At 66.3% G+C, this 56486-nt stretch carries 54 protein-coding genes and 4 tRNA genes (2 of these 58 cut by a window edge); 22 read left to right on the plus strand and 36 right to left on the minus strand.

The window, feature by feature from the left end; genetic code table 11:
• Positions 1-79: the 3' end of a TIGR03564 family F420-dependent LLM class oxidoreductase gene (locus ACRCUN_RS14065; protein ID WP_462142246.1), read on the plus strand. It extends 827 nt beyond the left edge of the window; only the last 79 of its 906 coding nucleotides appear in the window; the start codon falls outside the window, past its left edge; its stop codon occupies positions 77-79.
• On the opposite strand, the gene ACRCUN_RS14070 is transcribed toward ACRCUN_RS14065, so the two are convergent.
• Complete coding sequence (locus tag ACRCUN_RS14070) at positions 76-579, minus strand: phosphate-starvation-inducible PsiE family protein (RefSeq protein ID WP_462142247.1); 504 nt, start codon at positions 577-579, stop codon at positions 76-78. The genes ACRCUN_RS14065 and ACRCUN_RS14070 overlap by 4 nt on opposite strands.
• Before the next feature lie 97 nt (positions 580-676).
• Between ACRCUN_RS14070 and ACRCUN_RS14075 the strand changes: the two genes are divergently transcribed.
• Positions 677-1576, plus strand: coding sequence for an alpha/beta fold hydrolase (locus ACRCUN_RS14075; protein ID WP_462142248.1), 900 nt, complete (start codon positions 677-679; stop codon positions 1574-1576).
• Between the two features lies 1 nt (position 1577).
• Here the strand turns inward: ACRCUN_RS14075 and ACRCUN_RS14080 are convergent, their stop codons facing one another.
• A complete protein-coding gene (locus tag ACRCUN_RS14080) occupies positions 1578-2831 on the minus strand; it encodes an HRDC domain-containing protein (protein WP_462142249.1) in 1254 nt (417 codons plus the stop codon).
• 1 nt (position 2832) lies between these two features.
• The gene (locus ACRCUN_RS14085; protein ID WP_067851272.1) at positions 2833-3414 is read right to left on the minus strand and encodes a DUF3000 domain-containing protein; all 582 of its coding nucleotides are present in this window, start codon (positions 3412-3414) and stop codon (positions 2833-2835) included.
• 110 nt (positions 3415-3524) lie between these two features.
• Here ACRCUN_RS14085 and hemE point away from each other — a divergent pair, with 110 nt between their 5' ends.
• From hemE to hemQ, 3 genes are read left to right on the plus strand one after another with little or no spacing between them, the layout of a single operon-like run.
• Positions 3525-4586: a uroporphyrinogen decarboxylase gene (hemE, locus tag ACRCUN_RS14090; RefSeq protein WP_462142250.1), complete on the plus strand. Its 1062-nt coding sequence runs from the start codon at positions 3525-3527 to the stop codon at positions 4584-4586.
• A complete protein-coding gene (locus ACRCUN_RS14095) occupies positions 4583-5938 on the plus strand; it encodes a protoporphyrinogen oxidase (RefSeq protein ID WP_462142251.1) in 1356 nt (451 codons plus the stop codon). Before hemE ends, ACRCUN_RS14095 begins: the two co-directional genes overlap by 4 nt.
• A 4-nt stretch (positions 5939-5942) precedes the next feature.
• On the plus strand, positions 5943-6638 hold the full coding sequence (hemQ, locus tag ACRCUN_RS14100; RefSeq protein ID WP_462142252.1) for a hydrogen peroxide-dependent heme synthase: 696 nt from the start codon (positions 5943-5945) through the stop codon (positions 6636-6638).
• A 242-nt stretch (positions 6639-6880) separates the two neighbouring features.
• Here the strand turns inward: hemQ and msrB are convergent, their stop codons facing one another.
• Positions 6881-7291 carry a peptide-methionine (R)-S-oxide reductase MsrB gene (gene msrB, locus ACRCUN_RS14105; RefSeq protein ID WP_267312718.1) on the minus strand — a complete coding sequence of 137 codons (411 nt, stop codon included), beginning with the start codon at positions 7289-7291 and terminating at the stop codon, positions 6881-6883.
• Positions 7292-7362: 71 nt separating this feature from the next.
• Between msrB and ACRCUN_RS14110 the strand changes: the two genes are divergently transcribed.
• Positions 7363-8115 carry a helix-turn-helix transcriptional regulator gene (locus tag ACRCUN_RS14110; protein ID WP_462142253.1) on the plus strand — a complete coding sequence of 251 codons (753 nt, stop codon included), beginning with the start codon at positions 7363-7365 and terminating at the stop codon, positions 8113-8115.
• Positions 8116-8198: 83 nt separating this feature from the next.
• Positions 8199-8768, plus strand: coding sequence for a class I SAM-dependent methyltransferase (locus tag ACRCUN_RS14115; protein ID WP_462142254.1), 570 nt, complete (start codon positions 8199-8201; stop codon positions 8766-8768).
• Here the strand turns inward: ACRCUN_RS14115 and aftC are convergent.
• Genes aftC through ACRCUN_RS14130 form a run of 3 tightly spaced genes read right to left on the minus strand, consistent with a single transcriptional unit; the run spans position 8760 to position 12458 of the window.
• Positions 8760-10064, minus strand: a complete 1305-nt coding sequence (gene aftC / locus ACRCUN_RS14120) for an arabinofuranan 3-O-arabinosyltransferase (RefSeq protein WP_462142255.1) — start codon at positions 10062-10064, stop codon at positions 8760-8762. The two genes, ACRCUN_RS14115 and aftC, sit on opposite strands and share 9 nt — an antisense overlap.
• A gap of 21 nt (positions 10065-10085) precedes the next feature.
• Positions 10086-11633, minus strand: coding sequence for an alpha/beta hydrolase (locus ACRCUN_RS14125; RefSeq protein WP_462142256.1), 1548 nt, complete (start codon positions 11631-11633; stop codon positions 10086-10088).
• 54 nt (positions 11634-11687) lie between these two features.
• Positions 11688-12458, minus strand: a complete 771-nt coding sequence (locus ACRCUN_RS14130) for a pyrimidine reductase family protein (protein WP_462142257.1) — start codon at positions 12456-12458, stop codon at positions 11688-11690.
• Between the two features lie 34 nt (positions 12459-12492).
• On the opposite strand from ACRCUN_RS14130, the gene zapE reads away from it, so the two are divergent.
• The gene (zapE, locus tag ACRCUN_RS14135) at positions 12493-13533 is read left to right on the plus strand and encodes a cell division protein ZapE (RefSeq protein ID WP_462142258.1); all 1041 of its coding nucleotides are present in this window, start codon (positions 12493-12495) and stop codon (positions 13531-13533) included.
• Here zapE and ACRCUN_RS14140 read toward each other — a convergent pair.
• Genes ACRCUN_RS14140 through ACRCUN_RS14155 form a run of 4 tightly spaced genes read right to left on the minus strand, consistent with a single transcriptional unit; the run spans position 13530 to position 15844 of the window.
• Positions 13530-14078 (minus strand): GNAT family N-acetyltransferase, encoded by a 549-nt coding sequence (locus ACRCUN_RS14140; RefSeq protein WP_462142259.1) that lies wholly within the window; start codon positions 14076-14078, stop codon positions 13530-13532. The genes zapE and ACRCUN_RS14140 overlap by 4 nt on opposite strands.
• Positions 14079-14083: 5 nt before the next feature.
• The gene (locus ACRCUN_RS14145; RefSeq protein WP_462142260.1) at positions 14084-14611 is read right to left on the minus strand and encodes a hypothetical protein; all 528 of its coding nucleotides are present in this window, start codon (positions 14609-14611) and stop codon (positions 14084-14086) included.
• 47 nt (positions 14612-14658) lie between these two features.
• Positions 14659-15081: a PPOX class F420-dependent oxidoreductase gene (locus tag ACRCUN_RS14150; protein ID WP_462142261.1), complete on the minus strand. Its 423-nt coding sequence runs from the start codon at positions 15079-15081 to the stop codon at positions 14659-14661.
• Positions 15082-15109: 28 nt separating this feature from the next.
• Positions 15110-15844 (minus strand): Clp protease N-terminal domain-containing protein, encoded by a 735-nt coding sequence (locus tag ACRCUN_RS14155; protein ID WP_462142262.1) that lies wholly within the window; start codon positions 15842-15844, stop codon positions 15110-15112.
• 151 nt (positions 15845-15995) lie between these two features.
• Between ACRCUN_RS14155 and ACRCUN_RS14160 the strand changes: the two genes are divergently transcribed.
• Positions 15996-17336: a sensor histidine kinase gene (locus ACRCUN_RS14160; RefSeq protein WP_462142368.1), complete on the plus strand. Its 1341-nt coding sequence runs from the start codon at positions 15996-15998 to the stop codon at positions 17334-17336.
• 7 nt (positions 17337-17343) lie between these two features.
• Here ACRCUN_RS14160 and ACRCUN_RS14165 read toward each other — a convergent pair whose 3' ends face one another.
• On the minus strand, positions 17344-18006 hold the full coding sequence (locus ACRCUN_RS14165) for a FadR/GntR family transcriptional regulator (RefSeq protein WP_462142263.1): 663 nt from the start codon (positions 18004-18006) through the stop codon (positions 17344-17346).
• A 47-nt stretch (positions 18007-18053) separates the two neighbouring features.
• Here ACRCUN_RS14165 and ACRCUN_RS14170 point away from each other — a divergent pair, with 47 nt between their 5' ends.
• Together ACRCUN_RS14170 and ACRCUN_RS14175 are read left to right on the plus strand one after the other, a co-directional pair.
• A complete protein-coding gene (locus ACRCUN_RS14170) occupies positions 18054-19307 on the plus strand; it encodes a CynX/NimT family MFS transporter (RefSeq protein WP_462142264.1) in 1254 nt (417 codons plus the stop codon).
• A gap of 76 nt (positions 19308-19383) precedes the next feature.
• On the plus strand, positions 19384-20508 hold the full coding sequence (locus tag ACRCUN_RS14175) for a TDT family transporter (RefSeq protein WP_462142265.1): 1125 nt from the start codon (positions 19384-19386) through the stop codon (positions 20506-20508).
• A gap of 24 nt (positions 20509-20532) precedes the next feature.
• On the opposite strand, the gene ACRCUN_RS14180 is transcribed toward ACRCUN_RS14175, so the two are convergent.
• The gene (locus ACRCUN_RS14180; RefSeq protein WP_462142266.1) at positions 20533-21465 is read right to left on the minus strand and encodes a LysR family transcriptional regulator; all 933 of its coding nucleotides are present in this window, start codon (positions 21463-21465) and stop codon (positions 20533-20535) included.
• 271 nt (positions 21466-21736) lie between these two features.
• Here ACRCUN_RS14180 and ACRCUN_RS14185 point away from each other — a divergent pair, with 271 nt between their 5' ends.
• On the plus strand, positions 21737-22792 hold the full coding sequence (locus ACRCUN_RS14185; protein ID WP_462142267.1) for a 3-deoxy-7-phosphoheptulonate synthase: 1056 nt from the start codon (positions 21737-21739) through the stop codon (positions 22790-22792).
• On the opposite strand, the gene ACRCUN_RS14190 is transcribed toward ACRCUN_RS14185, so the two are convergent.
• Complete coding sequence (locus ACRCUN_RS14190; protein WP_462142268.1) at positions 22789-23607, minus strand: hypothetical protein; 819 nt, start codon at positions 23605-23607, stop codon at positions 22789-22791. The two genes, ACRCUN_RS14185 and ACRCUN_RS14190, sit on opposite strands and share 4 nt — an antisense overlap.
• 158 nt (positions 23608-23765) lie before the next feature.
• On the opposite strand from ACRCUN_RS14190, the gene ACRCUN_RS14195 reads away from it, so the two are divergent.
• Entirely contained in the window at positions 23766-24521 is a 756-nt protein-coding gene (locus ACRCUN_RS14195) for a hypothetical protein (RefSeq protein WP_462142269.1), read from the plus strand.
• Here ACRCUN_RS14195 and ACRCUN_RS14200 read toward each other — a convergent pair.
• The 4 genes from ACRCUN_RS14200 to ACRCUN_RS14215 form a co-directional block, all read right to left on the minus strand.
• Positions 24518-26041 (minus strand): PPE family protein, encoded by a 1524-nt coding sequence (locus ACRCUN_RS14200; RefSeq protein ID WP_462142270.1) that lies wholly within the window; start codon positions 26039-26041, stop codon positions 24518-24520. The genes ACRCUN_RS14195 and ACRCUN_RS14200 overlap by 4 nt on opposite strands.
• Before the next feature lie 114 nt (positions 26042-26155).
• Positions 26156-26809 (minus strand): biliverdin-producing heme oxygenase, encoded by a 654-nt coding sequence (locus ACRCUN_RS14205; RefSeq protein ID WP_462142271.1) that lies wholly within the window; start codon positions 26807-26809, stop codon positions 26156-26158.
• A gap of 92 nt (positions 26810-26901) precedes the next feature.
• Positions 26902-27468: a TetR/AcrR family transcriptional regulator gene (locus ACRCUN_RS14210; RefSeq protein ID WP_462142272.1), complete on the minus strand. Its 567-nt coding sequence runs from the start codon at positions 27466-27468 to the stop codon at positions 26902-26904.
• Between the two features lie 107 nt (positions 27469-27575).
• Positions 27576-28166 carry a TetR/AcrR family transcriptional regulator gene (locus tag ACRCUN_RS14215; RefSeq protein ID WP_462142273.1) on the minus strand — a complete coding sequence of 197 codons (591 nt, stop codon included), beginning with the start codon at positions 28164-28166 and terminating at the stop codon, positions 27576-27578.
• A 66-nt stretch (positions 28167-28232) separates the two neighbouring features.
• On the opposite strand from ACRCUN_RS14215, the gene ACRCUN_RS14220 reads away from it, so the two are divergent.
• The 3 genes from ACRCUN_RS14220 (at position 28233) to ACRCUN_RS14230 (ending at position 31397) form a co-directional block, all read left to right on the plus strand.
• Positions 28233-29651, plus strand: a complete 1419-nt coding sequence (locus ACRCUN_RS14220) for an ABC1 kinase family protein (RefSeq protein ID WP_462142274.1) — start codon at positions 28233-28235, stop codon at positions 29649-29651.
• Positions 29638-30819: a cytochrome P450 gene (locus ACRCUN_RS14225; RefSeq protein WP_462142275.1), complete on the plus strand. Its 1182-nt coding sequence runs from the start codon at positions 29638-29640 to the stop codon at positions 30817-30819. Before ACRCUN_RS14220 ends, ACRCUN_RS14225 begins: the two co-directional genes overlap by 14 nt.
• Positions 30820-31094: 275 nt before the next feature.
• Positions 31095-31397: a hypothetical protein gene (locus ACRCUN_RS14230; protein WP_462142276.1), complete on the plus strand. Its 303-nt coding sequence runs from the start codon at positions 31095-31097 to the stop codon at positions 31395-31397.
• Positions 31398-31452: 55 nt separating this feature from the next.
• On the opposite strand, the gene ACRCUN_RS14235 is transcribed toward ACRCUN_RS14230, so the two are convergent.
• From ACRCUN_RS14235 to ACRCUN_RS14245, 3 genes are all read right to left on the minus strand, one after another.
• Positions 31453-31527: transfer RNA gene (locus ACRCUN_RS14235), tRNA-Val, on the minus strand.
• Positions 31528-31540: 13 nt separating this feature from the next.
• Positions 31541-31614, minus strand: a tRNA-Cys gene (locus tag ACRCUN_RS14240).
• A gap of 28 nt (positions 31615-31642) precedes the next feature.
• A tRNA-Gly gene (locus ACRCUN_RS14245) sits at positions 31643-31715 on the minus strand.
• Positions 31716-32269: 554 nt separating this feature from the next.
• Here ACRCUN_RS14245 and ACRCUN_RS14250 point away from each other — a divergent pair.
• Positions 32270-32341, plus strand: a tRNA-Val gene (locus tag ACRCUN_RS14250).
• A 194-nt stretch (positions 32342-32535) separates the two neighbouring features.
• On the plus strand, positions 32536-34914 hold the full coding sequence (locus ACRCUN_RS14255; protein ID WP_462142277.1) for a Tex family protein: 2379 nt from the start codon (positions 32536-32538) through the stop codon (positions 34912-34914).
• A gap of 3 nt (positions 34915-34917) precedes the next feature.
• Here ACRCUN_RS14255 and ACRCUN_RS14260 read toward each other — a convergent pair whose 3' ends face one another.
• The 4 genes from ACRCUN_RS14260 to ACRCUN_RS14275 form a co-directional block, all read right to left on the minus strand.
• Entirely contained in the window at positions 34918-35622 is a 705-nt protein-coding gene (locus ACRCUN_RS14260; RefSeq protein ID WP_462142278.1) for a TVP38/TMEM64 family protein, read from the minus strand.
• A 30-nt stretch (positions 35623-35652) separates the two neighbouring features.
• Positions 35653-36999, minus strand: a complete 1347-nt coding sequence (locus tag ACRCUN_RS14265) for an NtaA/DmoA family FMN-dependent monooxygenase (RefSeq protein WP_462142279.1) — start codon at positions 36997-36999, stop codon at positions 35653-35655.
• A gap of 8 nt (positions 37000-37007) precedes the next feature.
• Positions 37008-38177 (minus strand): LLM class flavin-dependent oxidoreductase, encoded by a 1170-nt coding sequence (locus ACRCUN_RS14270; protein ID WP_462142280.1) that lies wholly within the window; start codon positions 38175-38177, stop codon positions 37008-37010.
• A gap of 131 nt (positions 38178-38308) precedes the next feature.
• Positions 38309-38683, minus strand: a complete 375-nt coding sequence (locus ACRCUN_RS14275) for a MerR family transcriptional regulator (protein WP_462142281.1) — start codon at positions 38681-38683, stop codon at positions 38309-38311.
• Between the two features lie 59 nt (positions 38684-38742).
• On the opposite strand from ACRCUN_RS14275, the gene ACRCUN_RS14280 reads away from it, so the two are divergent.
• On the plus strand, positions 38743-39603 hold the full coding sequence (locus ACRCUN_RS14280; RefSeq protein ID WP_462142282.1) for a polysaccharide deacetylase family protein: 861 nt from the start codon (positions 38743-38745) through the stop codon (positions 39601-39603).
• Here ACRCUN_RS14280 and ACRCUN_RS14285 read toward each other — a convergent pair.
• The 8 genes from ACRCUN_RS14285 to ACRCUN_RS14320 form a co-directional block, all read right to left on the minus strand.
• The gene (locus ACRCUN_RS14285) at positions 39587-40990 is read right to left on the minus strand and encodes an LLM class flavin-dependent oxidoreductase (protein WP_462142283.1); all 1404 of its coding nucleotides are present in this window, start codon (positions 40988-40990) and stop codon (positions 39587-39589) included. The two genes, ACRCUN_RS14280 and ACRCUN_RS14285, sit on opposite strands and share 17 nt — an antisense overlap.
• Before the next feature lie 56 nt (positions 40991-41046).
• Positions 41047-42285 carry an acyl-CoA dehydrogenase family protein gene (locus tag ACRCUN_RS14290; RefSeq protein WP_462142284.1) on the minus strand — a complete coding sequence of 413 codons (1239 nt, stop codon included), beginning with the start codon at positions 42283-42285 and terminating at the stop codon, positions 41047-41049.
• A 28-nt stretch (positions 42286-42313) separates the two neighbouring features.
• Positions 42314-43645 carry an NtaA/DmoA family FMN-dependent monooxygenase gene (locus tag ACRCUN_RS14295; protein ID WP_462142285.1) on the minus strand — a complete coding sequence of 444 codons (1332 nt, stop codon included), beginning with the start codon at positions 43643-43645 and terminating at the stop codon, positions 42314-42316.
• Positions 43642-45330, minus strand: a complete 1689-nt coding sequence (locus ACRCUN_RS14300; protein WP_462142286.1) for a dipeptide ABC transporter ATP-binding protein — start codon at positions 45328-45330, stop codon at positions 43642-43644. Before ACRCUN_RS14300 ends, ACRCUN_RS14295 begins: the two co-directional genes overlap by 4 nt.
• A gap of 13 nt (positions 45331-45343) precedes the next feature.
• Complete coding sequence (locus ACRCUN_RS14305; protein WP_462142287.1) at positions 45344-46195, minus strand: ABC transporter permease; 852 nt, start codon at positions 46193-46195, stop codon at positions 45344-45346.
• The gene (locus tag ACRCUN_RS14310) at positions 46192-47223 is read right to left on the minus strand and encodes an ABC transporter permease (RefSeq protein ID WP_462142288.1); all 1032 of its coding nucleotides are present in this window, start codon (positions 47221-47223) and stop codon (positions 46192-46194) included. Before ACRCUN_RS14310 ends, ACRCUN_RS14305 begins: the two co-directional genes overlap by 4 nt.
• Positions 47220-48854 carry an ABC transporter substrate-binding protein gene (locus tag ACRCUN_RS14315; protein WP_462142289.1) on the minus strand — a complete coding sequence of 545 codons (1635 nt, stop codon included), beginning with the start codon at positions 48852-48854 and terminating at the stop codon, positions 47220-47222. Before ACRCUN_RS14315 ends, ACRCUN_RS14310 begins: the two co-directional genes overlap by 4 nt.
• A 193-nt stretch (positions 48855-49047) precedes the next feature.
• Positions 49048-50157 carry an acyl-CoA dehydrogenase family protein gene (locus tag ACRCUN_RS14320; protein WP_462142290.1) on the minus strand — a complete coding sequence of 370 codons (1110 nt, stop codon included), beginning with the start codon at positions 50155-50157 and terminating at the stop codon, positions 49048-49050.
• Positions 50158-50473: 316 nt separating this feature from the next.
• Here ACRCUN_RS14320 and ACRCUN_RS14325 point away from each other — a divergent pair, with 316 nt between their 5' ends.
• Complete coding sequence (locus ACRCUN_RS14325) at positions 50474-51505, plus strand: aldo/keto reductase (protein WP_462142291.1); 1032 nt, start codon at positions 50474-50476, stop codon at positions 51503-51505.
• A 2-nt stretch (positions 51506-51507) separates the two neighbouring features.
• Positions 51508-52794 (plus strand): NtaA/DmoA family FMN-dependent monooxygenase, encoded by a 1287-nt coding sequence (locus tag ACRCUN_RS14330; protein ID WP_462142292.1) that lies wholly within the window; start codon positions 51508-51510, stop codon positions 52792-52794.
• 10 nt (positions 52795-52804) lie between these two features.
• Here the strand turns inward: ACRCUN_RS14330 and ACRCUN_RS14335 are convergent, their stop codons facing one another.
• Together ACRCUN_RS14335 and ACRCUN_RS14340 are read right to left on the minus strand one after the other, a co-directional pair.
• Positions 52805-53623: an ABC transporter permease gene (locus ACRCUN_RS14335; protein ID WP_462142293.1), complete on the minus strand. Its 819-nt coding sequence runs from the start codon at positions 53621-53623 to the stop codon at positions 52805-52807.
• The gene (locus tag ACRCUN_RS14340; protein WP_462142294.1) at positions 53616-54362 is read right to left on the minus strand and encodes an ABC transporter ATP-binding protein; all 747 of its coding nucleotides are present in this window, start codon (positions 54360-54362) and stop codon (positions 53616-53618) included. The genes ACRCUN_RS14335 and ACRCUN_RS14340 overlap by 8 nt, the downstream gene beginning before the upstream one ends.
• A 589-nt stretch (positions 54363-54951) precedes the next feature.
• On the opposite strand from ACRCUN_RS14340, the gene ACRCUN_RS14345 reads away from it, so the two are divergent.
• On the plus strand, positions 54952-56172 hold the full coding sequence (locus ACRCUN_RS14345; RefSeq protein WP_462142295.1) for an acyl-CoA dehydrogenase family protein: 1221 nt from the start codon (positions 54952-54954) through the stop codon (positions 56170-56172).
• 32 nt (positions 56173-56204) lie between these two features.
• Here the strand turns inward: ACRCUN_RS14345 and ACRCUN_RS14350 are convergent, their stop codons facing one another.
• Positions 56205-56486, minus strand: the 3' portion of a protein-coding gene (locus ACRCUN_RS14350; protein WP_462142296.1) for an acyl-CoA dehydrogenase family protein. Its footprint extends 954 nt past the window's final position; only the last 282 of its 1236 coding nucleotides appear in the window; its start codon lies beyond the right edge, outside the window; the stop codon is at positions 56205-56207.

Below are 56486 nucleotides of genomic sequence, written 5' to 3' on the forward strand. Positions count from 1 at the left end.
GGAGTTGTGCGCCAACATCTTCGGCAGTCCCGACGAACGGGGCGCAACCTCCGAGGTGCTCGGCCGCGGTCTCGGCTAGACCTCGTCGGGTTTGTCGCGCATGTGGTCGGCGTTGCGGCGTTGAAGCCGCAGGACGAAGATCGCGGCCGCGAGGACGAGCACCAGACCGCCGAGCACACCGACCTGAACGATGGCCCTGGCGAACTCCGGGCCCTTGTCGAGCAGCTTGGCCGCGTCCACGGACAGTACGACTATTTCTTTGATGCAGGCGAGGATGCCGACGATCAGGAAGGGCTCGGCGACGAGCTCGCGGGACCGCAGTGACGTCCGCACCGCATACAGCAGCTCGACGAAGATGAAGACCAGCAGCAGGCCGTCGAGCAACTCCAGCATGATTACCGCGGCCGGCGAGCTCTTCAACCGCAGCATGACGTTGACCTGCGCGACGATCAGCACCGTACAGCCGGCAAGCAAGAGCACGGCGATCGACCAGTAGACCGTGTCCTCGGCGATGCTCAGGGCGCGGTCTGCGAAGCGCTCCCGCTCCTTTTCGCCTTCGGTTTCTTCGCTTGTTGCCACCGCGTTGACGTTATTGCAGTCCGGCGGTCTCCATATGCGAATTCAGGTCGGCGATCACAGGCTCGGCGCGAGCGTGAGCTCAACTAGGTTGGCAGGCATGGACGCTGAACTGGAGCGCTGGAAGGTCGCCGGCCGGTATTTCGACTACCTGGGCTTCGACATCTTCTACCGGGTCGAGGGGAGCGGCCCATATCTCCTCCTCATCCACGGCTATCCGTTCAACTCGTGGGACTGGGCGCTCATCTGGCCCACGTTGACCGAACGGTTCACGGTCATCGCGCCCGACATGATCGGCATGGGATTCTCGGACAAGCCCGTCGCCTACGGATACTCGGTGCACGACCACGCCGACATGCACGAGGCTCTGCTGGCGCATCTGGGAGTCGATCGCGTTCACATCCTGGCCCACGACCTCGGGGTGTCTGTCGGTCAGGAACTGTTGGCACGTCACGAATTCGGCGGCCGGGCGTACGGAACGCTGCGCATCGACTCCATCACCTGGCTCAACGGCGGGCTGTTCAACGAGGCCTACACGCCGCGTCTGATGCAGAAAGCGATGTCGCGAACACCGTTGGGCGACATCATGAGTCCGTTCCAGGGCAGCCGGATGTCGCGACGGCTTCTCGAGTCGACCATCAATGAGATGTTCGGTGTCCACACCAAGCCTTCGCCGCAGCTCATGCAGAAGTTTCACCAGATCCTGGAGTACAACGACGGTAAACGCGTGCTGCACAAGGTCGGTCGCTTCGTCACCGACCGGTATACGCACCGCAACCGCTGGGTGCGCGCGATGCGGGACACCGATGTGTCGATGCGCCTCATCGACGGGCCGTCTGACCCGAACTCCGGACGGCACATGGCGCAGCGGTATCTGGAGGTCATCGCCGACCCCGATGTGGTGATGCTGGCCGACGACATCGCGCACTGGCCACAGATCGAGGCTCCTCAGGCGGTGCTGGCGCACTTTCTGGAACACATCGACCGGGTGGCCGGTTGAATCAGTCGTCGGCTTTGCCGAGTGCTGAAGTCAGCACCGGAACCGTGAGTTCTCGTTGCCACGGCCGGACCTGATTGGCCACCAGGAACTCTTCGATCGCCGTCGCTGCGTCGGCGGCTGGCTGCCAATCCCAGCACAGCCGTCGAACCACCTCGGGCGTGATGAGGTTCTCGGTGGGAACCGACACCCGCTGCGACAGCTCGGCCAGGCCCGCCCGCGCTGCCTCAAGCCGGGCCGCGGCCTCGGGCTTGCGCCGTGCCCAGCGCGCCGCGGGGGGCGGGCCGTTGGGGGCCTCCGACGTCTGCGGCGGGTCGGGATTCTCGCGGGCCCGCTTCAGCGCGTCGAGCCAGATCTGGGCGCTGCGCCGTTGTTTGGACCCACCGAAGATCGGCAGTGCGGTCAGCTCGTCAACGGTTTTCGGATCGGCCGTGGCCGCGTTGATGATCGCCGCGTCCGGCAGTATCCGGCCAGGGGCGATGTCGCGGCCGCGGGCGATGTTGTCGCGCGTGGTCCACAGCTCGCGCACCGCGGCCAGCGCGCGCGGGTTACGAACCTTGTGGATACCCGATGTGCGCCGCCAGCGATCCCGGCGGGTGGGTGCGGCCACATAGGTTCGCAGATACTCGAATTCCTGTGCCGCCCAATCGGTTTTACCCTGCTCTTCGAGCACCGCGGCGATCGCGTCACGCAGCTCCAGCAGGACCTCGACATCCAGTGCGGCGTAGTTGAGCCATTCGGGCGGCAACGGTCGCTTCGACCAGTCGGCGGCCCCATGGCCTTTCATCAGCTGCAGGCCCAGCAGTCGCTGCACCATCGCCGCGAGGTTGACCCGCTCGAATCCGGCGAGCCGGCCCGCCAACTCGGTGTCGTAGAGCTTGCCCGGTCGCAAGCCGATCTCGGCCAGGCACGGGAGATCCTGGTCGGCGGCGTGCAGCACCCATTCGTCCTCGGCGAGCGTTGCCGAAACCGGCGCGAGCGCGTCGATGGGGGAGCCGCCGTGATTGACCGGGTCGATCAGTGCGGTGCCCGCGCCGGAGCGACGGATCTGAACCAGGTATGCCCGGTTGGAGTACCGGAACCCCGACGCGCGTTCGGCATCGATGGCGAACGGGCCGCTGCCGCGCGCGAGAATTGCTGCCGCAGAAGATATCTCGTCGGCCGTGACGCACACGCCGGGCACCCCGTCGGCTGGTGCCAGCAGCGGGGTCGCGTCGGCCTCGACGGGCTCGGTCTGTTCGGTGTCCCCGTCGGTCATCTCACGCGCGGGTGCGGGAACTCAGGTCGGTCACGCCGGCCGGCGGTAACCCGGCTGCGTGCTCGAGCACTTCACAGAACGCTTCCACATGCGGGCCCAGCTCCAACGTGGTCGCCGTCCACGACGCCCGCAACTCCAGCTGGTGGGCCCGGGGTGGGCCGGAGATGTCGCCGTAGCGGACCGAGGTGGTCGCGGTAACCGTGCCGCCGAGCGCGGTGACATGCTCGGCTCGGGTTTCCAGCGCATCCACCAGCCAACTCCACGCCACCTCGGGCAGCAGCGGGTCGACGGCCTCGCTGGAGTCCAGATCGGCCTGGATGTAGGCGACCAGACGCATGGTGCCGTCCCAGGCTTCGGCGCCATCGGGATCGTGCAGCAGGATCAACCGGCCGAACGCGTCACCTTCGGAGCGCTCGGGAACGATCGTGGTTTCGGGATGTCGGACCTCGGCGCCCAGGGCGTAGCTGTAGGGCGCCAGCCGCTGCGGCGGACGGATCGGGCCCAGCTCGATTTCCGGCCGCACGGTGGTGGCATTCATCGCCGCCACCGCCGTCCGGAACTGAGCCGGTTCGGCAGAGGTCACGGCGTTTGACGCTAGCCGATGTGGCCAGGACAGTGGGCAGGCGCGCCGTAATAATGCGCCTCCGAGCGCGCAACGGCCCGCGAAATGGGCTCATGGCACCATAGGAGCCGATGAATACCCGCCGGGAGCTGCCCTCCTCGCCCTATTTGGCCGCCGCCAGCGGCCGCACCCCCCACCGCGTGCCGGTGTGGTTCATGCGCCAGGCCGGCCGTTCTTTGCCGGAATACCGGGAGCTGCGCGCGCAGCACCGGATGCTGCAGGCGTGTTTCGACCCGGAGCTGGTCTGTGAGATCACCCTGCAGCCGGTGCGTCGCCACGGGGTCGATGCGGCCATTCTGTTCTCCGACATCGTGGTGCCGCTGAAGGCTGCGGGAATCGGTCTGGACATCGTGCCCGACGTCGGGCCGGTCATCGACAATCCGATCCGGACGACCGGTGACGTCCAAGATCTGAGACCGCTTGATCCGCAGCAGGTTTCGCCCATATCGGACGCGGTGAAGTTGCTCGTATCGGCATTGGGTGAGGTGCCGCTGATCGGATTCGCCGGCGCGCCGTTCACCTTGGCGTCCTATCTCGTCGAGGGTGGGCCGAGCCGTCACCATGAGCGCACCAAGGCGATGATGCTCGGTGAACCGGCGACCTGGCACGCGTTGATGTCGGCGCTCACCGACCTCACCATCGCGTTCCTGCAGGCGCAGGTCGACGCCGGGGTGGACGCCCTTCAGGTGTTCGACTCCTGGGCGGGAACGCTGTCGCTCGCCGATTACCGCACCTACGTGCTGCCGCACAGCAGCCGCGTGTTCGCCACCATGGCCGCCGCCGGGGTGCCGATGACCCACTTCGGGGTGGGAACCGCCGAGCTGCTCGGGGCCATGTCGGAGGCGCTGGGATCGGCGCCCGCCAAGGTGGTCGGGGTCGACTGGCGGACCTCCCTCGTCGACGCCGCGGCACGCGTTGCGCCCGGTACCGCACTGCAGGGAAACCTTGACCCGGTGGTGCTCCTTGCCGGCTGGCCGGTGGTCGAGCCCGCGGTGCGCCAGGTGGTCGAGGACGGCAGGCGTGCGGTTGCCGCCGGCGCTGCCGGTCACGTGTTCAATCTGGGTCACGGTGTGTTGCCTGCGTCCGATCCCGGCATCATCACCGAGGCGGTGACACTGGTGCACTCACTGTGAGTGCCACGTATTGCGTTGTCGGCGGCGGCATTTCCGGGCTCGTCGCGGCCTACCGGCTGCGGATTGCGGCCGGGCCGCACGCCGACATCACGCTGCTCGACCCAGCCGACCGCCTCGGCGGGGTGTTGCGCACCGAGCGCGTCGGCGGACAGTCATTGGATGTCGGCGCCGAGGCGTTCGTCGCCCGGCGTCCCGAGATGCCGGCGCTGCTCGCCGAGCTGGGTCTGGCCGGTCGCCAGATCGGCACCACCGGGGTCCGCCCGCTCATCTACAGCGGAGCTCGGCTGCACCCGTTGCCGCAGGGCACGTTGCAGGGGATTCCCGCACAGGCCTCGTCGGTGCTCGGGTTGGTCGACGACGCGACCGTGGCGCGCATCCTCGACGAACGCAACCGTCCGTTCAGCTGGCGGCCCGGCGCAGATCCATCGGTCGCCGAACTCGTCGGCGACCGGTTCGGGCCGCAGGTGGTACACCGGTCCGTCGATCCCTTGCTGACCGGCGTGTATGCCGGGTCAGCGGCGACCATCGGGCTTCGGTCGGCGGTGCCCACCCTCGCCGCCGTACTCGACCGAGGCGCGCGCAACCTCACCGAAGCCGTTCGCGAAGCGCTCGGACCGCCGGTCACCGGTCCGGTGTTCGGGGCGCTCGACGGCGGCTACGCCGTGCTGCTGGAGGAATTGCAGCGACGGGCCGGCGTGCGGTGGGCGCAGGTGGCCGCCGTCCGCGTAGACCGCGCGACAAGGGGATGGGAAGTCCTCGACGACGAGGGCAAAAAATGGCGCGCCGACGGCGTCGTACTGGCCGTCCCGGCGCCCGGCTTGCCGAATCTCATCGAGCACATCGCACCGCGCACCGCTGCGGCGGCCCGACGGATCCGCGTCGCGTCGGCGGCCGTCGTAGCCCTGGCGCTGCCCGGCGGCACGCCGCTGCCACAGCAGTCTGGGGTACTTGTCGCGAGCGGCGAACGGTTGAACGCCAAGGCCGTGACGCTGTCGTCGCGCAAATGGGGGCGCCGCGGAAACGTCGAACTGTTGCGGTTGTCATTCGGCCGCTACGGCGACGATCTGGCACGAAGCACGGGCGACGAAGATCTGCTGGCCTGGTCTGTGCGTGATCTGCAAACCCTGTTCGGCATCGCGGTCGATCCGGTCGATTGCCACGTGCACCGCTGGATCGACGCCATGCCGCAATACGGTCCGGGGCACGCCGATCTGGTCGCCGAGCTAAGGGCGGGTTTGCCGCCGACGCTGGTGGTGGCAGGCGGTTATCTCGAGGGGATCGGGGTGCCTGCCTGTGTGGGGACGGCCACCCGAGCGGCCACCGCACTCGTGAACAGCGGCGTGGCACGATAGGCGTATGGCCAAGCTCGACTTCGACGCACTCAACTCCACCATCCGCTACCTGATGTTCTCGGTCTTCACGGTGAACCCGGGAGAGCTGGGCGAAGACCGCGCCGATGTCATCGACGAGGCCGCCACCTTCCTCAAACAGCAGGAGGAGCGCGGCGTCGTCGTCCGCGGCCTCTACGACGTCGCCGGTTTCCGCGCCGACGCCGACTTCATGATCTGGACGCACGCCGAAAAGGTCGAGTCGTTGCAGGCGATGTACTCCGACTTCCGCCGCACCACCGCGCTCGGCCGGGCCAGCGACCCGGTGTGGAGCAACGTCGCGCTGCACCGACCCGCCGAGTTCAACAAGAGCCACATCCCGGCGTTCCTGGCGGGCGAAGACCCGGGCAACTACATCTGCGTGTACCCGTTCGTTCGCTCGCTTGAGTGGTACCTGCTCGAAGACGAGGAGCGTCGCCGCATGCTCTCCGAGCACGGCATGGCCGCCCGCGGCTACAAGGACGTGCGCGCCAACACCGTGCCGGCCTTCGCACTCGGCGACTACGAGTGGATCCTGGCGTTCGAGGCGCCCGAACTGCATCGGATCGTCGACCTCATGCGTGATCTCCGGGCCACCGATGCCCGCCGCCACGTCCGCGAGGAGACGCCGTTCTTCACCGGGCCGCGGGTCAGCGTCGAAGACCTCGTCGCCAGGCTGCCGTAGTTTCCGGCGCGGTCACGCCGTTCGGCGGGTGCTTGGGCCGCGATTGTCACGCTGGCGTGGCTGTGGGGCTCGTTTGTCACGCTGGAGCAGCGGCGGGGCCCTGGGTCTCCGATGGCATCCCACGCTGGGCCGCGATTGTCACGCTGGCGTGACGCTCGGCGTCGACAGCCACGCTAGCGTGACAATGGCGCGCAGGGCGCGGGCCAACGCACGCGGCCTCGCACACGCGCGAACGAAAGCCCTCAGCCCTCGGCAGGCACCAGCTTCAGTGAGATCGAGTTGATGCAGTACCGCTGATCGGTCGGCGTCGGGTAGCCCTCGCCTTCGAACACGTGGCCCAGGTGGCTGTGGCAGTTGGCGCACAGAACCTCGACGCGGCGCATTCCCAGTGAGTTGTCGGACCGCAGGATCACCGCGTCGGAGTTGGCCGGGTCGAAGAACGACGGCCAGCCGCAATGGGATTCGAACTTCTCGCTGCTGCGAAACAGTTCGGCGCCACAGGCCCGGCACTCGTAGACACCCTCGGTCTTGGTGTCGGTGTACTCCCCGGTGAACGGCCGTTCGGTGCCGGCTCGGCGCAGTACGGCGAATTCCTCGGGGGTGAGCTTCGCACGCCATTCGTCATCGGTCAGTTCCAGCTTGGGACCGGGCATCGTCATATCCCCAAGTTACGTCCGGGGACTGCAGCGCGCCAGATTCGCCTGGCCGGGGGATAGCCTGCGGTATGCGCGGTGCGTGGATCAGCCGGCCCGGGGAAATGGTCGTGGCGGGCTCGTTCGGGGACATCGCGGTTCACCACCATCCCGCGGTTCAGCTCGCCGTCGGGCTTGACGGCGAGCTGTCGGTGGTCGCCGACGACGGTTCAGCGCAGCGCTGCATGGTCGCGGTCATGGCAGGCGGCGTTCGGCATGCGTTGCGGCCGGCCGGCGCGAGCGCCGCCCTGTCCGTTTACCTGAGCCAGGAAACACCTACTGCCGCAGCACTTCACGGGCTCAGCACCGCCAATGGCGCGGTGCCGGGGGTGTGGGCGATCGACGATGACGAACTCGTGGAATCGGTCGCAACGGCGGTACGCAACGACGACCTGTCCGCAGCCGCCGACCTCGTGATCGCCGACCTGCTGGCCCGGGGCGACGGTGAACCCGACAACGTGGTGCACCCGCAGGTGCGCCAGGCGATCGAACTGCTCGCGGCCAGGATGCCGAACCGCACCGACCTGAGCTCGGTCGCCGGCGAGGTGGCGTTGTCGCCCGACTATCTCGGGCGGCTGTTCAAGAAGCAGACGGGGGCCTCATTCGCCGCGACCGCGAGGTGGACGCGCCTGCTGACGGCGCTCGAGCACCTGTCGCAGGGGGCTTCGATCACCGATGCCGCGCACCGGGCCGGCTTCGCCGATGGCGCCCATGCGACGCGGGTGTGCCGCGAGCTCACCGGGATCGCACCCAGCGAAGTGCTCCGCGCGTTGACCACACGCTGATCGGACGGATCTGTTCAAGCACCGGCGGCGTGGTCGCGCGATGCTCGAAATCGAGCACCGAACACCGACAACCGGGAGCCGATATGCCAGCGATGTCACGAGTCGAGCGCGCGTTCTGCAAGGGAGTGTTGTGGCGGGGCAGCGGCAATGCCGTCCTCGGCAGTCTCCCGACCGACCAGCTGGGGCGCGAGGTGCTCGAAATCGGTTCGGGCAGTGGGGATATCGCAGCCCGTCTACGTGAGGCGCGGCCCGACGTCGCGATCACCGCTACCGACTTCGACCCCGTCATGGTCCGGGAGGCGAGCCGGCGGCTGCGCCGGTATCCCGACGTCACGGTCCGGACCGCCGACGCCACCGACCTACCGTTCGCCGACGATTCGTTCGATTCGGTGCTGAGCTGCCTGATGCTGCACCACATCGTCGAGTGGGAAAGCGCGATCGCCGAGATCGCGCGCGTGCTGCGCCCTGGTGGGGTCTTCACCGGCTACGACCTCGTCCGCAGCCCGCTCGCGACCGCGGTTCATCGGCTCGATCGATCGCCGTTCCGCCTCGTGACTCCCGACGAGCTCGAAACCGTGTGTGCCCAACACGGGCTGACCGTGCAGACCCAAACCCGACTGGCGGGCCAGGTCATGCACTTCGCGTCACACTGATTCGGTGGCGCGGGCCCGGCTCAGCCACGGCGGATCGATACCCTCGTCGAGCCGGCCGTCCTGCTTGGCGTCGAGATAGCGGAAGTACAGCACGCAGAACACCACCACGAGCATCAGCGACCAGCCGTAGGTGATCTTCATGTACTCCAGGAACCGCCCGGTGGTCGGCCAGTGTCCGAGCAGCCAGCGGTCCATCGTCATGAAACCGTAGATCGCGAGCCATGCCGGCCAGTTGCGGATCACCGAGTTCGGCAGTACCACCGTCATCAGGAACGGGAACAGCATCATCGAGTAGTAGCCCTGTCCCAGCGACAGCACGAGGAACGACGCGATCAGGAGCACACCCGAGGACGTCAGCATCCAGAACAGTGGGTCGCGTTCGCGGTAGTGGCGGTACAGCAGCCACAGGCTGCCCACGGCCAGCAGCAGAAACACGATGCGCAGCAACACGATCAGCCACATGGGCAGGCCGTAGTAGATGCCGTTGCCAAGGATCGAGCTGTTGAAGTAGTCCCGGGTGGACAAGATGTAGGGCACGGTGTTGCGGACGAACCCCATGGGGTCGGAGACCAGCGGCCATGCCACCGCGTTGAACAGCACGGGTACACCGATAGCGGTGATGAACGTGTAGAACTGACGGTTGAGCAGCGGCAGCAGCAGCAGCGGCGCCAAGGACGGCTTGACCACGAGCGTCAACCCGATCGCCACGCCGGCAAGTAGCTCGTTGCGAACGCCGCCGGCCAGCAGCCAGCGGAAGAACAAGACGCAGCCCAGGAGCATGCAGCCGTTGATGTTCGTGAACACCAGCGTGTTGGTCACCGATTCGGTGCAGAACATGGCCAGCAGCAACGCGGGCATGGCCACCGAGGTGAACGAGTACTTGAAGAGCCGGACGAGGAAATACGCCGCGAGGATGATCGCGACGGTGTTGAAGAAGATGAACCAGTACCGCGACGCGTCGACCGGCAGGTAACCGAACGGCGCGAGCAGCAGCGTCCCGCCGGGTGGGTACAGGTAGTGCGGATCGACGTAGTCGAAATACTCGTTGTAGATGTCGAGTCCGAGCTTGAAGTTGATGACCGCGCGGTACACCGGTCCGAAGTCGTCGGTGATGTAGCCGTTGGTCGCCAGCACGTAGCTGCGATGAATGATCGACAGAATCGCGACCGGCCACAGCACCGAGCGCAGCACCGTGGCGATGCTGGGCGGTGAGGTGCGCGGACGGAACGCGTTCAGGAGACCGGTACTCATGCGATTAGTCGTGGAATCTGTCGCCGCCACCAGCGAACCGTACACCGACCGATATTCGGCCCGGCGTCAGGCAGGACAGTACGTGTCGGTCTCCGGAGCTTTGCCGCTTTCGAGGTATGCGGTCACTGGCGGCAGCGCGCACGGGCTGTAGATGGACGCCCCATGGCCGATGCCCTGCCACATCACCCGCCGGTTCGCCGCGCCCGCGTTGATGATCGTCGCCGCGACCGCGGCCACCCCTTCGTTGCCGACGATCGGATCGTTCTGCACACCGAGCAGAAGTACCGGGGTCTTGAGATCCTTGGGCTCCGCCGGAGCTGAACCGCTCGGCCAATTCAGGCACTTGACGAGATTCAACGCACCGACGGCGCCGAACTGCGGATAGAGCTTGCCCCAGGCGACGACGAGCTCGCGGACCCGGTCGGGGGTCGGCCGGTTCAACGCGTCGCTGCAGCTGTTGACGAACTGACCGTCGGTCTGACGGAGACTCTCGGCCCGGGTGATCAGGTCGGTGATCGGGGTGGGGTCGCCGTCGCGTGCCGCGGCCAACGCCGACGCCAGATTGTTCGTCGCGGCGATGCGGTCGCCCTGAGGGAACCCCAGGCTGGTCGCGATGGCGTCGGCCAACGTGGCCACCGACGCTCCGCCGGGGCCGCGGCCCGCCCTGGCGTCCGACAGCAGGGAGTCGACGACGCCCTTGGGGTCCGGGCCGAGCGGGCAGTTGGTTGCGATGCACTGCGCGGCGAACGCGTCGAGCGCGGCCTGCTGGCCCTTGACGCGCTGTTCGGCGGCGGCCTCCGCACTGATGGCCAGCGGGAGCGGCGAATCGAGGATCAGGCGCGAGACCTTGTTGGGGTGCGAGCCGGCATAGGCCAACGCGACCTGCGCGCCGTTTCCGACGCCCAATAGCGCCAGCGTCGGGACGTCCCAGGTACTGCGCAGCCGCTCGAGGTCCTCGGCTGCGTGTGCGTTGTCGTACGCGGAGTCGCCGGGGGCGATGGTATCGGTGCAGCTCGTCGTGGCGGTGACGGTGATCGCGCCCAGATTGGCGACCGGATCGTCACCGGCCTGGAACTGCGTCTGGTCCAACATTTCCTGGCGGTCATAGAGATCGCGGCAGTCGATGACGCCGGACATGCCCATCCCGCGGCGGTCGACTGCCACGACAGGATGCGCCTTGAGCACGTCACTGCCCGAGCGGGTCAACCACACGGGCAGCTGAACCGACGACGGCAGGTCCGAACCTGTCGTCATCACCAACGGCCCGGCGTCCTGCGGGGTCTGCGCGGACCGCGCCTGCACCACGCCGATCGGCAGCGTCCCGGTCGCGCCGTCGATGGGGTCGAGATCGGCGTCGTAGGTCGCGCACTCCAGCGTGACACCGGGCACCGGCTGAACCCCGGCTTCACCGAACAGCCGTGATGTGCAGTCCTGCCACCTGTCGAGGTCGTTCTTGGGTTTCTCGATGGCCGCCGGGCCTGCTGGGGCGTCGGAGGTCGTCGCGGGCTGCCCTTGCGGGTGCGCACCGGAATCGGTGGCGTACCTGGGGTCGACGGCGAACATCGGCGTGCATGCGGTGAGCAGTGCCGACACGGCAACTGTCGACACGCTCATGGCCCTCACCAGCTGATGACGCATGCTGACCACAGTAGCGACAGGTTCTTTTCGTCAGCTCCGGACGTAACGCGTGTACAGATAGCCCTCGTCGTCGGTCATCAGGTGCGCGGGTCGCATGCGGGTGTGTGTCTGACCGGGACCCGTGGCGATGCGCCGTGCCACGCCGCCGACAAGTACCGGCGCCATCGTGAGGCACAACTCATCGAGCTGGCCGTTCTCGATCAGCAGGCTCAAAAGCTGCGGGCCGCCTTCGGTGAGCACCCGAAACAGCCGGCGTTCGGTCAGGACGCGCAGTGCTGCGGTGGGGTCGACCCGGCTGGGATCCGGACCGGACGCGTCGATCACCTCGGCGACAGCACCCAGTCGGCGCCGCGCGTCGGCGACGGTGTTGCTCGCGGTGAGGATGAGCGGCGCCACCTCGGTACGGGTGAAGAACTTCGCCTCGTGGTCGAGGTCGGCGGATGCCGTGACGACCGCGATCGGGGGCACCTCGGATTGGCCGCGGCGTTGTCGCGCCTGGCGTTGTTCGACGCTGAGCTGTGCCCCCGAGTAGTTCTCGATGCGCACCGTCGCCGCGCCGACGAGGATGACGTCGGCGGCGTCGCGCATGAGGTTGAACACGGCGCGGTCGCCCGCGCCGGCCAACCCACCGGCCTTGCCGTCATCGGTGGCGCCGCCGTCGAGGCTCGCGATCATGTTGCCGCGTACCCAGCAGCGTTGCAGGTTGTCGGGGTAGGCGTAGAAGTCGCGCAGGCGGTCGTCTGCGGCCGAATCGACCGCCCCCAGCACTGTGAGCTGTGTCCCAGCGGCGTCGTCGGACATAAACAGAATTTGAGCACGTGGCTACGCTGCCTGCATGCACGGGTCCAGCGGCGCCGCCCATCTCGCCGATCGTCATCCCACGGTCACCCCGGAGCGGTTGGTTGCACAGCTAATTCCACCGCCGACGTTCGCCGACGTCAGCTTCGACAGTTACCGGCCCGATCCTGCCGAGCCGTCGCAGGCCGCGGCAGTACAGTCGTGCCGCCGGTTCTGCGAGCAAGCCGTCGAGCGACGGGCAGGCAAGAAGAAGCTGTTCGGCAAGCGCGAGGTGCTGCCCGGCGTCGGGCTGTATCTCGACGGCGGATTCGGCGTTGGCAAGACGCACCTGCTGGCCTCGACGTACTACACGCTTTCCGCGGCAGGCGACGCTCCGACGGCGTTCGCGACGTTCGGCGAGCTCACTCAGCTTGCCGGTGTGTTCGGCTACAACGAGTGCATCGACCTGCTCGCCGACTACGTGGTGGTGTGCATCGACGAGTTCGAGCTCGACGATCCGGGCAACACCACGCTGATCTCACGGCTGCTGTCGGCGCTCGTCGAGCGCGGGGTGTCGATCGCGGCAACGTCCAACACGCTGCCCGAGCAACTCGGCGAGGGGCGGTTCGCGGCTCAGGATTTCCTGCGGGAGATCAACACGCTCGCGCAGATCTTCACCACCGTGCGCATCGAGGGTCCCGACTATCGGCACCGCGACCTGCCGCCGGCGCCCGAGCCGCTCTCCGACGACGCGGTGGCCGAACGCGCCGCCGGTGTCGACGGCGCGACCCTCGACGACTTCGATGCCTTGTGCGCGCACCTGGCCACCATGCATCCGTCGCGCTATCACGCGCTGATCGAAGGTGTGACCGAGGTGTTCATCACCGGTGTGCACCCGATCGAGGACCAGAGCGTTGCGCTGCGGTTGGTCGCCCTGACCGACCGGCTCTACGACGCGGGCATCCCGGTGCTGGCGTCGGGCACGAAACTGGACACCATCTTCAGCGCGGAGATGCTCGCCGGAGGTTTCCGCAAGAAGTACCTGCGGGCCACCTCACGGCTCCTGGCACTGACGGCTGCGGCGCAGCAGGCCAGCTAGAGCGGGCGCACCATCACGTAGTCGTTCTCGACACCGGCGCCGAGCTGAAAAGTCTTGGTGCCCTCGATGTTGAAGCCGTGCTTGGCGTAGAACCGCTGAGCCCGCACGTTCTGCTGGTTCACGCCGAGCCAAACACACCTCACGCCCGCGTCGGCGGCCCGCTTCAGCGTCTCGGCCATCAAGGCCGCGGCCGCGCCCGCACTGTGGTGATCGGGAAGAACGTAGATCTTGGACAGTTCGAGCGCCGGACGTTCGGTCACCGCACGCTGCACATCGTCGTCGCCAGGGATGCCGTGAATCAGCATGGCGTATCCGGTGATTCGATTATCGGCGCGCGAAATCAGCACGATCCGCGCAGGGTCGGCGAGGTAGCCCGCGAAGCATTCCGCGGAGAGATGTTCGGCGATGAAGGCTGCGATGTTGTCCGGCGTTGCCGACGGGGGACAGGCCAGCGGGAAAGTGGCAGCCGCGACGGCGGCGAGTTCGGGAAGATCCGCGTGCGTCGGGACCTCGACGGTCACCTCACGCAAGCGCTCATCGGTCATGCCGCCTACGGTAGCGGCGTACCCGGCTGCCACAGATTCCACTGCGCGAGGTGCTCACCGGTCTTCGTGTTGACGAGCACGACGTTCGTGACGAGCGCGCGGTAGACGTCCCAGTACACGTCACCGTTGACGGTGGCTCCCGGAGGAGCGTTGCGCAGGGCGTCTTCCAACGCGTTCGGTGCGTCGGTGTGCTTGGGCGGGTAGGCGTCGGCATAGGGCGTGACGCCGTTGAAGGTGAACGCGAGCGCCATCACGTACGGATTCGGGGCCTCGATGGTGGTGATGGTGACCGGTGCCCGCCACGGGCTGCCCTGCGCGCGCCACCGCGGTGACCCATTCCAGCCCCAGCCGGGCGGGACTTCGCTGGCCAGCACGTCGTGGACGGTGACGTCGGCGACGATGCCCTTGAAGTCGACTCGCAGCGTCTCGCCGATGCGTCCGATCGGGGTTGCATCGGCGGCGGCCGACGGAGCCGCCAGAAGGCCGGCGGCGGCCGTCAGCACAGAAACCATGAGCGCGAACCAGCGAGGCATGCCAGGCATGATCGCACAAACTGAAACGTGTTACAGCCAGTTGGTCGTCAGGCCCACGGGCCCACGCCGCCGACCTTGTCGATACGAATCCGCGTGAGCCAGCCGTCCGGCGCGTCGGCGGGCGGGAAGTTTGCATCGGGATTGGCCAGTGTCTGGGCGAGGCCCTTGAGCAATTCACGCGCTCCGCCTTCGACGACGCGTGCGGTGCCGTTGATCGCCAAGTACGGGCGCATCACCTCCCCGACTTTGCCGGGGTCGACGATCGTGACCGCGACCCGTGGATCACGGCGGACGTTACGGACCTTCTTGTGCTCGGCCAGATGCGCGGTGACCAGTTCGTCACCCTCGGGTGTGGACTGCAAGGCCACCCACACGAGGGTGACCTGCGGGCTCCCGTCCGGATTGAGGGTGACCAGGGTGGCGTCGGCACCGGATCCGATGAGTTCGCGCGCGGCGTCGTTGAGAATCACGTCCACTTCTACGGATAAGCAGGCCCTTTCATTCCCCGCCCTTGTTCACGAACGGTTCCAGTGCCGCGGCGAGTTCGGTCTCGAAGCGCGCGGCGTCCACGCCCAACCGGTGCAGCGGGCCGTCGTCGGGTTCGGCTTCGATCAGTGCCAGCAGGATGTGCTCGGTGCCGATGTAGTTGTGGCCCAAGCGAAGTGCCTGGCGGAACGTCAGTTCCAGTGCCTTCTTCGCCGCGCCGCTGAAGGGTATGAGCGCGCCCGCGTCGCCGGTCGACGGAGGCAGTGTGACCGTGGCACGGACGGTCTCGGCGCCGATGCCCTGGTTGGACAACAGCTTGGCCGCGAGCCCGTCCGGTTCGGCGAACAACGCCAACAACAGGTGATCGGGCGTGATCTCGGGGTTGCCGGCATCGTGGGCCGTGTTCTGTGCGACGACCACGACGTTGCGGGCACGCGGGGTGAAGCGGCCGAATCCGGCGTTGGGGTCGAGCGCGGCCGGATCGAAGTCGGGAACCTTCGGCACGAATCGTTTCTGGGCGGCCTGTTTGGTGACGCCCATGCACTTGCCGATCTCGGTCCATGACGCTCCGGAGCGGCGGGCCTGGTCGACGAAATGGCCGATGAGGTGGTCGGAGATCTCGCCGAGGGCGTCGGCGGCGATCACGGCGTCGACGAGCTGCTCGAGCGGTTCGGAGTGGGCCTTCTTGATCGCGCTGATGAGGTCGTCGAGGCGGACGGGGTTGCTGATTTTCACGGGTTCGACCATGTCGTCAACTTTAGGTTGACGATCTTGTTCCGTCAACCAAGGGTTGACGATTTGGCGTAGCTCGGCCCCACTCGGCAGATCGGGCAAGATAGCGCCGGTGAACTTAGAAGAGCGCGTGATACAGCTGCTGAGGCCGGTGCTTCGACCGGTGCTGCGGGTGCTGTCGCTGCGCACGATCGTCATCGTCGCCGCGCTCTCGGTGGTGGTCACCGTTCTGACGCTCGGCACCTGGGTGTGGATCGGTGTCACCAACGACCAGTACAGCCAGCTCGATCGCCGGCTGGATTCCCTGAGCAGCCTTGGCGACGTGAGCACGCTGCTTAACACCGCGAAAGTCGACACCGATCAGTCGACGCCCGACGACGGCGGCCTGGTGCGCACCGCGCACATCGGCGGCATCACCGTCTCGGTGCCAAGCGACATCGTCCTGCCGCAGCTGGAGAACGGTTACGCCAACACGACGATCGACGGCGTCGAATACCGCGTCCGAACCTTCAACGCCGGCCCGGCGTCCATCGCACTCGGCGCGCCGTTGGCTGAGACTCAGCGCCGCATCGACGAATTGCACCTTCGGGTGGTGTTGATCTGCGCGGGCGTCATCGGCAGCACTGTCGTCGTGGGCTGGGTGATCTCACTCGTGATGATCAATCCGTTCCGGCTGCTCGCGCAGCAGGCGCGGGCGATCAACGCGCAGTCCAACCCCGACGAGGTTCAGGTGCGCGGCGTGCGTGAGGCGGTCGAGATAGCCGAAGCCGTCGAGGGCATGCTCGCCCGGATCGGCAACGAGCAGGAACGCACCAAGGCGGCGCTGGAATCGGCGCGCGACTTTGCCGCCGTCGCCTCTCACGAATTGCGCACCCCGCTGACCGCGATGCGCACCAACCTCGAAGTGCTGTCCACGCTGGACATGACCGCCGAGCAGCGCCAGGAGGTGATCGGTGACGTGATGCGAACGCAGAGCCGCATCGAGGCCACGCTGACCGCGCTGGAGCGCCTTGCACAGGGTGAGCTGACCACGGTCGAGGACTTCGTGCCGATGGATGTCACCGAACTGCTGGACCGCGCGGCGCACGATGCGCTGCACACCTATCCGGGCTTGCGGGCCTCGTTGATGCCGTCGCCGACCGTGTTGATGCTGGGCATGCCCGCCGGGTTGCGCCTGGTGATCGACAATGCCATCGCCAACGCCGTCAAGCACGGCGGTGCGACGGAAATCCGGCTCAGCGCAGTCAGTTCCGCCGATGACGTGCAGATCGTGGTGGATGACAACGGGTCCGGGGTGCCGGAAGCCGAACGTGCCGAGGTGTTCGAGCGGTTCGCGCGCGGGTCCACCGCGTCACGCTCGGGCTCGGGACTGGGCCTGGCGCTGGTGGCGCAGCAAGCCGAATTGCACGGCGGCACAGCTTCGTTGGAGGCCAGCCCACTCGGCGGTGCGCGCCTGCTATTGCGGTTGCCGATCATCCGATCGCGCGTCGAGGACGCCCCGTTCTGAGCCGGTCTCAGCAATCCTGGTTGGGCATCCGCGCCAGAAGTTCGTCGAGGAATCCGCTGGCCTCGCGGCCGGCCCGCTCGACATCGCCCGCCGCGATCGCCTCGATCAGCTCATCGTGGGAGAACATGCCGGTCGGCGCGGCGCTGGCCGCGGCGACGCTCGCCATGATGACTTCGGTGAGTCCGCGGTAAAGCTCGATCAGCACGCTGTTGTGTGAGGCCTTTACGACGGCAAGGTGGAACTCGGTGTCGGTGCGGGCGAATTCGTCAGGATCTGAGGTATCGCGGCGTTCCCAGTAGGAGCGGAGTTCAGCCAGATCCTGCTCGGTGCGGGCCTGTGCCGCGAGCCGCGCGCCTTCCATTTCCAGACAGCGCCGGACTTGGAGCACCTCGCGCAATTCCGACCCGCACAACCGCCGCAACGCGCCGGACACCTCACTGGTGGCGCGTACGTACGTGCCATCGCCTTGACGCACTTCCAAGATCCCGCTGTGAGCCAGCGCGCGGACCGCTTCACGCACAGTGTTGCGGCCGACCCCGAGTGCCTCGACTAGTTCCGACTCCGTCGGGATCTTCGCGTTGACCGCCCATTCGCCCGAGGTGACCAGGGCGCGAAGCTGCTCGATCACCTGGTCGACCAGGCCCGTGCGGCGGGTAGTGACGAGGGGCACGTCAAAAGCCTTTCATCCAATCATGGGATGTATGGCACCATAGCCGAGTGAATCGGAACGTGCGCAGCGAATCCCTGGACAGCTACGAGCACGATCTCGAACTCGAACTCGAGGGAGCCGCTGAGCTTCGTCCCGGCGCGATGGCCGCCGGTGGAGCCCTGCTCGTCGTCGCGGTGATTCTCACGGCGCTCAATCTGCGGCCGGCCATCACCAGCGTCGGGCCGGTGTTGGGGGAGATGCGCGAGTCGCTCGGCGCGTCGGCCGTATGGGCCGGTGCGCTCACGACGCTGCCCGGACTGTGTTTCGCCGCCGCGGGGCTCGCCGCGCCCTGGCTGGCCCGCCGGATCGGATTGGGTCGCGCGATATCGGTGGCGATGGCCGTCCTCAGCGTCGGGCTGCTCGTGCGAGTGCTCGACGGGCCCTATGTCGTGATCGGCGGGACGCTCGTCGCGACGGCCGGGATCGCGCTCGTGAACGTGCTCATACCGGTCGTGATCAAAGGCTCGTTCCCGGCCCGGATCGGCCTGATGACCGGCATCTATACGGCCGCCCTGCAAGGTGGTGGTGCGCTGGGCTCGGCCGTGACGCCGCCGCTGGAATCGGTGTTCGACAGCTGGCGCGGTGCACTAGGAAGCTGGGCCGCCCTGGCCGTGCTGGCGCTGGTCTTCTGGCTGCTGGGATCGCGCGGCATCACCACGGCGAGAACTGCTGAAGCCTCGTCCGCCGGGCCTGTCAGATCTCTGATGCGCAGCTCGCTGGCGTGGACCGTGACGTTGTTCTTCGGTTGCCAGGCGTTTTTGGCCTACGTCGTGATGGGCTGGTTGCCCGAGGTGTTCATCGACAGCGGTGTGGACAAGAGCGACGCCGGGTTGCTGGTCGGCCTGGCCTCGGTGCTCGCGGTGCCGATCAGCCTCTTCATCGCGCCGCTGGCCGCACGCCAGTCGAATCAGAGCGGGTGGATCGTCGGCCTGGGAGTCATCGGATTCGCCGGCATGATCGGCCTGCTGGTCGATCCCGGCGCCGCGCCGCTGCTGTGGAGCGTGCTCGTCGGGCTCGGCATGAGCGTGTTTTCGTTGGCGCTCACCGTGATCGCGTTGCGGGCCCGCAACGCCGAGGACACCGCACGGCTGTCGGGAATGGTGCAGGGCTTCGGCTACCTACTGGCCGGGATCGGCCCCTTCCTGTTCGGGCTGTTGCACGAAGCCACCGGTGGATGGACCGTGCCGTGGGCGATGGTGCTGGTTGTGTATGTGGTGCAGATGATCGCGGGCGCGCTGGCGGGCCGTAACCGCTACGTGTAGCTCACAAGTCCGGTTTGTGAGCCCACAACGACGTCGTGACTACCGGCTTTCGGCGCGCCGCAGCAGCATTGGTGAGGTGAGCACCGACCTTGCCCTGCGCCCGTTCCACACCGCGCTGTACGCCGAACTCGCCGATGCGGAGTCGGTGTTCGGCCACATCACGCCCAATTGGTTCGCGTCGGTCATGGGTACGGGAATCGTCGCCACTGCCGCGGCCACCCTGCCGGTGCACCTGCCGGGTCTGCATGAGTTCGCCACCGCGGTATGGCTTCTCGCTGCCGTGGTGCTGATCGCGTTGACCTCCGCGTTCGCGACGCACTGGATACGTCACCGCGAACAGGCCAAAGCATATGCGGCGCACCGGGTGATGGGCCAGTTCTACGGAGCACCGGCCATGGCGCTGCTCACGGTGGGTGCCGGTGCGATGCTGCTCGGCCCGGCCGTCATCGGGCAATCAGCGGCGCTGGCCGTCGGGGTGGCGCTGTGGTTCGCCGGGACCGCGCTGGGACTCGTTGTCAGCGTGTGGCTTCCATTCGTCATGATCACCGGTCACGATCACGCTCAGGTGGACGCGGTGCCGGCGTGGATGATGCCAGTGGTTCCGCCCATGGTGTCAGCGTCCACGGGGTCGCTTCTGCTCGGACACCTCGGCGTCGGGCAGGCGGGGATGACGCTGTTGGTCGCGTGCTACGCGATGTTCGGTCTGAGCCTGCTGGTCGGCTTCATCACGCTGACGATGGTGTATTCGCGGCTCGTGCACGGGGGCGTCCCCGAGGTGCAGGCCATCCCCACGGTCTGGATCGCACTCGGCGTCGTCGGTCAGTCGATTACCGCCGCCAATCTGCTTGCTGCCCATGCCGGTTCGGTGCTGACCGACCCGTCCGCGGTGTCCGCGCTGCACGCCTTCGGTGTCGTCTATGGACTCGTGATGGGCGGATTCGGGGCATTCGTGTTCTGCTTGGCCGCGGCGTTGACCGTGCACGGGGCGCGTCGCGGGTTGTCGTTCACCCTGACCTGGTGGAGTTTCACGTTCCCGGTCGGCACGTGCGTGACGGGTGCGTCCGCGCTGGGGGTGGCCACCGGCGCGGTGGCGGTGTCCGGGCTCGCGGTGGCGCTGTACGTCCTGTTGCTCGGCGCATGGGCGACGGTCGCGACGCATACTTTCAGAGGCGTGGTTTCGGGGCGGCTGCTGCGGGGCTGACCGGGGCCGGCGTCACGGCTGAGCTCAGCGAGTCGCGGCGATATGGCTCAGCAGATCGCGCACCGCACCGGCAGGTGGCGTTCGGCCCCCGAGCCAGACGGCGCGCAGTTCGCGGCGCAGATCGAGCTCGGTCACCGGCACCGCACGCAACCGGCCCATGGTGAGGTCATCCTCGACTGCGAGCCGGCTCATCACGGCGGGACCGGCGCCGGCCAGGACCGCCGCGCGCATCGCCGCCGCCGAAGACAATTCGATCGCGGGATCCGCTTGCTGCGCAGCGTCGCCCAGTGCGGCACGTAGCGCGGTGCTCAGCGCATCTCTGGTGCCCGAACCGACTTCTCGCGACACAAGGGGAGTGCCGTTGATCTCTTCGGGGCTGACCGCTGAGCGGCGGGCCCATTTGTGATTCGGCGGCACCACCACGACGAGCTCGTCTCGCGCCACCACGCGGCTGTGCAAACCCTTTGGGGTGCCCGGGGATTCGATGAATCCCAGCTCGGCCGAGCCGTCGCGGACCGCTGCGATGACCTGATCGCTGTTGGCTGCGGTGAGGATCACCTCGGGAGCCCGGTCGCGCCGCCGTTGCGCGTCAGCCTGCAGCGATACCAGCCAACGCGGCATGAGCTGTTCGGCGATGGTCAGACTCGCGGCAACGGTCAGGCGGTTGCGGCTTTCGCTGCGCATCGCGGCCAACCCGGCGTCGACACGGCGCGCCACGTCGAGCAACTGGTCGGCCCACTCGGCGACAACCACGCCTGCCGGCGTGAGCTGTGACCCTCTGGTACTGCGCCTGACGAGCTGGACGCCGGTCTGCGCCTCGATTGAGGCCAGGCGCGACGACACGGCCTGCTGGGTCAGGCCCAGTTCGCGTCCTGCGGCGCCCAGACTGCCGGTTCGCGCGATGGCCAACAACACCTCGAACGCTGCCAAGTCGGGCATCCGCGCACTCAGGGACACAGTTCGGATCGTAACGCCGGTCACAAATCCGGCTTGTGGAACAGGGGAGGTTGTCATCGATGGTGGACGGTGGTGTAGTGTCGCCGTCGTGACTATCGGTGTGTGTGCCAGCTATTGGCGCTTTATCAAGGCTCCGGGCGGAGCCGATAAAGCGCAGCACTAAGCACGCATCCACCCGGAGCCCAGGCAGTGACCACCAGGTTGCTGCCTTTCGTCATTCAAGGGCGCCGGACATTCTCCCAGGTGCCCACCACCAGGAAGGCACCCGAACATGAATCTGGCGCAGATCGCCAACCCGCCCGCGACGTCGGACCGGCGAATCCGCAGCTTCAGCGCCATTCCCAGCCCACATGACGTACTGACCGAGTTCCCATTGGGCGCCCGTCGTGCCGAGCGGGTGGCCCGCGACCGCGACGAGATCGCCGACATCCTGGCCGGACGCGACGACCGGCTGCTGGTTGTGGTTGGGCCGTGCTCGGTACATGACCCGGCCGCCGCGCTGGAGTACGCCAGCCGCTTGGTGAAGGTGGCCGACGAGCTCAAGGACCGGCTCAAGATCGTGATGCGCGTGTACTTCGAGAAGCCGCGCACGACGATTGGCTGGAAGGGCCTGATCAACGATCCCGGGATGGACGGCACGTTCGACGTGGCTCGGGGCCTGCGGATCGCCCGCCAGCTGCTGCTCGACATCATCGACATCGGGCTTCCGGTCGGGTGCGAGTTCCTGGAACCGACCAGCCCGCAGTACATCGCCGACGCCGTGGCGTGGGGCGCGATCGGAGCCCGCACCACCGAATCTCAGGTGCACCGCCAGTTGGCTTCGGGCTTGTCGATGCCGGTCGGGTTCAAGAACGGCACCGACGGCAACATCCAGGTTGCCGTCGATGGTGTGAAAGCCGCTGCCGCTCAGCATGTTTTCTTCGGGATGGACGACCTCGGGCGCGGTGCCGTGGTGAGCACGGAGGGCAACGAGGACTGCCACGTGATCCTGCGTGGCGGCACCGACGGGCCGAACTATGACGCCGAATCCGTGACCGACGCCGCAGCGAAGCTGACGAAGGCCGGGCTGCCGGGCCGCGTCGTGATCGATTGCAGCCACGCCAATTCCGGTAAAGACCATGTGCGCCAGGCAGTGGTCGCCGGAGAGGTCGCTGACATGGTGCGCGATGGGTTGCCGGTCAGTGGCGTCATGCTGGAGAGCTTCCTGGTCGGCGGTGCGCAGGCACCCGAAGCGCGGCCGCTGACCTACGGGCAGTCGGTCACCGATAAGTGCATGGACTGGGCGACAACGGATCTGGTGTTGCGCGAACTCGCCAAGCGGCCCTAGGTCCCGCTCGGTTGAGCGTATTTCGCTGAGTCGCGGTCGAATTGCGGCTGTTTGGCGAAGTCGAGTTCGATGAGCACCTCGCAATGCGGGTCATGTGGCGCCCGGGTGACGATCACGGCGGCACCCGGGCGCGGCACCCGCTTCGTGGCGGTGACCATGTTCGCGGTGACGCGCTGCGCACCGGATTCGGTGGCGAATTCGACCACCACCGTGAACAGCGGCCGGCTGTCACTCCAGCGTTCGAGAAAAGTGACCTCCCGCAGGACACCGGGTTGTCGGCTGCCGTAGTGGCGCATAGATGCCATCCACGCGTGGCGCCTGCGGGTGTAGCGGATGCCGGCCCATGCACTCATCGTGGCAATCATGGCGCCGGCCCAACACGCGACGCTCGTCAGGGCGATGATCCCGCCACTGAATCCACCGACCCACAGTGCCACGATCAACACGCCGACTCCGACCCCGGAGAACGCGGGTATCGCCGCGATCCGATTCGCCGTGGTTCGCTGCCCGAATCTGTCACGAGCCTCGTCGGCGGTGAGGCCGATGAGCAATCCGGGCAGGAATGTGTAGAGCACCGTGGCGATCCACTGCCACACCGCCGGCGGGTTGTGCTCACTCACACCGTAAAAGAACAGTGCGGCACCTGCGCCGGATGGTATCCACAATACGAACGTCACCACGGCGAAAAGGCCCAACATTCCAGGAGCGTCGACGGGTGGTGCGGTGATCCGGTTGCCCTTCTCGCTGACGGAGAAGTGCGGCAGGGTGTCCTCCCAAGCGGGAGTCTCGATCGCGGAAGAGATCTCGCCGGTCATCCGCGGCTCCCTTCGCTTCCGATGGCTGAGCCACCCACCTTGCCAGCAGCTGTCTCGGACCGTGCACAGCGAGCGCCTGTTGACGGTGATTCTCACGAAAAGCTCACACCTTCAACATAGTTCGCTGTGGGTATGCGGCCGATGGTGTGAGAACTGTGGTGCGGAAGAGACGAGAACGTGAGTGGCCGGGCCGGCCGCGCGACGCGTGGGCCGAGGCCTCCGGGCGCCACGGCGTGCAATCGCTGCCGCGACCGGAGGTTCCGAATTGGCGCGATATCGAGGTGTTCGGCAGTCGCATACTGCTGCATCCCGCGACGCCATCACCGCCGGCCACGGTGGGATTCGGCGCCTTCGCTGCGTCGCTTGCCCTGCTCGCGTGGTGGAAGGACCGTCCCACTCTGCTCGTCGGCGCGCTCGGGGTCGTCGCGGCGATACTCGTGTCGGTCGGCGGCTTTTGGACGTGGTGGGTACCGGCTCGCCGGGAGCGACGGCTGTCTCGTACCCACGCTCGCGCGTTGGACTACGGCGTCGGCGCGCACGCGTACCGAACGCGTTTCACGCGACCCGAGGAAAGCAGTCAACCGAGGACGACGTCCTTACTGATAGACGAACGCCTGCCTAGTTTCGCCGCGGGCCGCCTGCAGCACGCGGTCCGGGATTGGCTGACCCGCGTCACGGCGGACGCGACGATGAACGCCGAGGCGGTGCAGCTACTCGGCCGCCGGTGGGTGGTCCCGATCACCGAGATCTTCGGGCCCGACGCTCACGGCGGCTGGTTGGTCATCGACCAAGGCGATGACGATACGCCGTGGCGGCTGCTGATCGACCGGTCGGACGGCCCCGAGGAATACTTCTACGACGAGGTCATGGTGATCGACGGGCCGCCCGGGCGGCTCTATCTCGACGGTGCCTAGCGGTCCTCCGTCGAGGGGTCGGCGCTCCACGTGCCCGGCATCATCGGCAGCGTCGTACCGGTTCCGTAAGAACCGCCAGCCATCGTGGCCAGTCCGGCCGGGTTGGGGACGGTGGATTTGACTGCGGTACCGGTGAATCCGAGATTTCCGGCACCCGTGTCTGACGCGGCGGCGCCGGCCTGTTCGGGCGGAGGTGCGGAAGCGTCGTCGTCCATGCTCAGGTACTCGTAGCGGTAACCGCGCTCCTTGACGTCGGCGCCGCGTCGCCTGCGGCTCTTGGCCTTCCCGCGACTGGCCGCTGAAGCCGCGGCCGCTGCCGCAGCCGCGGCACTGCTCGAAGAATGCGCCACACCGACGGCACTACTTCGCATCGAAGGGCCGAAGCCGACGCCGGGGCCGCCGCCCACTGCGTACGCCGTGGTTTCCGCTCCGGTGACCGTCGGGGTGGGCGCCGGAGGGGTGGCGACCGTCGGAGATGCGGGCGTCGGTGCGGCCGGCGCGCTCGCGGGCACCGAGGGGGAGGAGGGGCCGGGTAGCGGGGCGACCGGGGCGGGCTCGGTGGGCTGCTTGACCGGCTCGGGGGCCGGTGCATCGAGCGGGATGTCGTAATTCTGTGCCAGGCCGATGATCCCGAGCAGGCCGAGCATGGCCGGCGACACCGCGCCGATCACGGCCGCATAGAGCGGGGTGCCGAGCACCGCGAACGTCGCCGCGTACGCGCCGAGGAAGAACACGTTGATGTAAGTGGTGAACAGCAGCGACGGGTCGGCGATGATCTCGGCGAGGATCTGGGGAATCCGCCACGGTTGCAAGATCAATTCCTTGAGCTGCACATACATCCCGTGGAAATGCTCGGAGTTCTCGGCGAGCCACTTCTCGATGGGGTCTTCGAAGGTCAGGGCAAGTCCCGACTCGGTGGCCCGCGCCTGTGCGGCCGTCTGCATCAAAGTGGCTGACGCCGTTGCCGTTTCGCTGACACCCGGGGTCAGCACAAGTGGTGCCGCCGTGGTTCGCGGCGACGCGGCCACGGCTACTTGTGTGTTCGCCTGGTAGACGGTCATTGTCGTCGCGGCCTGAATCCACATCCGGATGTAGTCGGCCTCGTTGACGGCGATGGGGATGGTGTTGATGCCGAAGAAGTTGGTTGCCACCAGGACACCGAGAGTGGTTCTGTTGGCCACGAGTTCGGCCATTGTCGGCATCGCAGCGAGCGCCGCGCTGTACGACGCTGCGGCAGTTTCGATCTGGGTCGCGACGACGGCGCTCGCCGCGCTGGTCTGTGTGAGCCACGCCAGGTACGGAACGTGTGCTGCCGCGTATCGCTCGGCGCTCGGGCCCTGCCACGCCCCGGCTTGAACCGTGCCCAGAATGGTGCTGAGTTCGGCTGCCGCGGAGGCATATTCGGTACTCAGCGAATTCCAGGCGCCGGCCGCGGCCAGGAGTGGGCCAGGCCCCGGCCCGCTGCTGAGGAGCGTGGAATGTACTTCGGGGGGCAGCGCCATCCACACCGGGGCGGTCATCGCCGTTCTCCTCTCCGTCGCTTTAGCTAGTACAACTCAACAAAGTTTGGTTAGCATAAGCTAACTTACTGAAATTTGCGGAGAAATTGGCTCCTCCGCAAATTCACACGTAGATCAGCGTCGGTATGTCGGCAGGTTGTGTGCGAGTTCGTCGAACAACGCGTGATTCAGCCGGAACGCCACCTTGACCTCGTTGACGACGGCTTCGGTCTCGTCGGTGCTCAGGGCGAGGCCGTCCAGGCGAGCCCGGTAGGCGTCCTTATACGGCTTGGGCCGCATTGGAAAGTCGTAGAAGCTCAGGCCGGATCCGTTCAGGCCGAACGTGCGGTCGAGTATGCGGCCGATGGCCTGCCCGCCCGAAAGGTCGCCGAGGTAGCGCGTGTAGTGATGAGCGACGAGTGCGCCGGCCCAGGAACTGCCCGTGATCCGTTCGCAGTACTCGCGCGCGGCGGGGGAGTCGACTGCATGCGAGGCGTCGGGCGCCCAATGGTCGAGATCGGCGTCGATGGCGCCGAGCCGCTCCAGTGCCGGGTCGTAGACGGCGGCAACCAAGGGGTCGGCGTGGCGGGTGCGTACGGCGTCCTCGAGTGCGGCGTAGATGGCCCGCAACCGCACCAGGTAGTCGACGTAGCCCTGTTCGTTGACGCGGCCGCTGAGCAATTCCGACACGAACGAAGACTGCTCGGCGGCGTCGTGCTCGGCCTGTGAGTTCTCGCGCATCGCGGCGGACAGCGATCGGATGGCCTCGGGGACAACGGCGCTCGGCATGCTTCGCTCCAGGTGACTTTTTACGACAGATTGTCAACATGATGCCGACAATCTGTCAGAAAACCTAGCACCGCATCGCGCGGCGTGGGGGTTTACCTCTTGGCGCCCAACGCACGCAGGACGAATCGTTCGATCGCCGCCACCGGCAGATGCCGTGGCGCAAGACAGGCGTGGATCAGCGACATCGTGGCGGTCTCGTCCTCCACGGTGAACTCTCCCGCTGCCACACCTTCGGTCAAGATCTCCCGGAGTACCTCTTCCACCACCACCACGTGCTCACGGATCGCGAGCATCGCGTCCTCCGACAGGGCGCCGTAGAGGTGAACGCCCATGCCCATGTGAAATTGCTGTCCGGCGTCGAGTTGATGGCGGATGTAGACCGACAGGCGTTCCCGCGGATTGTCGGCCTGCGCCAGTGCGGCCCGAAGTCCTTCGAGGTATCGGCTTGTCTCGTGGGACGCGAACGCCACCACCACGGCGTCCTTGTCGGGGAAGTGGTGGTAGATCGCCGTGCGCCCGATACCGGCGACCGCGGCGAGCTTGGCCATCGTGATCGCGTCGAAACTGTGGTCGGCCATGAGCGTGGCGAACGCATCGAAAACGCGCCGCTGCACCTGCTCGCGATGCTGTTCGACCGATGCGGCGCTGATCCTGGGCACGCTCGACTCTAACGCCGGCCGCGGCCCGTGAAGCTGTGGGTTCGACACGCCGCCCGGGCGTGTCGTGACTTCGGGCCGACAGTCCTGTCCTCGCTGCGATATCGCATTTATGGATGCGGCGCGATCCGCGCGGCCAACATGGTCGTCCACTCGTTGAGGTACTCGTCGTCCGGGGTGTCCGCGGCGTGAAAGAACATGGCCGTCGCACGCTTGCCGAGCAGCGCGTTGATGCCGAGGGTCGCGATCGTTCGGCTTTGCGCGGGCTCCAGATCGGCGGCCCACCCGTGGATCCAGTCGTCGAGTTCGGTGTAGAGCCCGTCGACGAGCACGGCGTAGGCATCGTTGAGGCGCGACGAGCGATCCGATGGTGTGCGCGCGGCGATCTGCAGGAGCTGGCTCTCCTCGTCGATCACATTGAGCAGGTATCTGCCGAGCAGGGTCAGCTCGGTGCGCAGATCGCCGAGTCCGGCGAACATCGCCCGGATGTCATGCATCGCTCGCCTGCGGTCCAGCTGGCGGTCGATGCCCGCCTCGAGAAGAGATTCCTTGGATTTGAAGTGGTGGTAGAGCGCGCCCGAGCCCGCTGCCAGACCCGCGGCGGCTTCGATCTGCGCGACGCTGGTCGCCCGGTAACCCTGCTCGCTGAACAGCCGCATCGCCTCGGTCACCAGGCGGTCGCGGGTCGTCGTTTCCGTCATTGACCGCTCCAAAGTGCTCACTTAGTATCGCCAAGTGAACACTTTAGCAGGGTGAGGGAGGGATCGATGGCGGATCCAGATCGCGCGGTTCCCCGGGGGCGGGTCCGTCGCACGATGCCGCTGGCGGGCTTCACTGCTCGCGCTGCCGGAGGGCGCGTGGTGGCGGGGCTGCGCAAGCAGGCCGGCGATGCCGGTGCCGTCGACCGCTTCCATGAACGCACGGCCGAGCGGTACGCCGAGTTGCTCGGGCATTCCAAGGGTGTACTGATGAAGGCCGGTCAGATGGTGTCGATGGTCGATGCCACCGCGGTGGGCTTCGGCGAGCTTTCGCCCTACCAACGGGCCCTGACCCGATTGCAGGGCGATGCTCCGCCGATGGATGCGAAGTTGGCGCGCGAGGTGGTCGAGGCCGATCTGGGCCGCCCGGTCGCCGACGTGTTCGCCGACTTCGCCGATGAGCCGATGGCCGCCGCGTCCATCGGCCAGGTGCACCGCGCGACGATGAGCGACGGGCGTGAGGTCGCCGTGAAGGTCCAGTATCCCGGTGTGGCAGAAGCGATTCGCGATGATCTTGCCAACGCCGAGTTGCTGACCACCTTCGTCCGCTTCATGAACTCGACGGTCCCGGGGTCCATGCCCGATCTGCGCCGGGCGTCTCAGGAGCTTACCGAACGGATCTCCGAAGAACTCGACTACCGGAACGAGGCCGCCAACATCACGGCGTTCAGTGAGCTCTATCGCGACCACCCCTTCATCCGCATCCCCGAGGTGATTCCCGAGGCTTCGGGCGACCGAGTCCTCACCATGACATTCCTGGAGGGCATGGACTGGGCGGAGGCGCTGAGCGCCGACCAGGACTTGAAAAACTGCTGGGCGGAGGTGATCTCGCGCATGCTGACCGGTTCCTATCGCCACTCGAACCTGTTCCATGCCGATCCGCATCCCGGCAACTACCGCTTCCGCACCGACGGCACGGTGGGGTTCGTCGATTTCGGATGTGTGAAAGTCCTTCCGTGGCAACGCCGATGGCAGATGTTGCGGATGGCCCGCGCTGTCGTCGAGGGCCGCAAGGAAGATCTGCGCGACGTGATGGCCGAATCCGGGTTCCTGGCCGAGGATTCCACGTTGACCGCCGAAGAGGCATACCAGTGGTGGTCGACGCTGATGCACGAGTTGCTGATTCCCCAGCCGGTCACCTACACCCGGGAGGCGTCTGAACGTTCGGTCCGGTCGCTGCTCGATGTGCGCGCCACCGATCATCCGGTGCGCCGCATGTCGGTGCCGGCGGACTTCGTGTTCTTCTCCCGGCTCAACCTTTCGATGAATTCGATCTTCACCGCGTTGGGGGCGACGTTCTATGCCCGAGCGTCGCTGGACGACATGGATGGCGTAATCGAACCGGTCTCGGATCTGGGCAAGCAGCACATTGCCTGGGTTCGTCAGCGCGGTTTGCCATTTGGGATGGATCATCGTGACGAGCAGTGAGGTGGTCACGGCGCGGCTGCCGTGGGATGCGGCGGATCCGTATCCGTTCTACGAGACCTGCCGCGGCCACGGTGACGTGGTGTGGGACGACGTCGCCCACGGCTGGCTGGTCCTCGGTTACGAGACCGCGCGGGAGGTGCTCGGCGGCGAGGCGTGGACCAGTGACCCGATGGCGAACCCGATCGCCCGAGCCAACATGGATCCGATCAGCCTGCAGTTCTCGGGCCGGTCCATGTTGATCGCCGACGGCGCGACTCACCGACGGCTGCGGGGGTCGGTGCGTGACGTGTTCACGCGTACGTTCGTCACCGGCCTCGCCGAAGGGGTCGACGCGATCGCGTCCGCCGTCGTCGACGAACCCGCGCCCGACGCCGAATTCGACTTCATGTCCCAGATCGCGCTGCCGATCCCGATGGGAGTCGTCGCCGAATGGCTGGACTTGGATCCCCGTACCGCGGATCTACTCGCCGAGTTGTCACCCACGATCATCCGGATGCTCGGCACCTTGGCCGACACCGACGAGACCCGGGCCGGGGCGGCCGCGGCTGCCGAATTGATGGGGGAGTTCCTGCCGCTGGCCGCCGACCGCAGGCGACATCCCGGCGACGACCTCCTGAGCTTCATCGGGGGCGATCCCGCCCTGGAACTCGAGGACGTCGTCATCACCGCGATCCTGATCGCCGTCGCCGGACACGAGACCACGGCAAACCTGTTGGGCGCCGGAATGATTCGCTTGCTCACCGAGCGCCCCGACGGAACCCGGCTGGCCGACCACATCGATGCTGCCGACCCGGCAGTCATGACCGAGCTACTGCGCCTCGACAGCCCCGTCCAAGCGGCGCTACGCACCGCGACCGAAGACACCCGTATCGGCGACGTCGCGATCGAGGCGGGAGCGACGGCACTCGTCGTGGTGGCCGCCGCCAACCGCGATCCACGGGTGTTCGACGATCCTGGTGAATTTCGTCTCGGCCGAACCGGGCCCGCCCCACTGACTTTCGGCTACGGCGCGCACCACTGTCTCGGCGCGAGCTTGGCTCGGCTGGAGATCAGCACAGCGCTCCCGAAGATCCTCGCCCGTCGGCCCAGGCTCGTTGGCGCGCCGGTCTGGCGCGATACTCCGGCGATCCGCGGGGCACTGCGCATTCCGATGGTCTTTGGCGCGTAGGTTCGGTTCGCCGGATGAAATGGGCTATCAGCGCGGCTGCCGGTTTCGCGTGGGTCTTGAGCAGGAAATGCGCGCCGTCGGGGTGGAGTATCAGTTCCGTGAGGCGCTGGTTCACCAAGATGTTTGTCATTCTGGCCACGATCCCGATAGTCGTGCGCGACGCTGGATGCTCAGCGGACATCGCCGCGCAACCGCCCGCTCGCAGGAGCACCGCCAACCCTGTCCGGCACGATCTTGAGCCCCTGATGAAACGGTTCGGAGCGTTGGGTACACCAGTGGCAGCATCGTGGGTCAGCGGCGACATGGGTGATGTGCGAGTGCCTGGTCGATCGATGTACTGGCTCGACTCTGTTGTGGAACTTACTGCCGATACGGCACGTGAGCTGAAGCACACGTACAAACCCGGCCTGTCTGGTGAGTCGCCAGGCGTGTGGAGCACTCTGCGCGCGTTGCTGCCTGAGGATCGTTATCTCACGAGCGCAGGACTCGATGCGGCCTTCACGACCACCATGATGAAGTCGAAGGCATTTCTCGCAGCGCATCGTCCGGTCATCGTGCTGACAGCCGTCGGTGAGTAGCTTGGGCTTGAACGACGAAGGCCCGGCGAAAACCGGGCCTCATCTGCAAAAACTATGGTGCGCGATACTGGGATTGAACCAGTGACCTCTTCCGTGTCAGGGAAGCGCTCTCCCGCTGAGCTAATCGCGCTGGTCGAAACTTTTGGAGGTGGAGACGGGAATCGAACCCGTGTGCACGGCTTTGCAGGCCGTTGCCTCACCACTCGGCCACTCCACCGCGGGGGTTGATGCCTTTCGCACCTTCGAGCGGATGACGGGATTCGAACCCGCGACCCTCACCTTGGCAAGGTGATGCGCTACCAACTGCGCTACATCCGCGCGCCACGAGCGAGATCGTCGCCCGTCGCGAAGCAGAACACTAGTCCACTGAGGCGTGCAGACACAAATCCCCATTACGGGCGGGGAACGAGCGCCCAAAATCAGTGTTTCAGAACCGGTCGTACCCAACGCGGGAAATCGCAAAACCACGGCCCGTCACCGAGTCCCGGCACGCGACCCCGTAAGCGGAGGTTTCGCACCGCAGTGCTCCGGCCGTCCGTGGGTCGCCGTACGCGACGGCTTGCCGGCACCGAGGATGCAACCCACGGGCGGCGGCGTGAAGGCCGGGAGTTCGCCGTTGTGGCGTTCGGCCGATGTCGGGCGCCGGGCCCTGACCGCCACTGGGAGCGCGGCCCGTCGGATCAGTCGAGCTGTGGCATCCCGACGTGAGCGGGGCAGCAACCCGTGAAAGGCGAGGCGAGTATGAGAAACGCGATTTCGGCGGGCCTTCGATGCGCGGTGGCGTTCATGCCTGGCAAACCGGGTGACATGACGGCGCGGATATCGATTCTGGCCGCGCCGGTCAAGCGTGCTAGTCTTCGACGTCGTTCCCCGGTCTCGTAGCTCAGTGGGAGAGCGTCCGCCTCACACGCGGAAGGTCGCTGGTTCGAACCCAGCCGGGACCACTCAGTTCGCCTCGATCACCTGCCACTCGGCAGGTGTGATCCCTCGTTTCAGACAGTGCGATATCGCATGTGATAGCGCACTTCAAAGTCGTATGCCGCCTCGAAAACTCGCCTGAAGAAGCCGAAGCCAAGCCAACGACACACAGCGCTTCCTGACGGAGGGTTGTCGGCCGGATTCGGTAGGGTCCTCCGACGTGACTCAGAGCTTGCCTGTCGTCAGATCCGTTACCGCCCGCCTGGCCGAGGAACTCGCCGTGGGGGAGCGTCAGGTCGCGGCCGCCGTCCAGTTGCTCGACGAGGGTTCGACCGTGCCGTTCATCGCGCGGTACCGCAAGGAGGTCACGGGCAGTCTCGACGACGGTCAGCTGCGCACCCTGGAGGAGCGCCTGACTTACCTGCGTGAGCTCGATCAGCGGCGCGACGCCGTCCTGGCCTCGATCGAGGAGCAGGGCAAGCTCACCGACGAGCTCAAAGCCGCGCTGCTCGCCGCCGACACCAAGGCCCGGGTCGAAGATATCTACCTGCCTTACAAGCCCAAGCGGCGCACCAAGGCTCAGATCGCCAAGGAGAACGGGCTTGAGCCGCTGGCCGAGCGCCTGCTGGCCGACCCGACGCTGGTGCCCGACGAGGTCGCCGGCGAGTTTCTCAACGAGAACGTCGCCGATGCCGCGGCGGCGCTGGAGGGCGCGCGTCACATCATCATCGAACGGGCCTCCGAGGATGCCGAACTCGTGGGCGCCACCCGCGAAAAGTTCTGGGCCGACGGTTCGCTGCGCACGGCGCCGGCCTCCGATGAGGCCGCGAAAAGCCCTGCCGCCCAGAAGTTCCGCGACTACTTCGAATTCTCTGAGCCGCTCGAGAACATGCCGTCACACCGCGTGCTGGCGGTCCTGCGCGGCGAGAAGGAAGAGGCGCTGTCGCTGACCTTCGACGGCGGCGACGACGAGACGTACCAGGCGATGATCGCCCAGTCGCTGGGCATCGACATGACCAAGAACGCCCCGGCGACGCCGTGGCTGGCCACCACCGTGCGGTTGGCGTGGCGCGCCAAGCTCATGATCTCGGCCTCCGTCGACGCGCGTATCCGCCTGCGGCAGCGCGCCGAGGAGGACGCCGTTGCGGTATTCGCCCGCAACCTCAAAGATCTGCTGCTGGCCGCGCCGGCCGGAACCCGCACCACCCTCGGGCTGGACCCGGGCTTCCGCACCGGGGTCAAGGTTGCCGTCGTCGACGCCACCGGCAAAGTCGTCGACACGTGCGCGATCTTCCCGCACCAGCCGCAGAAGCAGTGGGATCAGGCGAAGGCCACGCTGGCCGCGCTCATCGCCCGCCACAACGTCGAATTGATCGCGGTCGGCAATGGCACGGCCTCGCGTGAAACCGACGCCCTGGCCGCCGAACTCATCTCCGACATTCGCGCCGCCGGCGCCAACGCCCCGGTCAAGGCCATGGTCAGCGAGGCCGGTGCGTCGGTGTACTCGGCATCGGAGTACGCGGCCCGTGAGCTGCCGTCACTCGACGTCACGCTGCGCGGTGCGGTCTCGATCGCGCGCCGCCTGCAGGATCCGCTGGCCGAGCTCGTGAAGATCGACCCGAAGTCGATCGGCGTCGGGCAGTACCAGCACGACGTGACCCCGGGCTCGCTCGCCCGCAGCCTCGACGCCGTCGTCGAGGACGCCGTGAACGCGGTCGGCGTCGATCTCAACACCGCCTCGGTGCCGCTGCTCTCGCGGGTGTCCGGGGTGACCGAATCCCTCGCCGAAGCCATCGTCGCGTACCGCGAGAAGACCGGTGCGTTCCGCAGCCGCAAGGCGCTGCTCGACGTTCCACGTTTGGGTCCCAAGGCATTCGAGCAGTGCGCAGGCTTCCTGCGGATCCGTGACGGCGAGGACCCGCTCGATGCATCGGGTGTGCACCCGGAGTCCTATCCGGTGGTGCGGCGAATCCTGGATCGCTCGAACGTCAGCCTCGCCGAACTGATCGGCGACGAGCGCACCCTCCGTTCGCTCAAGCCTGCCGAGTTCGCCGACGACCGGTTCGGCATCCCGACCGTCACCGATATCCTGGCCGAGCTCGAGAAGCCGGGACGTGACCCGCGTCCCGCGTTCTCGACCGCAACTTTCGCCGCGGGCGTGGAAAAAGTCGCCGACCTCAAGGTCGGCATGGTGCTCGAAGGCGTCGTGACCAACGTCGCGGCCTTCGGCGCCTTCGTCGACGTCGGTGTGCACCAGGACGGCCTCGTGCACGTCTCGGCGATGGCCGATCGCTTCGTGTCCGATCCGCACGAGATCGTGAAGTCCGGCCAGGTGGTCAAGGTCAAGGTTGTCGACGTCGATGTGGACCGCCAACGGATCGGGCTGAGCCTGCGGCTCAACGACACCCCGGAACGCGGCCAGGGCAAGCGCCCGGACCGCAATGACCGTGGCGGTCAGCCCCGGCGCGACGGCGGCGGCAACCAGGGCCGCGGGGACCGGCGTAACCAGAACCGCGGCAACAATTCCGGCCGCCGCGAGTCGAACAAGCCGATGGGCTCGATGGCCGAGGCGCTGCGCAACGCCGGTTTCGGGAAGTAGCGGCTACGGCGTGGGTTCCGGCGTGTGGTCGCGGTTGCGCCACGACCGGTAGCCGCGGTGCGCGGCGAAGGCCCCGATGATCGCGGTGACGCACCACACGCCGATGGCGGTGTACGCCAGCGGGGCTGACAGGTCGCCGATCGACGCTCCGAGCGCGGTGTAGACGAACGCCCGCGGCACGGACCCGATGAATGCGCCGATGGCCATCTGCCACAACGGAACTCCGAACGCGCCGAACGTGTAGGACGCCAGCGCGTCGGAGATGCCGGGAACGAAGCGCTGCCCGACGACGGCCCACAGCCCGCCCCGTTCGATCTGGCGGTCGAGACGGTCGGCCCGCTCGGCCCCGAGCAGTGCCCGCGCGCTGTCACGGCCGGCCCGCCGTCCGATGAGGCTGGCGATCACCGCCGTGCCCACCGTCGCGCCCAACGTCACAAACGTGCCGAGAACCGGTCCGAACAGCACACCGCTGCCCGCCGCCAAGATCGGGCCCGGCACGAACAGTGCGCCGAGGCCGGCCGACACGAAAACGTAGGTCAGCGGCGCTACCGGGCCGGTCGCGGCGACCGTGGCGCGAATATCGTCGACATCGATCACCCGCGCCACGGCGACCAGGTAGAACAGGCCGAGCAGAAACGCCGCGAACGCCGCCAGGCGCAAGATGTGGCGCCGTCGGCCGATGGGCGCGGATTCGTCGGTGTCAGACATGCTGCCGACGATTCTTCCGTATCGGCCGAATCAGTGCGGTGTGGCCAAGCCCAGATGGTCGCGCAGGGTCGTGCCCTCGTAGTCGGTGCGGAACACCCCGCGTTCCTGCAGCAGCGGCACCACCTTGTCCACGAACGGGTCGAGACCGCTGGGCGTGACGTGCGGCACCAGGATGAAGCCGTCGCTGGCGTCTTCCTGCACGAGCGTGTTGATCGTCTCGGCGACGGTCGCCGGGGACCCGATGAAGTTCTGCCGCCCGGTCACCTCGACGATGAGTTCGCGCGTGGTGAGCTTCTCGGCCTCGGCCTTGGCCCGCCACTCGTTGGCGACGGCGATCGGGTCGCGATGCATCCGCACGCTCGCCCGGCCCCGCGCGATCGTGTTCTCGCCGACAACCGGATCGACCGACGGCAGCGGACCGTCGGGGTCATGGTCGGACAGATCGCGGTTCCACAGCTGTTCGAGGAATTTGATCGCCGTCGCGGGTGATACCTGCGCCATGCGCACCTCGTGCGCGATGTCGGCGGCCTCGGCGTCGGTGTCGCCGAGTACGAACGTCGCGGCGGGCAGGATGAGCAGCTCATCGTGGCGGCGGCCGTATTTGGCGAGCCGGCCCTTGACGTCGGTGTAGAACTGCTGACCGGCTTCCAGCGTGCCGTGCCGGGAGAAGATCGCGTCGGCGGCGCGGGCCGCGAAGTCGCGGCCGTGGTCGGAGTCCCCGGCCTGGAAGATCACCGGCCGGCCCTGCGGGCTACGCGGTACGTTGAACTGCCCGGCGATGTCGAAGTGCGCGTCGCGGTAGGAGAATTTCCCCGCGCCCGGGTCGGAGAGGAAGACGCCGCGATCCTTGTCTGCGACGATCTCGTCGCCGCGCCACGAGTCGAACAGCGTGTGCGCGGCGGCCAGGAAACTCTCGGCACGTTCGTAGCGCTGATCCTCGGCGAGGAACCCACCCCGCCGGAAGTTCTCGCCGGTGAACGCATCCCACGACGTGACGACATTCCAGGCGGCCCGCCCGTCGGAGAGATGGTCGAGCGAGGCGAACTGCCGTGCCACTTCATAGGGCTCGTTGAACGTCGAGTTGATGGTGCCGGTGAGGCCGAGCCGGTCGGTCACGGCGGCCAGCGCGGCCAGCACCGTGAACGTGTCAGGCCGGCCCACCACGTCGAGGTCGTAGATCAGCCCGTTCTGTTCGCGCAGCCGCAAACCTTCGGCGAGGAACAGAAAATCGAACTTGCCGCGTTCGGCGGTCTGCGCGAAGTGCACGAACGAGTTGAACTCGATGTGGCTGCCCGAAGCCGGGTCGCTCCACACCGTGGTGTTGTTGACGCCGGGAAAGTGCGCGGCGAGGTGAATCTGCTTGATGGGCTTGCTCATCGGACGTCCTAGGCGGTCGCGTAGCGGTTGGCGGGGCGAGACAAGCCGAGCAGGCCGCGCAATGTCGACGCGTCGTAGGCGTCGCGGAAGACGTTGCGCCGCTGCAGTTCGGGTACCAGGGCCTCGGTGATCTGACGCAGATCGTGGGGGACTGTGGCCGGGCGCAGCCGGAAGCCGGCGACTCCGGCGGCATACCACTCCTGGAGCAGATCGGCCAACTGGTGTGGAGTGCCCGCGAATATCTCGGCGTCACTGCGGTATTCGGAACCGGCGAGCTCGTCGAGCCGGGCTTGTCGCGCCGCCGCGTCCGCGGCGGTGGCGTCCAGGAACACCACCAGATCTGCGAACACCCGCACGGGCTCGGAATCCGCTCGCGCCGCACTGATCTCGCCGACAAGAGCAGCCGTCTCATCGGCACTGTGCGGCGTGATGAAACCGACGTCGGCGCTCGACGCGATGAGCCGGTAGGCGTGGTCGACGTGACCGAGTGCGGCCACGATCGGCTGACCCTGCGGCGGGCGCGGGGTGATCGAGGGGCCCTTCACCGAGAACTGGGCGCCTTCGAAATCGATGTAGTGCAGCTTGTTCCGGTCGATGAACCGGCCGGTGGCGACGTCGCGAATCTCGGCGTCGTCCTCCCAGCTGTCCCACAACCGGCGCAGCACCTCGACGTAGTCGGTGGCCTCGGCGAACAGTTCCTCGGACAACTCGGGCGAACGCTCGGGGATGTCGCGGCGGCCGAAATGGGCGGCCGCATCGCGACGGGGCGATACCTGCACCCGGATGCCTGCGCGTCCCGTGCTCACGTAGTCGAGCGTCGCAATGGCCTTCGACAGATGAAACGGCTCGGTATGGGTGACGATGGCCGTCGGGATCAACCCGATATGGTTCGTCCGGGGTGCCACCCGTGCCGCGATCAGTACCGCGTCCAACCGGCCGCGTACCCGGTCGGTGCGGTCGTCGGCCCGCCACGGGTGGTCGGACTGCAGTGTCAGACCGTCTTCGATCGTGACGAAGTCGAGCAGGCCACGTTCGGCTTCCGCAACCAGATCGGTCCAATAATCGTGCGTGAACAGGTCTGCGGGCCGGGCGTCGGGCTCGCGCCAGGAAGCTGGGTGCCAACCCGTCCCGTCGAGTGCGATGGCCAGGTGGAAATGGACCGGAGGGGACTCTGACACAGCCGTTCCTCGCTTTCGTGCGTGGTTTCAGCGGCAACGTGTGTGGTGGCGGGCCCATTCCCGCGCCATGTGCCCGATCTGTCCAGTCTGGCGCGATGTGCTGGGCTTTCAAGAGATCAACGCATGGTGATTCAGTTCGAGCGCGGTGCGCCCGGGTCCGCCGCGGCGGCGATCACGCTGTCGAGCACCTCACGCGAGGTGATCAGCTCGCGGATGGATCGGTCGAGCCGGGTCCGCTCGGCGGAGAGTTCGGTGAGCAGGCGCGGGGTGGCCTGGGGTGCCGGGCCGCCGTCGTCGCGCATACATGGCAGCAGCGATGCGATCGTGCGGCTGGTCAGGCCCGCGGCATAAAGCTCCTGGATGCGGATCACCCGGTCGACGGCCCGTTCGGAGTATTCGCGTTGCCCGCCGGGCGTCCGGTCGGAAGCCAGCAGGCCTTGCTGCTCGTAGTAGCGCAGTGACCGCTGGCTCACCCCGGTTCGACGCGCTAGTTCGCCGATACGCATACGCCAGTTATACCGCCGCGGCTTGACTCTGACATTGGTGTCAACTCGTACCGTGCGGCATGACCACACCGCCTTTCGACTACAGCCCCATCACCGAACGCGCGCCGATCACCTGGCCCAACGGCGCACGAGTCGCGGTCTACGTGGGCCTCAACATCGAGCACTTCCTCATCGACCACCCCTCCACCAGCATCTGGCCCGGAACCGCCGACCTGCAGCCGGATGCGCTCAACTACGGCTGGCGTGACTACGGCGCCCGGGTGGGCATATGGCGCACGATCGAGAGCCTCGACCGGCACGGCGTGCGTCCCAGTGTGCTGCTCAACTCAGCCGTCATCAAGCACCATCCGCAGATCGTGGCCGCCGGCCTGGAACGGGACTGGGCGTGGCTGGCACACGGCCGCACGAACTCGATCCTGCACACCGATCTGGATGTCGACGAGGAACGCCGGGCTCTGGCCGAGATCGCCGGCGACATCGCGGATGCGACCGGCCGGCAGCCACGCGGCTGGATGGGACCGGGCCTGACCGAGACGCATAACACGCCGCAACTGCTGGCGGAGTTGGGTTTTCACTATGTGCTCGACTGGACCAACGACGACCAGCCCTATCCGCTCACCACGCCCGGCATGATCAGTGTGCCGTATTCAGTCGAGCTCAACGATCTGCTGATCTTCGGCAAGGGCATCACCGGACCCGAGTTCGAACAGATGGTGATCGACCAGTACGAACAACTGCACGCCGATTCCGCGACCAGTGGCCGCGTGTTGGCGTTGGCGTTGCACCCGTTCGTGATCGGCCAGCCGTTCCGGCACAAGTACCTCGACCGGGTGCTCAAATACCTTGCCGCGCAACCCGACGCCTGGCTGACGACGAGCGACGAGATCGCCGCACACGTCCGGCCTAGCCTGCTGAGTTGACTGCGTCCACACTCGGTGCGGAGAAGCGGCCGCGCCAGTAGCGGGCCGGATGCCGATCGGGCAGGGCAGGACCGGCGCCGAAGAGCTTGTCGCGCAGAGTGCCTGGCGCATACTCGGTCTGCGCCAGGCCACGTGCCTGCAGCTCGGGGACCACATGGTCGATGAAATCCTCGAAGCTGCCGGGTGTGGTGATGTAGCGGATGTTGACCCCGTCGACGCCGGCGTCCTGCCATTGCTCGAGGGTGTCGGCGATCTGCTCGGGCGTTCCGATGATCCTGGTCGATTCCTGCTGCTGGCGCACCAGGTCGGCGATGGTCGGATTGGTGCCGGGCGGCGCGGCGGCGATCAGCGCTTCGATGGTGCTGCGCGTGCCCTGGACAGTGGGGGCCAGGTCGCCGATCGGGGTGTGATGGTCCAGGCCGCCCAGGTCGACACCGATACCGCCGCTGCGGTGCGCGATCAGTCCGTCGACGCTCAGGTATTCGTCGAGTTCGGCGGCGCGGGCCTTGGCCTCGGCTTCGGTCGATCCGACCACGAAGGACAGTCCTTGGAAGAACTTGATGTCATCGCGGCGCCGGCCCGCCGCGACCGCCCTGTCTCGGGTGTCCTCGATCACCACACGAGCCCCTTTCGGTGACACCGCATTGATGAACACGCCCTCGGCGTGCCGGGCCGCGAACGTGCGCCCGGCCGTCGAGGTTCCGGCCTGGAAGATCACCGGTGTGCGTTGCGGTGAAGGAAAACTCAGGTGCGGACCTTCGACTCGGTAGCGCTTGCCGACATGATGGATCTTGTGCACCCTGTCGGGGTCGGCGTGGAGACCGCGTTCGCGGTCTCGGATGAGCGCACCGTCATCCCACGACCCTTCCCACAGTTTGTAGACGACTTCGGTGTACTCCTCGGCCCACTGGTAGCGCTCGTCGTGTTCCTCGCGCTCGAGCAATCCGAAGTTGCGCGCCGAATTCTGCAGCGCACTGGTGACGACGTTCCAACCGATCCGTCCTTTCGAGGCGTGATCCAGCGTCGATATCTTGCGGGCGAATGAGAAAGGGTGGTCCTGCAGCACCGAGCTCGTGATCACCAGGCCGAGATGTTCGGTCGACAGCGCCAGCGCCGAGATGATCGCCGACGGATCGTGATTGGGGATCTGCAGACCTTCACGGACATAGGTTTCCCACCCGCCGCGATAGTCGTCATAGAGTCCGACGACATCAGCGAAGAACACCGAGTCGAACTTCCCGCGTTCCAGCAGTTTGACCAGATTCACCCAGACATCGAGCTGATCGAATTCGGTGCTGCGGTTCTCGGGGTTGCGCCACGAGCCGTAAGAGACGTGGGTGGCGGTGTTCATGGTGAAGGCATTGAGGATCAGCCGCGGGCGGGTCATGTTGTCCGACACTAGGAACCGGCATCCCATCCGGGAACGGTTTGTCTCAGCGGGCGTCAAACATGTCGGGGCGCGCCTGCGACGCTGTTCTCCCGCACGCGGTCATAGAGGGATTTCGGTGTGGTGCCGTTCAGGACGAAATCGCCGATGATCCTGGGCTTGTAGATCACCGGGTTGTGTGATGCCAGTGTGCGGGCGTTTCGCCAGTGCCGGTCGAGGCTGGTGCCCTCGCGGATGGCCGACGCGCCGCCCGCGTTGAAGATCTGGGCGCCCGCGGCGAGCACCGCCTCGATGATGGTCACCTGTGCCGCCGACACGTCGATGAAATTCCGGGCGTAGTCCTCCTCGGCGTCCAGCCCGGCGGCCGCCACCTGGTTGGCGCGTTCCAGGCTGTTGGCGACCGACACCAGCAGGGCATCGGCCGTCTGCGCGTGGCGGTAGAGGTGGCCGAGCACGGCGAGCACCTCGGGGTCCTCGGTGGGTTGTTTCGACAGCGCATGCAGGTTGGTTCGGACCCGGGAGCGGATCAGCGCGGTGGCGTCGTCTACGACGTTGCGGGCGATGCCGGTCAGGTTGGCCAGATGCACGAGCTGCACGAACGCCTGAATCGAGCGCAGATTCCGTTTGGAGCGGCCGAGTTCGCCGTTCTCCTGCACCGGTACCGCATCGAAACGTGTTGTCCCGCTTCCGGTGAGTCGCTGTCCGATGCCGTCCCAGTCGTCATCGTGGGTGACGCCGGTCTCACGGGCGTCCACCACCGCGAAAGTGATCTTGCCTGCGTCGGCATCTTCGGGATCCTCGACGGCCGCTGCGACGCGGATGTAGTCGGCGTAGAGCGCACCGGTCGAGTAGTACTTCACGCCCGAGACGACCGGCCGTCCGGCGACGTGGTGCAGCCTGGTGGTCGGCAGGAAGTCCGGGCTGTCGGCGGCAGGCTCGGACTGTGCGTTGCCGAAGATCGCGCCGTTGGCGATGCGGCGCAGCCAGTGGGTGCGTTGTTCGGGGGACGGGGACTGTCGCAGAATCTCGACGGTGGTGAAATGGCCACGCAGGATCTGCGGCACATTCGAATCGGCCCGGCCGGCCTCGGCGAGCAGTTCGAACAGCGTGGGAAGGTCGACCCCGAAACCGCCGTGCTCGACCGGGACTCGCAACCGTCCGAATCCGGCTGCGGCAAGCGCTTGAATTTCGTCGTGTACCGGTTCGTGGGTGTGGCTGCGGGCCGCGGCCTTACTGGCCAATTGGTCGAAGATCCGGCGGAACTGGGCGAGGCTGGATTGAAATGCTGCGGACAAGGGTGCCTCCTTCGGTTGGCGGCGTGAGTCAGGCCACGACCGAGGCGGCCGAAGCCGGTCGCGGATCCCGCAGCCCGAGGCGTTCGCGGATGGTGGACCCGTCGTAGGCGGTGGGAAAGGCTCCGGAATGTTGCAGCAGCGGCATGACCGTTCGGTTGAATTCGGCGATGCCGTCCGGCAGCACCGGGATGTGGATGTTGAAACCGTCTACGGCACCCGCGCTCCACCAGTCCAGGATCGTGTCGGCCACGTCTTCGGGAGTACCGATGGCCAGGCGGTGCCCGCCCTCGACCCGGCGCACCAGCTGCCGGGGCGTGATCTCCTCTGCGGCAGTCAGTTCGGCGAATGATCGCACGAATCCCACGGGCCGAGACTGATCTTCTGTGTAGTCGAACAACTTCGGGTCGAGCGCGCGGTCGGGGTCGAGTGTGTCGTCGATGTCGAACAGGGCTGCTCGTTTGAAGAAGTCGGCGATCAACCCGTCTTCGCCGTCGGACCCGTGCAGCGCCTCATGCTTGCGGTACGCCTCTTCCCGTGTGTTACCGATGATCGCCGTCAGACCGGGCATCAAGCGAATGTCGTCTGGATCCCTACCGTGTACGGCAGCCCGGTCACGTAGCTGCGCCTTGTAATCGAACGCGGCTTGCTTGTGCAGCAGCGAGGCGTAGACGATGTCGGCGTGTTTGGCGGAGAGATCGACCCCGGCCTGCGACGCACCGGCCTGTGCGATCACCGGATGGCCCTGCGGCCCGATCGGGACGTTCAACGGCCCTGCCACGTCGAAGAATTCGCCGTGGTGGTCGATGCGGCGTGCGGTGGTCGAATCCCAGACGGTGTCTGATGGCGCCGCGCCCCCGGGAGTGTCCCAACTGAGCCACAGTTTTTTGACGACCTGGAGGAATTCATCGGCCCGGCGGTATCTTTCGGCCCGAGGCGGTAGCGGCGCGGCCGAGAAGTTCGCCGCGATGTCCGGATTGAAGCTGGACACCACATTCCAGATCACCCGGCCACCGGAGATGTGGTCAAGCGTCGCGAGGCGGCGCGCGAGGTTGTAGGGCGAGTTGTACGACGAGGACGCGGTGAGCAGGAATCCGATGTCGGGCACCGCTGCGGCGATCGCCGAGAACAGCACTGTCGGATCGAAACTGTGCAGCGGACGTGCCGAGTTGTCGCGTTGCAGCGCAGGATGATCAGACACGAACACGATGTCGAAGGCACCGTCGTGTGCCAGTTTCGCCGAGCGCAGGTAGTGGTCCCAGTCGCTGAACCGGCTCCACTTCGTCCCAGGCCATGCCCATGACCGCGCGGCCGACCCGGTGCTGTTGATGGCGACGCTGAGAAACAGTCGTCGGCGGGTCATGAGATTCTCCTGTCGGCCAGTGCGGCGAGTTTGCCGCGCAACCGGCGCCCGGGCGTGGCGTCGAGCAGCGCGCGGGTGTATCCCGAGCGCGGTTCGGCGAAGATCTGCTCGGTCAACCCGGTTTCGACGACCCGGCCGCGACGCATCACCGCCACGTGGCCGGCTATCGAGCGCACGAGATCGAGGTCGTGGGAGATGAACAGATAGGTCAGCTCGAGTTCGCGTTGCACCTCGTCCAGCAGATCGAGTACGCGGCGTTGCGTCACGACGTCGAGCGCCGATAACGCCTCGTCGAGCACCACGATGGGGGACCGCGGCGCCAGGGCACGCGCGATCGCCACGCGCTGCTGTTGCCCGCCGGAAAGCTCGCGCGGCTTGCGGGTGGCGAAGGAACCGGTCAGTCCCACCTGATCGAGCAATTCGGCGACTCGGCGTCGGCGGGCCGCACGGTCGCCGAGCCCGAACGAGCGCAGCGGCTCGTCCACAATCTGCTCGACAGTGAGCCGGGGGTCGAGCGCCACCTGCGGATTCTGTTGTATCAGCTGGACTTTGCGCCACACGTCACGTTTGGCATGCCTGCGCAGGCCGGTGACCTCGCGACCGTCGATGTAGACCTGGCCGGAGTCGGGCTGGGCCAGTCCGAGGATCAGCCGCGCCGTGGTCGACTTGCCCGATCCCGACTCGCCGACCAGTGCGAAGGTGCTGTTTCGGGCGAGGGCGAACGTGACGTCGTCGACGGCCTTGAAGTGTCCGCTCGGTCCGTGCGTAAACGTCTTGGTGAGACTTTTCACCTCGACGACGGGTGCGGCAGGGGTGACCGGCACGTTCGGAACCGGTGCGCCGGTGCCGCCGAGACCGAATGCGCTGCTGATGAGTTGTCGGGTGTAGTCGTGAATTGGGTTCAACACCAGGTCGTCGATCCGACCGCTGTCAAGCATCCGGCCGTTGCGCATCACGATCGCGTGGGTCGCGTGATCCGAGGCCACCGCCAGGTTGTGCGTCACGAACAGGACCGCCACACCGGTGTCCCCGGCGAGCCGGTCGAACACTTCGAGCACTTGCTTCTGCACGGTCACATCGAGGGCTGAGGTGGGTTCGTCGGCGATCAGGAGCGTGGGACGCAAACCGAAGGCGATCGCGATGAGGACCCGTTGTTTCATACCACCGGACAGTTCGTGCGGGTACTGCCGCAGGCGCTGTGCGGGGTGATCGATTCCGACCAGGTCGAGTAATTCGACGGCCTTGGCGCGCAATTGCCCGCGCGACAGCCGCTTTCCGCCGGGGTGCAGACGAAAGACCTCGGTGAGCTGGCGTCCGATCGGCTGAACCGGATCCAGCGATGTCGCCGGATCCTGAGGTACCAAGGCCACCACCTTGCCGCGGAGTTTGACCAGGTCCCGTTCGCGCAGGCCGGTGAGCTCGCGACCGGAGACCCGGATCGATCCGCTGTCGATACGGGCGCCGCCCGGCAGGAGGCCGATGGCCGCTTTGCTCAAAGTCGTCTTACCCGAGCCTGATTCGCCGATCACCGCGACCACTTCACCGGGCTGGATGCTCAGGTTGACTCCGCGTACTGCGGCCTGCGACGCACCGTGATACGAGATCGTCAGGTTCTCGATCTCGAGCACCGGTTGCGTGGCTGAGTCGCCGGTGTGTTCGGCAGCGACCGGCAAGGTGGTGGTCATGTTGTTCTCCTTGTCAGATCCGGAAGCGGCGCTGCAGGATTCGGCCGGCACGCGATACTGCCAGGACCGCGATCAACACGACGATCCCGGGCAGCGTGGTCAGCCACCAGGCGTTGGCCAGATAGTCACGCCCCTCCGACAGCAGAGTGCCCCACTCGGGTGTCGGCGGTGGTGCGCCGTATCCCAGAAAGCCCAGGCCGGCGATGTTGAGGATGGTCGAGCCCAGTTCCGTCGGGATCAGGGCAACGATGGGTCCGGCCGAGTTCGGCAGGACGTGGCGGAACAGCACAGTCGTCGGTTTCGCACCGGAAACCCGTGCGGCATCGACGTATTCGAGCTGTACGACGCGTAACGCCTCGCCGCGGGCGACGCGCGCGAACGGGGCAACCGCGGCGATGCCGACGCCGATGGCGACATGCGTCGTACCGGGGCCGAAGGCTGCGACAACGCACAGTGCCAGGAGAAATCCCGGCAGTGCCAACAGGACGTCTACAAGCCGCATGATCACCGCATCGACGGCGCCGCGCAGCACCCCGGCGGTCACACCCAAGACCGTGCCGAGGACCAGACCGATCGACGTCCCGATCACGGCGCCGTACACCGTGTTGCGGGTGCCGTGCACAACGCGGGTGAACGTATTCCGGCCGGCGCGGTCCGTCCCGAACCAATGTTCGGCCCCGGGTGGCAGGAATTTTTGGGCTCCCACACCGACAATGGGATCGTGGCTGGTGAACCACGACGGAAAAAACGTCCACAGCGCGACGGTCACCAGCACGAGCACTGCGAGCCCGGAGGCAATGTTGTTGGGACTGAGCCGAACTCGGTAACCCAGCGGTCGAATCGGTGAGACCAGAGTCGTCGTCATGCGCGTGCCCCGCCCGTGGTCAGGAGAATCCGCCGGTCCAGCGCGGGGTAGAGCAAGTCGATCACCAAGTTCACCACCACATAAACGCCGGCGATGATCAGGATGAAACCTTGCACCAGCGAAACGTCCTGTTGCGACACCGCGGTCTGCAGCACTCGCCCGATACCGGCGCGCGCGAACACCGTTTCGGTGACGACTGCACCTCCCACCAGCGTGCCCAACACGGTTCCCGCCACCGTCAGGCCCGGCCCTGCGGCATTGCGCACCACATGTCGCCAGAACACCCAGTGCTTGCCCGCGCCCTTGGCGCGCACCACGTCGATGAAGTCGCTGTCCAGCACGGTCTCCACGCTCTTGAGCAGCACCTGCGCCATCGCCGCGGACAGCGGTAGGCCCAGCACCAGTGCGGGCACCAGAATCGACAGGAACGTGCCGTCGGGAAACGCCGAGATCCAACCAAGCCGGAACGACAACACGTTCAGCACCACGATGCCGACCCAGAACACCGGTGCGGCCGCGAACAGTGGCGGCAGCATCACGGCCGACGAACGCAACCAGCGCCGGCTTGCCAGGGCCGCGGTCGACACGATGGCGCCGGCGATCAGCACGGCGAAGACGAATGCGGTTGCCGTCAATCGCAGCGTGGGCAACGCTGGATCACCGATCGCCTGCGAGACCGTTTGGCCGGTGCTCATCGAGTAACCGAGGTCGCCACGGACGACATGGCTCAATTCGATGAAGTACCGCTGAAACACCCCGTGGTCGTAGCCGTAGTACAGCTTCATCTGCTCGACGGTCTGTGGGTCGATGACCCCGGTGTCGTCGGCGGCGAACATCTCGATCGGGTTGGACGGAAGCAGGGTGATGGCGATGAATGTCAGGGTGTACGCCAGCCACAACACCACCACCGCCTGCGTGAGACGGCCGAGGACGTAGCGGATGAACTGGCGCGAGCGGGGGGCACCCCGACGATCCAGTTGCGTCGGGGTGCTGCCGAGGACGGCTGGAACCTCCTGGACGGCTGTCATCTGGCTTTCCAGGCGTTGTAGAAGTCCGGATACGTCTGGGTCTGAAATGTCACGTGGACGTCCGGCGACGCTCCGAACGTCTGCGCCTCCTCGAAATAGGCGATCACATAGGACCCCTTGATCAGTGCCTTCTGCTGTTCGATCTGAACAGCCTTGAACTCGGCGTCGTCGCGGGCCTCCAGTTCGCGGGCATAAAGCGCGGTGAGCTCGGGTGAAGATCCGAGAAGCGCCGTATTGCCCTCACCGCCGAAGCTCTGGCCAAGGGAAATGATCGACGTCCGGCTGACCACGATCGGGACGGTGACGTCGTTGTTCGCGGCTGCCGCGAACGACGGGTCGTTGCGGACATCGAGCACGATGCCGAGTTCCCTGCGCCACTGCTGGGCGATGTACTCCCACGCCGGTCCGAGAGCCACCTGCTGGGCGCTCTGGGGCACCGTCAGATGCAGCTGCTTGCCGTCCTTCGTACGGATGCTGTCGGGTCCTTGGCGCCAACCCGCCTGCTCCAATAGATCACGCGCCTTGTCCGGGTTGTAGGCGAACTCGCCGGCGAGGTCGATGGCATTGGCGTTGTTGACATTGAGGATCGATATCGGCGGAGGATAGCTCGGGGTGAGCGCGTCACGACTCAGACCGTCACGATCAATACCAAGCACCAGCGCCTGTCGCACCAGCGGATCCTTGGTGAACTCGTTGTCCACGCGCAGGCCCGCGTAGTTCGATGTGCCGAGCGGGGGACGGTAGAGCAGCAACTGGAAGCCGGCCGCCTGGATCGCCGCCTCGTCGGACGGCTGGATCCCCCTGGCCACGTCTACCTGGCGGGACGTCAAAGCGCCGGTGCGCAAACCGCTTTCGGGAAGAACTTTCCAGACGATCTCGTCGAGGTAGGCCTCGCCTTGATTCGGTGAGCTCGCGGGCGCCCACCGGTAGCCGGGACGCCGCACGAGCACCGCCGACTGGTTGGGGACCTGTGACTTGAACACGAACGGCCCGGCACCGACGTGGTTTTCCGGCCGGCCGGCGTCTTCGAGTTCCAGGCCGATCGTCTTCGCGCCGAGGATCGGAGAGTTCAGCCGTGTGGTATCGATCAGGAACTGCTGATTGGGTTTGGACAGGACGACGGTGACCGTGTCGCCGTCGACCTCGACGTGGTCGTAGCCGCGAGAAATCTGCTGGTGCACCGGAATCCGCAACTTCTCGTTGCCCCGGCCGTAGAGCTCGTAGTTCTGGGCGACGATCTCCGGGGTGAGCTGGGTGCCGTCGCTGAATGTGATGCCCTTGCGGATCTTGAAGCTGAAGCGAGTGTTCTCGTCGTTCTTGGTCCACGATTCGGCGACCCATGGTTGCAACTGCTTCTTGTAGGGGTCGAAGTAGAGCAGGAACACATTGGTGTGGAATGTGAGGTTCCCCGCGCTGTACGTGCCCAGCTTCTGCGCCTGCCAGCTGGTCACCGCTTCGGTATCCGAAAAGGTCAGCGTCCCACCGCGAACCGGATCGCCCGAGGGGCCGGTGGGGCCTGCGCCCGACTGTGGGGTTCCCCCACGAGGTCCGCCGCACGCGGCAAGGAGGCCGGATCCGAGGACTGCGGCGCTCAAGCTGAGGAATCCGCGGCGGTCGAAGAGATCGGTCATCGGATCAGCGTTCCTAATCTGCGTTGCTGGCGGTCGGTTATGCGGCCACAACGGGCCACGCGAAGCGCGCACAACAACATTCACCGGTCACAGTGCACAGTCTTTCGGCGTGGCCGACCGTAATCAACCCACTCTCGCTACGCAATTGGTTGACCTCAACTTAATTGTGGTCGGGTGCATCATCCACGCCGGCTTACCGCGCGAGGTCGGCCAGTTGGGCGTTTCGGACATCGGCGCTCTGGCCTTGGACGAGCAGGAAAAGCGCTGAACGCGCGTACAACTGCGCGGTGTCGTCGAGCGCGATCGCGTGCCCGGACCTCGCCACGACGAGGGCGCGGGTGATGGTGGCGAGTGCCTCACCGACCGCGACCTTGGTCCCGACTCGCTCTGTGATGCGGTGCCGCTCGTCGCCGGCCGCCTTCGCCTCGTCGGCGAGCCCATAGGCGTCGGCGCGCAACGCGTCGACACGTGGACGCCAGACCTGGCCGATTCGCCGTTCCTGGGGATCCGGTGCACCGTCGAGTTCGTCGAGCACGGTCGCCGCCAGGCCGAAGTACTGCGGACGGGTGTCACCTGAGTTGGCGAGATCCTCTGTGCGCCAGTCTGTGAGCGATTGCGTGAGGATCACTTCGGACGATGGGACGAAGACCTCGTCGAGCGTCACCCGCTCGGTGCGGCTCCCGGCGACCGCACCGAGTTCGAGACGGGTCGCTCGGACCCGGTCACTGATCGGGACGAGGGCGGTGACCACGGTCTCGGTCGACGCTTCGACGGCGGCGACCGCGAGCACCGTGTTCAGTCCCCAACCGCTGACCCACGAGATCGTGCCGGTGAACGTCCAGCCACCGTATGTGCGCGAGGCGGCGATGTAGGAGCGCGGGTACCGCCGGACGTCGCTGATCGCCGCGCCCAGCAAGACGCGTCCGGCGAGCGCGTCGCGCGACAGGTCGGACAGTTCGGCACCCTTCTGGTAGGCCAGGGTCAGGCGTCTGACCATGGGTGCGTGTTGTGCCCACACCAGCCAGGTGTTGAAGCATGATCCGGCGATGATCTCGTGAAGCCGGCGGTCGCCCGCCGTCCCGATTGCCGCACCGCCGAACTCCGTAGGCGCGGAATGATTGAACAGACCCAGGCCGGCGAGTTGGGTGAGCTGCGCGGAGCTGACGCCGTCGCGGTCGGTTTGCAGCGCGGCGGGGCGAAGCACGTCATCGGCGTGCGCCTTGACTCGTGTGATGAACGGGTTCGCGTCGCTGGCAGTCACCGCGTCTGCCGATGACGTCACGGTGGATTCGACGGAAGTCACTCATGTCCTATCTGTGTGCGTCGGCGGATTCGGGTGGACGGTTCCCAGTGCAAGAAATCTACCGCGGACGAAATCTGTTGATGTGCTTGTGATCAGCGTGAACCGAATCGGTGTATCGCCGGAGGTGTCCTGCTTTACTACTCGAAGTATCGGGTGGCCGGTGCGTGCTCACGTCTCGACGCCGCTGTAGGTCTCGGCAGAGGGGATGAAGCTTGGCCGACATCGGTCTGACCGTCGGCGGTATCCGCGCGGCGATCCGCCACCCGCCGGCCTCTTCTGAGCGGTCGGTGCCCACACGGAAAGGCATCACGCACGCATGTCCCACGGAACCTTCGAAACCACATACGCCGCGACCGACGCGCGATATGAGAACATCCCGTATCGGCGGTCTGGGCGGTCGGGTCTCGACCTGCCTGCCTTCTCGTTCGGGTTGTGGCAGAAGTTCGGCACCGACTATCCGTTCGAGACGCAACGCGAAATCATCCTGCATGCTTTCGATCTCGGCATCACCCATTTCGACAACGCCGACCGCTACGGTCCGCCGCATCGCGCTGCACAGCAGAACTTCGGAAGGGTGCTCGCCAAGGATCTGTCGAGGTACCGCGACGAGCTCATCCTCTCCACGAAGGCCGGCAACGCCATCGGCCCGAGTCCGTACCTCAAAGGCGGGTCACGCAAGTCGTTGTTGACGTCGCTCGATCACAGTCTGCACGACCTCGGCACCGATTACGTCGACATTTTCTACAGCCACAGCCCTGATCTCTCGACACCGATCGACGAGACTGTCGGAGCACTGGTATCGGCGGTCAACCAGGGCAAGGCTCTCTACGTCGGCATCTCGAACTACACGCCGGACCGGGCGCACGAGGTGGCTGTGCTGCTCGCCGACGCCGGTGTGCCGCTGCTGATCCACCAGCCGCGGTATTCGATCTTCGATCGTCGCATCGAACAGAACGGCCTGCTGCAATTGGCGGCTGACGATGGTTTCGGGCTGGTCGTGTATTCGCCGCTGGCGCAGGGTCTGTTGACGAACAAGTACCTGGAGTCCATTCCGGCGGGTGCACGCGCGGTCAACAGCACCTTCCTCAAACCCGACGTGATCACCGATACCTATCGGCAGCGCACGTCCGAACTCAACAAGATCGCCGAGTCGCGTGGCCAATCACTGGCCCAGCTCGCGCTGCAGTGGGTGTTGAGGAACCCGACTGTGACCTCGGCGCTGGTGGGCGCGAGCTCGACGTGGCAGCTCGATCACAATGTCAAGGCGCTCGACTTCCCGGAGTTCACCGAAGAGGAGCTGGCCCTCATCGACGAGCATGGCGTGCACGGAACCGGATTGAGCCTGTGACCATGCCGAAACTGGTGCTGAACTCAGTGATCCGGCCCATCGGATTCACCCAGGGCGGCTGGCGGCACCCGGACGCCACACCGCAGCGCGCGCTCGACCTGAGCTATTACCAGGAGTACGCGCGGATCTCGGAGCGAGGTTTGTTCGACGGCCTTTTCGTGGCGAACACCCCTGCCGCCAGAAACAATGACTGGACCACGCTGTTCTCGCCGCTCGAACCGGTCTCACTATTGTCGGCGCTGGCATCCACCACCAGCCACATCGCGCTGATACCGACCCTGTCGTCGACGTTCAACCACCCTTACAACGTCGCGCGCCAAATAGCCACGTTGGATCACCTGAGCAGCGGGCGTGCCGGCGTCAACATCGTCACGTCCGGATCGCTCGACGCTGCGCAGAATTTCGGGTACGACGAGTTGCCCGGACATGGCGAGCGATATGACCGAGCCCATGAGTTCCTCGATGTGCTGTATCAGCTGTGGGACAGCTGGGATGCCGACGCGCTGGTTGTCGACAAGGATGCGGGTGTGCAGTCAAAGCCGGGCAGCGTCCGACCGATCGGCCACCGCGGCAAACACTTCGCCGTTCATGGCGCACTGGATGTGCCGAGGTCTCCGCAGGACCGGCCGTTGGTCTTTCAGTCCGGTTCGTCCGCGCCTGGCCGCCGACTCGCCGCGGCCTACGCCGACGCGGTCTACACCGCGCAACGCACCATTCCCGAATCCAAGGCGTTCCGCGACGAGTTGCACCGCACCCAGACACGGCTGGGCCGCATCGGGCCGCTCGTGAAGGTGCTGCCCGGGCTCATCCCGATCGTGGCCAGCACCGACACCGAGGCGCACGAATTGCACGACGAGATCAGCGCTTTGAACCCGCCTGAGCGCTCCATCGGAATCCTCGAAGAACGGCTCAAGGTCGACCTGACGGGTATCGAGCTCGACGAGCCGTTCCCGGTTGACCGGCTTCCACCGGTGGACAGCCTGGCTGGGGAGCGCAGTTTTCACGAGATCGTGCGCAGCCATGCCGATGCCGGGGCGACCCTGCGCGACATCCTGCGTATCACTGATTCGGGCAACGGGCATCTACGTTTCGTCGGCTCCGCCGAACACGTCGCCGACGAGATCGAACAGTGGTTCACCGACGGCGCGGTCGACGGTTTCAACGTCAATCCGGCGATCACACCAACCGGGCTGACGGACTTCGTCGATCACGTCATACCGCTGTTGCAGACCAAGGGAATCTACAAGCGCGAGTACGCCGGCGGTGGTGCACGGTCGGCATTCGCCTAGACACGCGCGTTCATGGCTTGAGCTGCTTTCCGAACTTGAATTGCCATGCGAGCCATCCACTGAGTGCCACGGCCGCCGCGACGACGATGGATAGTGCGACCGGTGCTGCCAGGTCGGCTTGCCCGACCATTCCATGACGCATCGCTTGTACCGCGTAGAACACCGGGTTGAAGTAGTTGAGTACGCGCCAGGCCGGAGCGAGGTCGTGTACTGAGTAGAAAACGCCACCCAGAAAGCACAACGGCTGCACCACCAGTGTCTGCATCGCGGCGACATGTTCCTGGGTTTTGGCGGTCAGGCCGGCTTGTAGCCCTGCTTGTGCCGCGAGAACCAAAACCGCGATCGCGGCTACGGTGAAGTATCCCGGGCGTGCCAAGTGCATTCCGGTGAGCGGCAGGCCCACGATCAGGATCGCCGCCGCGATCAGAGCCCCGCGCATCATTGAGCCGAGCAGCAGGGCAAGCTGCATCTCCCACCAGCGCAACGGGCTGGCCAGCACGGCGTTGACGAATCGGTCTTTGCGCGCCTCGAAAAGCGAAGCGGTGCCTTGGATGTAGCCGGCGGTGACGACCGCCAGGACGACCAGGCCCGGCAGGATGAACTGGTCGTAGGTCAGCCCGCGCACGTCGTCGATACGACTGCCCAAGGCGACACCGAAGACGAACAGGAACAGCAGCGCGGCGAGCACCTGTCCGAGGATCGTGTAGTACCAAACCTTCAGATATCGGACTATCTCGCGCTCCAGCAGCCAGGTGAACGCCGGACGTTGCGCCTGATAGGCCCGGTCATACGGGGTGAGTGGGGTTGACACCAACCAGTTCTCACTCACTGTGCGCCTCCGCGAGCGACGCCGACATCGCCCGGTTGTAGACCTCGGCCAGATCGTTGGCACCGAACTCCGCGCGCAGCCCTGCCGCGCTGTCGCGTGAGATCACCCGGCCCGCTCGGATCAGAGCAACTTCATCGCACAATGCCTCGGCTTCTTCCAGGTAGTGCGTGGTGAGCAGAATCGTGTGACCGATCCGGTGCAGATCCCTCATGTAACCCCACAAATCCGACCGCAGTTCCACGTCCACACCGGCGGTCGGCTCGTCGAGGATGAGCAGGCGCGGTCGGTGAATCAACGCCCGTGCCACCAACAGTCGGCGCTGCATACCGCCGGACAGCGAATACGGGCGTTGACGCGCCTTGTCTGCCAGTCCGAGCAGCTCGAGCAGGTCGTGTGCGCGTCGGGTGGCCTCACGTCGTCCGAGCCCGTAGTAGCCGGCGTGGTAGATGAGAACTTCGATGTTGGTCAGGAAGCGGTCCAGGTTCACCTCTTGCTCGGCCAGGCCCACCAAGGCGCGTGCAGTGCGAGAGTCGTTCGGGTGACCGAAAATCCGGATCTCGCCAGCGGTCGGACGCAGCAGGTTGCAGGTCGCCGAGATGAGTGTGGATTTGCCTGCACCGTTGGGGCCGAGCAGTCCGAAGAACGCGCCGTCGGGAATGTCCAGGTTCAGATCATGTAGCGCGGTGAACCCGGAACGATAAGTCTTGCGTAGGTTTCGGACTTCGAGAGCAGGTGACACAGAAGCAAACTACCCGCACCGGCGGGGACCTGTCGCATGAATATAACCCGAACTACAAATCTCGATGATCGAAACCCGTGGCAACGAATAGTTAAGCCACAGCGCACTATTCCCGTAGTCGAACCTGGTTGATCTGCGGTCGGTCCGGACTCAGACTCGTGCCGAAGCATCACGACTCCTAAGGACCGCCGATGACGACAGTCGAAACAGCCACCATCACCGGCGCCGAGCTGGTTCGTCGAACAGGTCATCCGCCCTACCGGCCTGGTCGACCTGAAGATCGAGCGGGGCAATTCAGTATGTCTATCAGGACCCGCTCGCCAGTCTCGTGAACAGTACGATATGTCGATCGTGTTCGTATCTCACGATATTGGATCGATTGCCGGTACCTGTGATCGCCTGGCTGTGCTGCACGACGGGGTGATCGTCGAAGACGGTCCAGCTCGAGATGTCGTCCGGTCCCCGTCAAGTGCCTATGCGCGCAGGCTGATCGCCGACGTGCCAGCGCTGCGGTAGTTAAGTCCCCGGTGAACAGTTCTCGTAGACCGAGACTGTTGTTCAGTGTGGTGGCGGCGTCGACTCTGATCGCATGACGATCGACATTCCAGTCCGCAACGACTCGGCGCCAGTCGTATTCGGATCACCAGCCCTGCGTGAGCTCATCGAGCAGATCGGCGACGGCGTCATCGAGCGCGACGACCGTGACGAACCACCTTTTGCGAAGTTCGAGCTGATCCGTCAGGCTCGTTTGGGCGCGTTGCGGTTGCCTGTTGATGCCGGCGGTGGTGGTGCAAGCCTGCGTGAGATTTTCGAGGTGGTCATCAGTCTCGGCGAGGCGGATCCCAATGTGGCGCACAGCCTTCGCAATCACTTCGGCACGGTAGAGAACCTCATCCGTCGTCCGCGGCTCGAGGACGAGCGTTGGTTCGACCGCGTCCGCGCCGGCGACCTGTTCGGAGTATCGGCAACGGAGCTCGGTACGGCCCAAGCCGGTAGTCCGGACTACCGGTATGCCACCGCGATCACCGAGACCCCGGACGGATTGCGGCTGTCCGGTACGAAGTACTACAGCACGGGTAACCTGTACGTTGACTGGCTCGTGGTGGCTACCACCGACCAGCACGGCAAGACAGTGCGGTTCATCATTCCGGCCGGCCGTGCGGGCGTCATCATCGAGAATGACTGGGACGGTATCGGTCAGCGGTTCACCGGTAGCGGGACAACACGTTTCGTCGACGTCGAGGTTTCCGACGACGATTTCTTCGCGCCCGGCGGTTTCGGCGGTGACCTACCGTACAAGGGCACGTTCCCGCAGCTGTACCTCACGGCGGTGATCGCAGGCATCCTGCGCCGTGTCGTCCGCGACGCCGCAGAGCTGGTCCGGGCAAAACAGCGGACGTTCTATCACGCGGCCGCCGATAACCCGGTCGATGACCCGATCCTGCAGCAGAGCATCGGGCTTCTCTCCAGTCAGGCGTTTGCCGCGCAAGCGCTCGTGCTGTCGGCGGCCGAGGCTCTCGGCGCGGCCACCGACGCACATGACCGTCCCGACGCGGAAGAGGCGCTGTCGCTGGAGGCGACCTTACAGGCGGCCAAGGCCAAGGTCGTCGTCGACGAGCTGGCGAACCGCGCTGCATCGGAGCTGTTCGATGTCGGTGGTGGATCGGCCGTTCGCCGCAGCACCCACCTCGATCGGCACTGGCGCAATATCCGCACCATCGCGGCCCACAACCCGAAGACGTATAAGGCGAAGGCCATTGGGGCACACGAGATTACCGGTGAGCCGCTGCCGCGCGGCGGGTTCTTCTGATGGTGCCGGGGCACAATTGGAGCCTTACCACGTCAGACTTGGTTGAGCGCGGTGGCGCCGATGGCCTCGAGGACGGCGTCGGTGTTGGGCGGGTGAAGTGAACCCGTCCGCACGTCGCGGAACAGACGCTCGAGTTCGTGGCGCTTGGACACGGAGGCAGCACCGACCACCTGCACGGCGATGTCGACGACCTCCCTGGCGGTCGCGGTGACGAACTCTTTCGCGGCCAGCGCGCGCAACGGCGCCCACGTACCGTGTGCATCGCCGGGATTGCTCACCGACTCCACGAACGCCGCGGCGGCTTCGAGTTTGAT

Source organism: Mycobacterium venezuelense, from assembly GCF_054919535.1.

What these genes read in the sequence shown, in the direction of transcription:
- ACRCUN_RS14110 (WP_462142253.1), top strand. Translation starts at nt 7,363, where the DNA reads ATGCGCGGTGCGTGGATCAGCCGGCCCGGGGAAATGGTCGTGGCGGGC.
- ACRCUN_RS14265 (WP_462142279.1), bottom strand. Translation starts at nt 36,999, where the DNA reads ATGAGCAAGCCCATCAAGCAGATTCACCTCGCCGCGCACTTTCCCGGC.
- ACRCUN_RS14295 (WP_462142285.1), bottom strand. Translation starts at nt 43,645, where the DNA reads ATGACCCGCCGACGACTGTTTCTCAGCGTCGCCATCAACAGCACCGGG.
- ACRCUN_RS14315 (WP_462142289.1), bottom strand. Translation starts at nt 48,854, where the DNA reads ATGACCGATCTCTTCGACCGCCGCGGATTCCTCAGCTTGAGCGCCGCA.
- ACRCUN_RS14130 (WP_462142257.1), bottom strand. Translation starts at nt 12,458, where the DNA reads ATGTCCGACGACGCCGCTGGGACACAGCTCACAGTGCTGGGGGCGGTC.
- hemQ (WP_462142252.1), top strand. Translation starts at nt 5,943, where the DNA reads ATGGCCAAGCTCGACTTCGACGCACTCAACTCCACCATCCGCTACCTG.
- ACRCUN_RS14300 (WP_462142286.1), bottom strand. Translation starts at nt 45,330, where the DNA reads ATGACCACCACCTTGCCGGTCGCTGCCGAACACACCGGCGACTCAGCC.
- ACRCUN_RS14260 (WP_462142278.1), bottom strand. Translation starts at nt 35,622, where the DNA reads ATGTCTGACACCGACGAATCCGCGCCCATCGGCCGACGGCGCCACATC.
- ACRCUN_RS14285 (WP_462142283.1), bottom strand. Translation starts at nt 40,990, where the DNA reads ATGACCCGCCCGCGGCTGATCCTCAATGCCTTCACCATGAACACCGCC.
- ACRCUN_RS14330 (WP_462142292.1), top strand. Translation starts at nt 51,508, where the DNA reads ATGCCGAAACTGGTGCTGAACTCAGTGATCCGGCCCATCGGATTCACC.
- ACRCUN_RS14155 (WP_462142262.1), bottom strand. Translation starts at nt 15,844, where the DNA reads ATGGTCGAACCCGTGAAAATCAGCAACCCCGTCCGCCTCGACGACCTC.
- ACRCUN_RS14305 (WP_462142287.1), bottom strand. Translation starts at nt 46,195, where the DNA reads ATGACGACGACTCTGGTCTCACCGATTCGACCGCTGGGTTACCGAGTT.
- ACRCUN_RS14280 (WP_462142282.1), top strand. Translation starts at nt 38,743, where the DNA reads ATGACCACACCGCCTTTCGACTACAGCCCCATCACCGAACGCGCGCCG.
- ACRCUN_RS14115 (WP_462142254.1), top strand. Translation starts at nt 8,199, where the DNA reads ATGCCAGCGATGTCACGAGTCGAGCGCGCGTTCTGCAAGGGAGTGTTG.
- ACRCUN_RS14185 (WP_462142267.1), top strand. Translation starts at nt 21,737, where the DNA reads ATGAATCTGGCGCAGATCGCCAACCCGCCCGCGACGTCGGACCGGCGA.
- ACRCUN_RS14140 (WP_462142259.1), bottom strand. Translation starts at nt 14,078, where the DNA reads ATGACCGATGAGCGCTTGCGTGAGGTGACCGTCGAGGTCCCGACGCAC.
- ACRCUN_RS14325 (WP_462142291.1), top strand. Translation starts at nt 50,474, where the DNA reads ATGTCCCACGGAACCTTCGAAACCACATACGCCGCGACCGACGCGCGA.
- ACRCUN_RS14075 (WP_462142248.1), top strand. Translation starts at nt 677, where the DNA reads ATGGACGCTGAACTGGAGCGCTGGAAGGTCGCCGGCCGGTATTTCGAC.
- ACRCUN_RS14125 (WP_462142256.1), bottom strand. Translation starts at nt 11,633, where the DNA reads ATGAGCGTGTCGACAGTTGCCGTGTCGGCACTGCTCACCGCATGCACG.
- ACRCUN_RS14205 (WP_462142271.1), bottom strand. Translation starts at nt 26,809, where the DNA reads ATGCCGAGCGCCGTTGTCCCCGAGGCCATCCGATCGCTGTCCGCCGCG.
- ACRCUN_RS14310 (WP_462142288.1), bottom strand. Translation starts at nt 47,223, where the DNA reads ATGACAGCCGTCCAGGAGGTTCCAGCCGTCCTCGGCAGCACCCCGACG.
- ACRCUN_RS14345 (WP_462142295.1), top strand. Translation starts at nt 54,952, where the DNA reads ATGACGATCGACATTCCAGTCCGCAACGACTCGGCGCCAGTCGTATTC.
- ACRCUN_RS14080 (WP_462142249.1), bottom strand. Translation starts at nt 2,831, where the DNA reads ATGACCGACGGGGACACCGAACAGACCGAGCCCGTCGAGGCCGACGCG.
- hemE (WP_462142250.1), top strand. Translation starts at nt 3,525, where the DNA reads ATGAATACCCGCCGGGAGCTGCCCTCCTCGCCCTATTTGGCCGCCGCC.
- msrB (WP_267312718.1), bottom strand. Translation starts at nt 7,291, where the DNA reads ATGCCCGGTCCCAAGCTGGAACTGACCGATGACGAATGGCGTGCGAAG.
- zapE (WP_462142258.1), top strand. Translation starts at nt 12,493, where the DNA reads ATGCACGGGTCCAGCGGCGCCGCCCATCTCGCCGATCGTCATCCCACG.
- ACRCUN_RS14215 (WP_462142273.1), bottom strand. Translation starts at nt 28,166, where the DNA reads ATGACGGAAACGACGACCCGCGACCGCCTGGTGACCGAGGCGATGCGG.
- ACRCUN_RS14275 (WP_462142281.1), bottom strand. Translation starts at nt 38,683, where the DNA reads ATGCGTATCGGCGAACTAGCGCGTCGAACCGGGGTGAGCCAGCGGTCA.
- ACRCUN_RS14145 (WP_462142260.1), bottom strand. Translation starts at nt 14,611, where the DNA reads ATGCCTCGCTGGTTCGCGCTCATGGTTTCTGTGCTGACGGCCGCCGCC.
- ACRCUN_RS14220 (WP_462142274.1), top strand. Translation starts at nt 28,233, where the DNA reads ATGGCGGATCCAGATCGCGCGGTTCCCCGGGGGCGGGTCCGTCGCACG.
- ACRCUN_RS14190 (WP_462142268.1), bottom strand. Translation starts at nt 23,607, where the DNA reads ATGACCGGCGAGATCTCTTCCGCGATCGAGACTCCCGCTTGGGAGGAC.
- ACRCUN_RS14200 (WP_462142270.1), bottom strand. Translation starts at nt 26,041, where the DNA reads ATGACCGCCCCGGTGTGGATGGCGCTGCCCCCCGAAGTACATTCCACG.